At 63.0% G+C, this 56,473-nt stretch carries 53 protein-coding genes and 2 pseudogenes (1 of these 55 cut by a window edge); 29 read left to right on the forward strand and 26 right to left on the reverse strand.

Features of this window, described 5'->3' with window-relative positions; genetic code table 11:
* Positions 1–269, reverse strand: a pseudogene (locus tag SB772_RS14900) (hypothetical protein); the annotation flags it as partial.
* Between the two features lie 305 nt (positions 270–574).
* Here SB772_RS14900 and SB772_RS14905 point away from each other — a divergent pair.
* Positions 575–1,039, forward strand: a complete 465-nt coding sequence (locus SB772_RS14905; protein WP_410834017.1) for a hypothetical protein — start codon at positions 575–577, stop codon at positions 1,037–1,039.
* A gap of 66 nt (positions 1,040–1,105) precedes the next feature.
* Here SB772_RS14905 and SB772_RS14910 read toward each other — a convergent pair whose 3' ends face one another.
* Complete coding sequence (locus SB772_RS14910; RefSeq protein ID WP_410834018.1) at positions 1,106–1,951, reverse strand: aldo/keto reductase; 846 nt, start codon at positions 1,949–1,951, stop codon at positions 1,106–1,108.
* Between the two features lie 179 nt (positions 1,952–2,130).
* Between SB772_RS14910 and SB772_RS14915 the strand changes: the two genes are divergently transcribed.
* Positions 2,131–2,877 (forward strand): GntR family transcriptional regulator, encoded by a 747-nt coding sequence (locus SB772_RS14915; protein WP_410834314.1) that lies wholly within the window; start codon positions 2,131–2,133, stop codon positions 2,875–2,877.
* 936 nt (positions 2,878–3,813) lie between these two features.
* Here the strand turns inward: SB772_RS14915 and SB772_RS14920 are convergent.
* Positions 3,814–5,205: a CoA transferase gene (locus SB772_RS14920; protein ID WP_410834019.1), complete on the reverse strand. Its 1,392-nt coding sequence runs from the start codon at positions 5,203–5,205 to the stop codon at positions 3,814–3,816.
* 116 nt (positions 5,206–5,321) lie between these two features.
* On the opposite strand from SB772_RS14920, the gene SB772_RS14925 reads away from it, so the two are divergent.
* Positions 5,322–6,557 carry a citrate/2-methylcitrate synthase gene (locus SB772_RS14925; protein WP_410834020.1) on the forward strand — a complete coding sequence of 412 codons (1,236 nt, stop codon included), beginning with the start codon at positions 5,322–5,324 and terminating at the stop codon, positions 6,555–6,557.
* 30 nt (positions 6,558–6,587) lie between these two features.
* Here the strand turns inward: SB772_RS14925 and SB772_RS14930 are convergent, their stop codons facing one another.
* Positions 6,588–6,893 (reverse strand): DUF2917 domain-containing protein, encoded by a 306-nt coding sequence (locus tag SB772_RS14930; protein ID WP_410834021.1) that lies wholly within the window; start codon positions 6,891–6,893, stop codon positions 6,588–6,590.
* A gap of 193 nt (positions 6,894–7,086) precedes the next feature.
* On the opposite strand from SB772_RS14930, the gene SB772_RS14935 reads away from it, so the two are divergent.
* The 3 genes from SB772_RS14935 to SB772_RS14945 all read left to right on the forward strand — a co-directional run bounded on the left by SB772_RS14935 (position 7,087) and on the right by SB772_RS14945 (position 11,764).
* Positions 7,087–8,502, forward strand: coding sequence for a PLP-dependent aminotransferase family protein (locus SB772_RS14935; protein WP_410834022.1), 1,416 nt, complete (start codon positions 7,087–7,089; stop codon positions 8,500–8,502).
* A gap of 154 nt (positions 8,503–8,656) precedes the next feature.
* On the forward strand, positions 8,657–10,120 hold the full coding sequence (gene mdtD / locus SB772_RS14940) for a multidrug transporter subunit MdtD (RefSeq protein WP_410834023.1): 1,464 nt from the start codon (positions 8,657–8,659) through the stop codon (positions 10,118–10,120).
* A gap of 369 nt (positions 10,121–10,489) precedes the next feature.
* Positions 10,490–11,764 (forward strand): EAL domain-containing protein, encoded by a 1,275-nt coding sequence (locus SB772_RS14945; protein WP_410834315.1) that lies wholly within the window; start codon positions 10,490–10,492, stop codon positions 11,762–11,764.
* Here SB772_RS14945 and SB772_RS14950 read toward each other — a convergent pair.
* Entirely contained in the window at positions 11,720–12,673 is a 954-nt protein-coding gene (locus tag SB772_RS14950) for a sigma-70 family RNA polymerase sigma factor (protein ID WP_410834024.1), read from the reverse strand. The two genes, SB772_RS14945 and SB772_RS14950, sit on opposite strands and share 45 nt — an antisense overlap.
* A gap of 259 nt (positions 12,674–12,932) precedes the next feature.
* Between SB772_RS14950 and SB772_RS14955 the strand changes: the two genes are divergently transcribed.
* Positions 12,933–13,484: an ATP-dependent Clp protease proteolytic subunit gene (locus SB772_RS14955; protein WP_410834025.1), complete on the forward strand. Its 552-nt coding sequence runs from the start codon at positions 12,933–12,935 to the stop codon at positions 13,482–13,484.
* Positions 13,485–13,547: 63 nt separating this feature from the next.
* Here SB772_RS14955 and ltrA read toward each other — a convergent pair whose 3' ends face one another.
* Entirely contained in the window at positions 13,548–15,023 is a 1,476-nt protein-coding gene (gene ltrA, locus SB772_RS14960; RefSeq protein WP_410834316.1) for a group II intron reverse transcriptase/maturase, read from the reverse strand.
* A gap of 658 nt (positions 15,024–15,681) precedes the next feature.
* Between ltrA and SB772_RS14965 the strand changes: the two genes are divergently transcribed.
* Positions 15,682–17,112 (forward strand): NYN domain-containing protein, encoded by a 1,431-nt coding sequence (locus SB772_RS14965; protein ID WP_410834026.1) that lies wholly within the window; start codon positions 15,682–15,684, stop codon positions 17,110–17,112.
* Between the two features lie 647 nt (positions 17,113–17,759).
* Here the strand turns inward: SB772_RS14965 and sodB are convergent.
* Positions 17,760–18,338, reverse strand: coding sequence for a superoxide dismutase [Fe] (gene sodB / locus SB772_RS14970; protein WP_410834027.1), 579 nt, complete (start codon positions 18,336–18,338; stop codon positions 17,760–17,762).
* Positions 18,339–18,535: 197 nt separating this feature from the next.
* Positions 18,536–19,915, reverse strand: a complete 1,380-nt coding sequence (xseA, locus tag SB772_RS14975; RefSeq protein ID WP_410834028.1) for an exodeoxyribonuclease VII large subunit — start codon at positions 19,913–19,915, stop codon at positions 18,536–18,538.
* A 583-nt stretch (positions 19,916–20,498) separates the two neighbouring features.
* On the opposite strand from xseA, the gene lpxK reads away from it, so the two are divergent.
* The 5 genes from lpxK to SB772_RS15000 all read left to right on the forward strand — a co-directional run bounded on the left by lpxK (position 20,499) and on the right by SB772_RS15000 (position 24,417).
* Positions 20,499–21,515, forward strand: a complete 1,017-nt coding sequence (gene lpxK, locus SB772_RS14980; RefSeq protein ID WP_410834317.1) for a tetraacyldisaccharide 4'-kinase — start codon at positions 20,499–20,501, stop codon at positions 21,513–21,515.
* Positions 21,496–21,699 (forward strand): Trm112 family protein, encoded by a 204-nt coding sequence (locus SB772_RS14985; protein ID WP_007180583.1) that lies wholly within the window; start codon positions 21,496–21,498, stop codon positions 21,697–21,699. The genes lpxK and SB772_RS14985 overlap by 20 nt, the downstream gene beginning before the upstream one ends.
* A 21-nt stretch (positions 21,700–21,720) precedes the next feature.
* Positions 21,721–22,521: a 3-deoxy-manno-octulosonate cytidylyltransferase gene (gene kdsB / locus SB772_RS14990; protein WP_410834029.1), complete on the forward strand. Its 801-nt coding sequence runs from the start codon at positions 21,721–21,723 to the stop codon at positions 22,519–22,521.
* Between the two features lie 215 nt (positions 22,522–22,736).
* Positions 22,737–23,402: an adenylate kinase gene (gene adk, locus SB772_RS14995; RefSeq protein WP_410834030.1), complete on the forward strand. Its 666-nt coding sequence runs from the start codon at positions 22,737–22,739 to the stop codon at positions 23,400–23,402.
* Between the two features lie 256 nt (positions 23,403–23,658).
* Positions 23,659–24,417: a 3-hydroxyacyl-CoA dehydrogenase gene (locus SB772_RS15000; protein WP_410834031.1), complete on the forward strand. Its 759-nt coding sequence runs from the start codon at positions 23,659–23,661 to the stop codon at positions 24,415–24,417.
* A gap of 99 nt (positions 24,418–24,516) precedes the next feature.
* On the opposite strand, the gene SB772_RS15005 is transcribed toward SB772_RS15000, so the two are convergent.
* The gene (locus SB772_RS15005) at positions 24,517–25,359 is read right to left on the reverse strand and encodes a SirB1 family protein (RefSeq protein WP_410834318.1); all 843 of its coding nucleotides are present in this window, start codon (positions 25,357–25,359) and stop codon (positions 24,517–24,519) included.
* A gap of 5 nt (positions 25,360–25,364) precedes the next feature.
* On the reverse strand, positions 25,365–26,915 hold the full coding sequence (gene murJ, locus SB772_RS15010) for a murein biosynthesis integral membrane protein MurJ (protein WP_410834032.1): 1,551 nt from the start codon (positions 26,913–26,915) through the stop codon (positions 25,365–25,367).
* A 501-nt stretch (positions 26,916–27,416) separates the two neighbouring features.
* Between murJ and rpsT the strand changes: the two genes are divergently transcribed.
* Positions 27,417–27,695, forward strand: a complete 279-nt coding sequence (rpsT, locus tag SB772_RS15015) for a 30S ribosomal protein S20 (protein WP_410834033.1) — start codon at positions 27,417–27,419, stop codon at positions 27,693–27,695.
* A 239-nt stretch (positions 27,696–27,934) separates the two neighbouring features.
* On the opposite strand, the gene SB772_RS15020 is transcribed toward rpsT, so the two are convergent.
* Positions 27,935–28,279 carry a DUF3579 domain-containing protein gene (locus SB772_RS15020; protein WP_410834034.1) on the reverse strand — a complete coding sequence of 115 codons (345 nt, stop codon included), beginning with the start codon at positions 28,277–28,279 and terminating at the stop codon, positions 27,935–27,937.
* A gap of 446 nt (positions 28,280–28,725) precedes the next feature.
* Here SB772_RS15020 and argF point away from each other — a divergent pair, with 446 nt between their 5' ends.
* Together argF and SB772_RS15030 are read left to right on the forward strand one after the other, a co-directional pair.
* Positions 28,726–29,655: an ornithine carbamoyltransferase gene (argF, locus tag SB772_RS15025; RefSeq protein WP_410834035.1), complete on the forward strand. Its 930-nt coding sequence runs from the start codon at positions 28,726–28,728 to the stop codon at positions 29,653–29,655.
* 251 nt (positions 29,656–29,906) lie between these two features.
* Complete coding sequence (locus tag SB772_RS15030; protein WP_410834036.1) at positions 29,907–31,133, forward strand: argininosuccinate synthase; 1,227 nt, start codon at positions 29,907–29,909, stop codon at positions 31,131–31,133.
* On the opposite strand, the gene SB772_RS15035 is transcribed toward SB772_RS15030, so the two are convergent.
* Together SB772_RS15035 and murB are read right to left on the reverse strand one after the other, a co-directional pair.
* Positions 31,121–31,258, reverse strand: coding sequence for a hypothetical protein (locus SB772_RS15035; RefSeq protein ID WP_410834037.1), 138 nt, complete (start codon positions 31,256–31,258; stop codon positions 31,121–31,123). The two genes, SB772_RS15030 and SB772_RS15035, sit on opposite strands and share 13 nt — an antisense overlap.
* A gap of 64 nt (positions 31,259–31,322) precedes the next feature.
* The gene (murB, locus tag SB772_RS15040; protein WP_410834038.1) at positions 31,323–32,351 is read right to left on the reverse strand and encodes a UDP-N-acetylmuramate dehydrogenase; all 1,029 of its coding nucleotides are present in this window, start codon (positions 32,349–32,351) and stop codon (positions 31,323–31,325) included.
* Between the two features lie 172 nt (positions 32,352–32,523).
* Here murB and SB772_RS15045 point away from each other — a divergent pair, with 172 nt between their 5' ends.
* Entirely contained in the window at positions 32,524–33,009 is a 486-nt protein-coding gene (locus SB772_RS15045) for a YajQ family cyclic di-GMP-binding protein (protein WP_007180572.1), read from the forward strand.
* 64 nt (positions 33,010–33,073) lie between these two features.
* Here SB772_RS15045 and plsY read toward each other — a convergent pair whose 3' ends face one another.
* Positions 33,074–33,718 (reverse strand): glycerol-3-phosphate 1-O-acyltransferase PlsY, encoded by a 645-nt coding sequence (plsY, locus tag SB772_RS15050; protein ID WP_410834039.1) that lies wholly within the window; start codon positions 33,716–33,718, stop codon positions 33,074–33,076.
* Positions 33,719–33,831: 113 nt separating this feature from the next.
* The gene (gene ybaK, locus SB772_RS15055) at positions 33,832–34,323 is read right to left on the reverse strand and encodes a Cys-tRNA(Pro) deacylase (RefSeq protein ID WP_410834040.1); all 492 of its coding nucleotides are present in this window, start codon (positions 34,321–34,323) and stop codon (positions 33,832–33,834) included.
* Positions 34,324–34,463: 140 nt separating this feature from the next.
* Between ybaK and SB772_RS15060 the strand changes: the two genes are divergently transcribed.
* On the forward strand, positions 34,464–36,026 hold the full coding sequence (locus SB772_RS15060) for a class I adenylate-forming enzyme family protein (RefSeq protein ID WP_410834041.1): 1,563 nt from the start codon (positions 34,464–34,466) through the stop codon (positions 36,024–36,026).
* A gap of 42 nt (positions 36,027–36,068) precedes the next feature.
* Here the strand turns inward: SB772_RS15060 and xerD are convergent, their stop codons facing one another.
* From xerD to queG, 3 genes are all read right to left on the reverse strand, one after another.
* Positions 36,069–37,004, reverse strand: coding sequence for a site-specific tyrosine recombinase XerD (gene xerD / locus SB772_RS15065; RefSeq protein WP_410834042.1), 936 nt, complete (start codon positions 37,002–37,004; stop codon positions 36,069–36,071).
* Positions 37,001–37,471 (reverse strand): methylated-DNA--[protein]-cysteine S-methyltransferase, encoded by a 471-nt coding sequence (locus SB772_RS15070; protein ID WP_410834043.1) that lies wholly within the window; start codon positions 37,469–37,471, stop codon positions 37,001–37,003. Before SB772_RS15070 ends, xerD begins: the two co-directional genes overlap by 4 nt.
* A 107-nt stretch (positions 37,472–37,578) precedes the next feature.
* Positions 37,579–38,820: a tRNA epoxyqueuosine(34) reductase QueG gene (gene queG / locus SB772_RS15075; protein WP_410834044.1), complete on the reverse strand. Its 1,242-nt coding sequence runs from the start codon at positions 38,818–38,820 to the stop codon at positions 37,579–37,581.
* Between the two features lie 17 nt (positions 38,821–38,837).
* Here queG and tsaE point away from each other — a divergent pair, with 17 nt between their 5' ends.
* Both tsaE and SB772_RS15085 read left to right on the forward strand, forming a co-directional pair.
* Entirely contained in the window at positions 38,838–39,422 is a 585-nt protein-coding gene (tsaE, locus tag SB772_RS15080; protein ID WP_410834045.1) for a tRNA (adenosine(37)-N6)-threonylcarbamoyltransferase complex ATPase subunit type 1 TsaE, read from the forward strand.
* Positions 39,404–40,975: an N-acetylmuramoyl-L-alanine amidase gene (locus tag SB772_RS15085; protein ID WP_410834046.1), complete on the forward strand. Its 1,572-nt coding sequence runs from the start codon at positions 39,404–39,406 to the stop codon at positions 40,973–40,975. Before tsaE ends, SB772_RS15085 begins: the two co-directional genes overlap by 19 nt.
* Positions 40,976–41,060: 85 nt before the next feature.
* On the opposite strand, the pseudogene SB772_RS15090 reads toward SB772_RS15085, so the two are convergent.
* Positions 41,061–41,162, reverse strand: a pseudogene (locus tag SB772_RS15090) (O-acetylserine/cysteine exporter); the annotation flags it as partial.
* Positions 41,163–41,272: 110 nt separating this feature from the next.
* Here SB772_RS15090 and SB772_RS15095 point away from each other — a divergent pair.
* On the forward strand, positions 41,273–42,148 hold the full coding sequence (locus SB772_RS15095; RefSeq protein WP_410834047.1) for a pirin family protein: 876 nt from the start codon (positions 41,273–41,275) through the stop codon (positions 42,146–42,148).
* 72 nt (positions 42,149–42,220) lie between these two features.
* Positions 42,221–43,069, forward strand: coding sequence for a thioredoxin (trxA, locus tag SB772_RS15100; protein ID WP_410834048.1), 849 nt, complete (start codon positions 42,221–42,223; stop codon positions 43,067–43,069).
* 153 nt (positions 43,070–43,222) lie between these two features.
* Here trxA and tcdA read toward each other — a convergent pair whose 3' ends face one another.
* Positions 43,223–44,077: a tRNA cyclic N6-threonylcarbamoyladenosine(37) synthase TcdA gene (gene tcdA / locus SB772_RS15105; RefSeq protein ID WP_410834049.1), complete on the reverse strand. Its 855-nt coding sequence runs from the start codon at positions 44,075–44,077 to the stop codon at positions 43,223–43,225.
* Between the two features lie 202 nt (positions 44,078–44,279).
* Here tcdA and pdxH point away from each other — a divergent pair, with 202 nt between their 5' ends.
* From pdxH to SB772_RS15120, 3 genes are all read left to right on the forward strand, one after another.
* The gene (pdxH, locus tag SB772_RS15110; RefSeq protein ID WP_410834050.1) at positions 44,280–44,921 is read left to right on the forward strand and encodes a pyridoxamine 5'-phosphate oxidase; all 642 of its coding nucleotides are present in this window, start codon (positions 44,280–44,282) and stop codon (positions 44,919–44,921) included.
* Positions 44,922–45,070: 149 nt separating this feature from the next.
* Positions 45,071–46,285, forward strand: coding sequence for a class I SAM-dependent methyltransferase (locus SB772_RS15115; RefSeq protein WP_410834051.1), 1,215 nt, complete (start codon positions 45,071–45,073; stop codon positions 46,283–46,285).
* A gap of 84 nt (positions 46,286–46,369) precedes the next feature.
* On the forward strand, positions 46,370–47,617 hold the full coding sequence (locus tag SB772_RS15120; protein WP_410834052.1) for a DUF72 domain-containing protein: 1,248 nt from the start codon (positions 46,370–46,372) through the stop codon (positions 47,615–47,617).
* Positions 47,618–47,715: 98 nt separating this feature from the next.
* On the opposite strand, the gene msrA is transcribed toward SB772_RS15120, so the two are convergent.
* Positions 47,716–48,264, reverse strand: a complete 549-nt coding sequence (msrA, locus tag SB772_RS15125) for a peptide-methionine (S)-S-oxide reductase MsrA (protein WP_410834053.1) — start codon at positions 48,262–48,264, stop codon at positions 47,716–47,718.
* A 293-nt stretch (positions 48,265–48,557) separates the two neighbouring features.
* Here msrA and SB772_RS15130 point away from each other — a divergent pair, with 293 nt between their 5' ends.
* Positions 48,558–49,067 (forward strand): flavin reductase family protein, encoded by a 510-nt coding sequence (locus SB772_RS15130; RefSeq protein ID WP_410834054.1) that lies wholly within the window; start codon positions 48,558–48,560, stop codon positions 49,065–49,067.
* 45 nt (positions 49,068–49,112) lie between these two features.
* On the opposite strand, the gene SB772_RS15135 is transcribed toward SB772_RS15130, so the two are convergent.
* Positions 49,113–49,622 carry an Lrp/AsnC family transcriptional regulator gene (locus tag SB772_RS15135; protein WP_341314438.1) on the reverse strand — a complete coding sequence of 170 codons (510 nt, stop codon included), beginning with the start codon at positions 49,620–49,622 and terminating at the stop codon, positions 49,113–49,115.
* 130 nt (positions 49,623–49,752) lie between these two features.
* On the opposite strand from SB772_RS15135, the gene kynB reads away from it, so the two are divergent.
* The 3 genes from kynB to kynA all read left to right on the forward strand — a co-directional run bounded on the left by kynB (position 49,753) and on the right by kynA (position 52,662).
* Positions 49,753–50,391 carry an arylformamidase gene (kynB, locus tag SB772_RS15140; RefSeq protein WP_410834055.1) on the forward strand — a complete coding sequence of 213 codons (639 nt, stop codon included), beginning with the start codon at positions 49,753–49,755 and terminating at the stop codon, positions 50,389–50,391.
* A gap of 68 nt (positions 50,392–50,459) precedes the next feature.
* Complete coding sequence (gene kynU, locus SB772_RS15145) at positions 50,460–51,710, forward strand: kynureninase (protein ID WP_410834056.1); 1,251 nt, start codon at positions 50,460–50,462, stop codon at positions 51,708–51,710.
* A 10-nt stretch (positions 51,711–51,720) separates the two neighbouring features.
* Positions 51,721–52,662, forward strand: a complete 942-nt coding sequence (gene kynA / locus SB772_RS15150) for a tryptophan 2,3-dioxygenase (RefSeq protein WP_410834057.1) — start codon at positions 51,721–51,723, stop codon at positions 52,660–52,662.
* A gap of 62 nt (positions 52,663–52,724) precedes the next feature.
* Here the strand turns inward: kynA and SB772_RS15155 are convergent, their stop codons facing one another.
* The 4 genes in view from SB772_RS15155 to SB772_RS15170 are tightly spaced (at most 37 nt apart) and all read right to left on the reverse strand, a layout consistent with a single transcriptional unit that may run on beyond the window.
* Positions 52,725–53,462, reverse strand: a complete 738-nt coding sequence (locus SB772_RS15155) for an SDR family oxidoreductase (RefSeq protein WP_410834058.1) — start codon at positions 53,460–53,462, stop codon at positions 52,725–52,727.
* Positions 53,459–55,003 carry an FGGY-family carbohydrate kinase gene (locus SB772_RS15160; RefSeq protein ID WP_410834059.1) on the reverse strand — a complete coding sequence of 515 codons (1,545 nt, stop codon included), beginning with the start codon at positions 55,001–55,003 and terminating at the stop codon, positions 53,459–53,461. Before SB772_RS15160 ends, SB772_RS15155 begins: the two co-directional genes overlap by 4 nt.
* 37 nt (positions 55,004–55,040) lie before the next feature.
* Positions 55,041–56,141 (reverse strand): alcohol dehydrogenase catalytic domain-containing protein, encoded by a 1,101-nt coding sequence (locus SB772_RS15165; RefSeq protein WP_410834060.1) that lies wholly within the window; start codon positions 56,139–56,141, stop codon positions 55,041–55,043.
* 37 nt (positions 56,142–56,178) lie between these two features.
* Positions 56,179–56,473 carry the 3' portion of an ABC transporter permease gene (locus tag SB772_RS15170; protein WP_410834061.1) on the reverse strand. Its footprint extends 740 nt past the window's final position, so 295 of the gene's 1,035 nt are visible here — the last part of the coding sequence; its start codon lies off the right edge, out of view — the gene reads right to left on this strand; it ends in the stop codon at positions 56,179–56,181.

Raw genomic sequence — 56,473 nt, forward strand, 5'->3', positions numbered from 1 at the left:
GCGGCAGCGGCAGCGGCAGCGGCAGCGGCAGCGGCAGCGGCAGCGGCAGCGGCAGCGGCAGCGGCAGCGGCAGCGGCAGCGGCGGAAATAGTGGCTGCGGTTGCGGCGGTGGTGCTAACGGTGGTGGATTTGGCGGTGGCTTCGGTGGTGGGTTTGGTGGCGGCTTCGGTGGCGGGTTTGGCGGGGGCTTTGGCGGGGGCTTCGGCAGCGGTCACGGAGGCAAGGGCGGCGGCGGTAATGGTGGTGGCAATGGCGGCGGGAACGGACACTAGCAGGCGTTCGTTCCACAGGTAGGGGGCCCCGCGCCCTACCCGTCGCTCATGACACACTCTGGCATTCCGGCTGCAGCCCGCCGGCATCGGCGGTGATGTCCCGATCCCCCGGTCGAGCGTCACCGCCCGAGACCGGTCGTGTTCGCCAGCGAACAGCGGCAGAGGGAATCCGGCCAGAGCGGCAACCCATCATCTCTCGCGCGCTAGAAAGCAAAACAATCGAGCGCAGCGTGGCGCGACTGGAACCAAACCGTGGCGATTGCCTCATATCAGTTCAACGTTCGATATGAGGGCCCTACAACATGCAACGAAACGTCCCCCACTCCGCAGCGCGCACAGCAGCAGCTGGCCTGCTAATGGCCGCCGCCCTCGGCCTCGCATCGCTCGCTCATGCCCAAACATCGGCGCAACCGCAGCCGCAAACGCTTTCGCAAGCTGCGCCGCCGGTCGATCCGACCTTCTCCGCCTACGCGCTCGCGCAGACCTGCAAGCAGAAAAACGACAATATCGCGCAGGGCCAATGCGTCGGCGCGATTCGCGGCATCATCCACGGCTATCAGTACGGCGTGCTGTTCCTCGGACAGCGCGCATCGCTGCCGGCTAACGAAACGCAACGAGTGTCGCTGTGTCTGCGCAACACGCAGGTGTCGTCGATCGTCGATGAATTCGTCGCCGATGCCGCCCAGGTCAACGAAGATTCGCTCAAGCACACCCCCGCGGAGGTCGCCGTACTAGGTTCCGTGCACATGCATCACGGCTGCAGCTGACGCTGGCACGACGAGTCGAGGCGCCGCAAACGGCCGCCTGCGTTTCGATGACGGCCGCCGCCCGGCTTACAGCATCTCCAGAGGACGCTTGCTGCGCGGTGGTTTGAAGTACGTGTCGATGGCGGCGTGTTCATCGGCGCCCAGTTGCAGTTGCGACGCGCGATGGTTGTCGCGCACATGCTCGATGCGGGCCGCCTTCGGAATCGCGAACACGCCGGGTTGCTGCAATACCCACGCGAGCGCCACCTGAAACACCGAGACGCCGCGCGCGTCGGCAATGTCGTCGAGCGGCGAGCGCTTCGGCAGGCGTGCATGATCGACCGGGCTGTACGCCATCGCCGGCATATGGCGTGCGGCGAGCCACGGCAACAAGTCGAATTCCGGCCCGCGGCGCGCGACGTTGTAGAGAATCTGATTGGTCGCACAAGCTTCGCCACCCGGCGTCGCCACGAGTTCTTCCATATCGTCCGTATCGAAGTTGCTCACGCCCCAATGCCGGATCTTGCCCGCACTGCGCAACGCCTCGAAGCCCTCGACGGTGTCCGCGAGCGGCACCGAGCCGGGCCAGTGCAACAGGTACAGATCGAGCCGATCCGTTTTCAAACGCTTGAGACTCTGTTCGCAGGCCGCGATCACACCGCGCCGGCTGGCGTTATGCGGATACACCTTGCTGACGAGAAACACCTGATCGCGCAGGCCGCTGAGCGCTTCGCCGACGAGCGACTCGGTGGCGCCATCGCCGTACATCTCCGCCGTATCGATCAGCGTCATACCCAATTCGATGCCGCAGCGCAGCGCGGCGATTTCGGCGGCGCGCCGCGCCGGCTGCTCGCCCATCTCCCACGTGCCCTGCCCCAGTTTCGGAATGCGTTCGCCGTCAGGCAAGCTCACGGTGGCGATATCGGTCGTCATGCTTTCTCCTTGAGGTGGCTAACGGTGCGGCGACGCGCGCGCGCCGCTCATTTCAGCGGAAACTTTAGTGACGAGTTTAGCTGTTGAAAGAGCATTGGATCGGCCACCAGGCAAAAGCCCGCTATAACGGAGCGCGCCGATGTCATAGAATTGCCGCTTGCCCTTCTTGCGTGAGCTCCATGACCTCTGCCTCGGAAGACCGCTGGCGCGACCTGCGCCCGGACCCGGAAAACGACACGCCGCTGTATTTGCAACTTGCTCGCAAGCTCGGCAATGCGATTCACGAGAACCGTTGGAACGCTGGCGAGGCGCTGCCGTCGGAGCGCGTGCTATCCGAGGCGCTGGGCGTGTCGCGGATCACGTCGCGCAAGGCGATTGCTTTGCTGGTCGAGCAGGGTTTGATCCGCCGCACTCAGGGTGCTGGGAGTTTCATCACGCCGCGCTATGAAGATCCGCTGTCGCGGCTGTCGAGTTTTAGCGAGATGTTGCGGCGGCGCGGTTTCACGCCGAGCTCCAAGTGGCTATCGCGAGAGATTCTGCCGGCTAACCGGGACGAGGTGATTCAGCTTGGGTTATCGCCTGCGGCGGCTGTGACCAGGCTGCGACGCTTGCGGTTGGCCGACGGCATTGTGATGGCTGTGGAGAATTCCACCTTTCCGGCCGCGATTATTCCTGATCCGCAAGCGATTGGTGACTCTTTATATACGTATCTGGAGAATCGCGGGTTGTCGATCGTCCGCGCGCTGCAGCATTTCCGGGCGGTGAATGCGAGTGAGGAAATCGCGCGGCAGATGAGTATTGCCCCTAACGACGCGTTGTTGTTGATAACCCGCGTCGGTTATACCGCTGATCAGCGGGCGATTGAGTTGACCGATACTTACTGTCGGAACGATTACTATGATTTTGTGGCTGAATTGAGGAAGTAGTTTTTTTGCCTTTAGCGGCGGCATGGTTGTTGTGGCTACGGTGTTGGGTTTTGCTTTTGTTTTTTGTGCCTGCGCGGCGCTTATGTCTGTGTGCCTGCGGCGTTGGCCTTTCCTTGCTTTGTTAGTGGTCTATTAGCGTTCCCCCTGTGCGGGGGGCACCTACTTTTCTTTGCCTGCCGCAAAGAAAAGTAGGCAAAAGAAAGCGGCTCAAACCGCCAGTTCTTAAGCGGGTCCCCTGGCTTGGAGGAGGTAGTGGAACATCTGGAATCGGTGTTCTCGCACACTCCGCGCTGGTGACAAGGCAGTCATGCTTCCGGCGGCGCTGCGCGCGCCGAAGCGGTACTTCATCAAACCGCTGTCCGGCGCGTTGGCGCGCCGTTGCATTGCCCTTCTTCACAGTCGTACCGGCTCTTCGCTCCGCGTGATGGCCTGCACTCGCACATTCGTGCGCTTCGCCGAGGCGAAGCCGATGGCACCCCCCGCGTACAAACGAAGCCACTGGTTTCCCTTGCAGACCGTTCCCGCGAGCCACGCAGTGCGAGGCGGGAGGGATGATGCCGGAGGCGCATACGCCCAATTGATTTTGAGAAGTACCGCTGCGGCGCGCGCAGCGCCGCCGGAAGTATGACTGCCTTGTCACCAGCGCGGAGTGTGCGGGAGCACCGATTCCAGATGCTCCACTACCTCCTCCAAGCCAGGGGACCCGCTTAAGAACTGGCGGTTTGAGCCGCTTTCTTTTGCCTACTTTTCTTTGCGGCCGGCAAAGAAAAGTAGGTGCCCCCCCGCACAGGGGGAACGCTAATAGACCAATAACAAAGCAAGGAAAGGCCAACGCCGCAGGCACACAGACATAAGCGCCACGCAGGCACAAAACAGAACAAGAAAACCCAACGCCGTAGGCAAACAGAAGAATGCCGCCGCCAAAGGCAAAAAAACCTATTCCCATTTAGCCTCATGCGCCCCAACCCTGGCCGGCGGCAGCCCAAAATAAGCTGGCGTCTCCGACAAAACCTCAGCAGGCAAAACACCCAAAACGCTTCCAAACTCCGAATCGACGCGCCCCAGACAGTCGCGCACATCATCGATGGAAACATCATCGATCTTCCACCCATCGGGTAGAACACCAAACGACTGCAGCCACCGCCCAGTCTGCGCAAGCGAAACCTTCACATGCCAACTCCCACCTTCAGCGGCCCGCCGCCCCAGAGCGACCATGGCGCCGAAGGCGGCCAGATACCCGGTAGCATGATCCAGCGCCTGACAAGGCAAATGCTTAGGCTCATCCCACCCCGCTGCCAGGCGTTCAGTAAAAGCAATCCCGCTAGCCGACTGCACGAGGCTATCAAACCCGCGCCGTCCAGCCCAAGGCCCCTCCTCCCCATACGCAGAAACGGAAACATAAACGATCCCCGGCCGCACCCGCGCCAGGTCTGAGGGACCGAATCCCCGCGCTGCCAAAGCCCCCGGCCGATACGCCTGCAAAAACACATCCGCGCCGCCAGCCAAGCCACGCAACGTCTCGCACCCGGCCGCATCCCGCAAGTCCACCACTGCCGAGCGCTTACCCCGTCCGTTATCGATCACCAACGGTGCAATATTCGGCAAATGCGGCCCATTGATCAGTAAAACCTCAGCGCCGTGCTGCGCAAGGGTCCGCCCCGCCACCGGCCCCGCAATGATCCGCGACAAATCCAGCACCCGCACACCGGCCAGCGGCCGATCCGCATCACCCCGTCCGGGCGGCTCAATCGGCGCGTCGCCGATCCGTTCGATCTCGAACAGCGGCAACCCGGCAATTGCTTTCGCCTGCTCGAGCGCGGCCCATTCGTCGGGTGAGCGAATCAACGCGGCGCACAAGCCGGCGTCGGCAAGCGTCTGGTCGAGCGCCGCGCCGTCCCAGCCGCGAATCGCGGCAGCCACCGCGGTTCGATCGTTCGCGCAGCCGAGCACCTTCAGCACGCCTGCGAGGTGGTGCGGAAAATTCGTGTGCAACTGAATCCAGCGGCCGTCGCGGGTCGCGTAAAAACCCGTCACCGGATCGCGCAAGGCGGGTGGCAGACCATCGTCGATGCGCAAATAGCGTTCGCTGCGAAACGACGCCAGCGCGCGCCGCATCTCCACCGCGACGCGTTGCCGGCGACCAGTGCGCAAGCGCCAACATTCGGCCGCAGCAAGGCCGGTCGCGGCGATGCTCGCCGAAGCCAACGTGCCGACTCGATACACCGACGGCAACCCCGGATCGCTGCCGGCAAGCGACACGGATTCGAGCGCGGCCGGGTCGCAGCCGGCGGCATTCCACAAATACGGGAGAGCGAGTTCAGGTGTCATGCCGTTCACGTTGCAGCAGAAAGGAAGTGAACCGAGTCTAGAATTCCGACCCGCCGCAATCAATCTTGATTATGATAATCAACATATATTGATTTCTTCGGTTTCCGCGTTTTTCCATGCCGACTTCGAATTCCCTCACTGCGACCGAAGCCGCCGCCGCGCTCGGCATCAGCGTGCCGACGCTCTATGCCTACGTGAGCCGCGGCATGCTTCGTTCGGTGCCGGACGTTCAAGGCAAGCACCGGCTCTACGATGCCACCGAAGTCCGGCGCCTCGCCAAACGCAAGGAAGACGGCAAGCGCGCCGGCAAGGTCGCGCAGAAGGTGCTGGACTGGGGCGTGCCGGTGCTCGAATCGTCGATCACGCTGGTGGCTGACGGCCGCTTGCTGTATCGCGGACACGACGCGATGGAACTGGCGCGCATCGCATCGCTGGAGGACATCGCCGCGTTGTTGTGGGCGTGCGGCGCAACGCGCATTACCGACGCGCCGCCGGTACCGCTCGCCACCGCGCAATGGGCCGCATGGCTCAAGCTCTGGAGCGACAGCACGCCGCTCGATCGCGCGCTCGTGCTGCTGCCGGCCGCCGCGGCGCAAATGCCGCGGGTCTGGGCGCTCGGCCGCGATGCGCAACTCGATACCGCCTGCGCCGTGATGCGGCTGCTGGCCGCCGCGATGATCTCGGCGGCGCCGTCGAACGAACCGCTTCATCGACAACTGGCTTCTGCGTGGAATGTGCGCAACCGGCAACAGACCGGACTGTTGCGCGCGGCATTAGTAGTCTGCGCGGATCATGAATTGAATGCGTCGACTTTCACGGTTCGCTGCATCACGTCGACGGGCACGCATCTGTTCGGCGCCGTCGCCGGCGGTCTGGCCGCGTTGGCCGGGCCGCGCCACGGCGGTGAGACCGTGCGCATCGCGGCGCTGCTGGATGAAGCGTCGCGCGCGTCCGATCTCGACCGTTATCTGGCGAACCGGCTTGCGCGTCACGAACACGGCGCGCATGGGCCGGTGCTGCCGGGCTTCGGCCATCCGTTGTATCCGGAAGGCGACCCGCGAGCGCGTCTGCTGCTGGACATGCTAGCCGACTGCGCGCCGGCCCGTTCGCCGCTCGGCGAAGTGCATGCGCTCGCGCGCACGGTGCGCGACACGACCGGCGCGGAGCCGACCGTCGACTTCGCGCTCGCCGCCATCGAACGGGTGCTCGGCCTGCCGGCCGGCGCCGCGTTCACGCTGTTCGCGGTCGGCCGGGTGGTCGGCTGGATCGCGCACGCAATGGAACAGACCCGCGACGGCCGGCTGATCCGGCCACGCGCGCGCTACATCGGAGAATATGGGGCGGCAGAGTAAGACGCCGCCCACGTTGCGACACCCGCCCGTTCAAGCCACGCCCAACCAGCGCGGCAGCCGGTTCAACATCGGCAAAGTGCGCGCGGGCATCGCGGCGGACTGCTCCGAGCCGCTAGCCAGCGCGAAGCGCGCGCCCGCCTGGCCCGAACTGACCCATGCCAGCGCGCCGCGCGGCAACTCGAACGATTCGCCGGCGGCCAGCCAGTAATCCTCGGCGTCGCCTTCGACGGTCAGCCAGATTTCGCCCGAAATCACCTTGAAGAGCGACGGATGCGCGACACGCCAGGCCGCCGCAGGCTCGCCATGTTCCAGCTCGAAAATACGGACTTCACGCATTGCCGTTCTCCTTCAAAGAACTTTTGTGTTGTCCCATTATTGGCGTGCGATGATCGGAAACCCATGCACAGTTCCGAACAGTTCTATCGGAACTGTTCAGTCGAAAAACCGGACAGTTGTAACGGTCGCGCTTTGGGACTGCCGGTCCAACCCGGGCGCCGCCGCGGCAGTCCGGCGACCAGGAAAGAACCGCATGAAACTCGAAATCCAACTCGATCGCGACAGCGGCGTGCCGCTCACCGAGCAGATCGTGACGGGCGTCACCGCGTGGATCCGTTCGCGCATCGCGCACCCCGGCTCGAAGCTGCCGTCGATCCGCCAGTTCGCCGCCGATTACGGCGTGAGCCGCTTCCCGGTGATCGAGGCGTACGACCGGCTGGTGTCGCTCGGCTATATCGACTCGCGGCACGGCTCGGGCTTCTATGTGGCCGACCGCCAGCCGGCGGTCACGAGTTGCCAGGGCACGTCGGACCCGCGCCGCGCCGAGGACGAATCCGGGCATATCCTGCAGCAGTTCAACCACCCGGGCGAGACGCTCAAGCTCGGCAGCGGCTTCATTCCCGAAGCCTGGCGCGACATGGACGGCATCGCGCAAGCGATCCGCCACGTGTCGCGCACCGACCCCGCGAGCATGTTCGATTACGCGACCCCGCTCGGCAATCTGACCTTGCGCGAACATCTGCAAAGCCGCATCGGCCATTTGGGGATTCAGGCGGACGCCTCGCAGATTCTGATCACCAACGGCGCGAGCCAGGCGCTCGATCTGCTGATGCGCTACATGCTCAAAGCCGGCGACACGATGTTCGTCGAGGACCCCGGCTACTACAACCTGTACGGCCTGCTGAAGCTGCACGGCGTGACGCTGATCGGCATTCCGCGCACGCGCAACGGTCCCGATCTCGACGTGCTGCAAGCGCAGTTGAAATTGCATCGGCCGAGGTTGTTCTTCATCAACACCGTGTTTCACAATCCGACCGGCACCACGGTCGCGCCGCAGGTTGCGTTCCGGCTGCTGCAACTGGCGCGCGAACACGGTTTCGCGATCATCGAAGACGACATCTACGCCGATTTCCAGACCGACGTCACCGACCGGCTCGCGACCCTCGACCAGCTCGAATACGTGATCTATGTCGGCGGCCTGTCGAAGACGCTGTCGTCGTCGCTGCGGATCGGCTGCGTGGTGGCGAGCCCAGCGATCATCAAGGATCTGGTCGACATCAAGATGCTGACGAGCATCGGCGGCTCACGCTTTGCCGAAGCCGTCGCGGTGTCGATGCTGGAGCGCGGCGCGTACCGCAAATATCTGGAGCGGCTGCGCCGACGCATGCGCGATGCGCTCGGCTCGACCATTCAGACGCTCGAAGACGCCGGCTGGGAACTATTCGAAAAGCCGGTGGGCGGCAAGTTCGTGTGGGCACGCGTGCCGCATATCGACGATGCCGAACGGCTGGTCGAATGCGGTGTGCCGCTCGGCGTAACGGTGGTGCCCGGCAGCTATTTCCGGCCCAACATGGAAGTGAGTCCGTGGACCAGAATTCACGTGGCGTTCGGCAACGAGCCGCGCGCCCAGGCGTTTTTCCACGCCGCGGTTGCGTTGCCGCCGCGCTGACCACCTGCTCGGGGGAACGTGTGCAAAAGCACTCGGCACGCACGCGGTTCGGCCTGCGGCGGCGACGTCCGCGCCGCCCGCTGGCTGCGCCAGCGCGCACTTTTCCCTAGAATAGCGACTCCGCAGCCCGTCCCCACGCGCCTAGCCGCCCTCCATGTCCACGCCGCCCCTGCCCGCCTCCGCCCCTGCTGCCGCCCAGACAGTCGCCCCCTCGGCCCGCTCGCTCACCGTGATGCTGTGGCTCGTCGCCACCGGCTTCTTCATGCAGACGCTCGACTCGACCATCGTCAACACCGCGCTTCCGGCGATGGCGTCGAGTCTCGGCGAGTTGCCGTTGCGCATGCAATCGGTGGTGATCGCCTATTCGCTGACGATGGCGGTGATGATCCCGGTGTCCGGCTGGCTCGCCGACAAATTCGGCACACGGCTCGTGTTCTTCAGCGCGGTCCTCGTGTTCGCGGTCGGCTCCCTGCTGTGCGCGAACGCGCACACCTTGAATCAACTGGTGGTCTTCCGCGTCGTGCAGGGCGTGGGCGGAGCAATGCTGCTGCCGGTCGGGCGGCTCGCAGTGCTGCGCACCTTTCCGGCGGAACGCTACCTGCCGGCTTTGTCGTTCGTCGCGATTCCGGGGCTGATCGGGCCGCTGATCGGACCGACGCTCGGCGGCTGGCTCGTGAAGATCGCGTCATGGCACTGGATCTTTCTGATCAACGTGCCGGTGGGCATCATCGGCTGCATTGCGACATTCATCTTCATGCCGGATAGCCGCAATGCGCATACCGGCAAGTTCGATTTGAAGGGCTATCTGCTGCTGATCGTCGGCATGGTGGCGATTTCGTTCGCGCTCGACGGCCGTACCGAGTTCGGCATCCAGCATGCGACTGTGCTGGTGCTGCTGATCCTGAGCCTCGCGTGCTTTGTCGCCTACGGCTTGCATGCCGTGCGCGAGCCCGCGCCGATTTTCTCGCTCGATCTGTTCAGGATCCATACTTTCAGCGTCGGCCTGCTGGGCAATCTGTTCGCGCGGATCGGCAGCGGCGCGATGCCCTATCTGATCCCTCTGCTATTGCAGGTGAGTCTCGGCTATAGCGCATTCGAAGCCGGCATGATGATGCTGCCGGTGGCGGCGGCCGGCATGGCGTCCAAGCGCCTCGTCACCAGGCTGATCATCAGGTACAGCTATCGACGCGTCCTGATCGTCAACACGGTGCTGGTGGGCTTGACCATGGCGAGCTTCGCGCTCACCAGCGCCGGCCAGCCGCTGTGGCTGCGGCTCGTGCAACTGGCATTCTTCGGCGGCGTCAACTCGATGCAATTCACCGCGATGAACACGCTGACGCTGAAAGACCTCGGCACCGGCGGTGCGAGTAGCGGCAACAGCCTGTTCTCGCTCGTTCAGATGCTGTCGATGAGCCTCGGCGTGACGGTGGCCGGCGCGTTGCTCGCGACCTTCACCGGCCTGCTGCCGCGCGTGACGGCGGCCAACTCGCTGCCCGCGTTTCATGCGACCTTCCTGTGTGTCGGCATCATTACGGCAGGCGCCTCGTGGATCTTCGCGCAACTGGCGCCGGACATCCGCACGCCCGCGAACAAAACCGATCCTTCGGAGCGGACCTGACGGCGACTCGGTGGGCAGCTAGTGGGCCGCTCAATGAGCAGCTCAGCCGGCTGTCTGGCGAGCGAAGTGACGGGCGAAGCAACAGGTGACTTGCGCGGGAACATGCACGCACTCACGTGCGAATTCATCTGCGAACTGCCTCCGCCGCCGACCCGCGACGGGGCGTAAGCCGCACCAGCGAAGTGCGAATAATCGCCCGCGCACCCTCGCTGGCGCACGATCGTCAGCACTGAGGAGCCCCATAGCACATACGGCGCGCTTTCCGCTCGCGCATAGTTCTTGCTCGGCTTTCCTATAAACTCACACTTTGCGCGTGCGGACTCGCGTCGAACATGCCGAGCACGCCGCCACTTCCAGACGACTGACATGATGAGCATGATCGAACTCGATCCTCCCGGCTACCAGCCGCCGCGGCCGATGGCCGGCGACGAAGGCTCCAGGCGCACCGTGTTATACGGCGGCTACACCGTTTTCAGCGTGTTCCAGCCGGTTTTCTCGGTGTCGCACCGGCGTGCGATCGGTTATCACGCTTCGCTGCGCGCGCACGACGAGCATGCGCTGCAGGTGCCGTCTCACGAAGTTTTCACGCAAGCCGCGCGGCGCGGCGACCTGCTCGAGCTCGGGCGGCTCGCCGAATCGCTGCATCTGGGCAACTTCAACGCCTTCGACAGTCACGATGAATGGCTTTTCCTGAGCCTGCACCCGGCGGCGCTGATGGACACCAGCTATGGCGACGCCTTGCTCGCCGGCCTCAAGGCGCTGGGCCTGCCGCCGCAACGCGTGGTGCTGGAAGTGTCCGAACAGGCCGGCGGCGAAACCACCCGTTTTGCCGACATCATCGACGCGCTGCGCAAGTCCGGCTTCCTGATCGCGCTCGACGGTTTCGGCGCGAAGCATTCGAACATCGATCGCGTGTGGAATCTGCGGCCCGACATCGTCACGCTCGACCGCTGCATCCTCGCGCAAGCCAGCGAACACTCGCATATCGAACGCGTGCTGCCGGGGCTGGTCTCGCTGCTGCACGAATCCGGGCAACTGGTGCTGATGGGCGGCCTGACCACCGAGCGCGACGCGCTGATCGCGCTCGAATGCAACGTCGATTTCGTGCAGGGCGCGTATTTCGCCGGCCCGAGCGTCGAGCCGGTCAAGCCACAGGTCGCGGCCGGTTTGATGGACGCCCTCTCCGCGGCGCTGCGCGAACGGGTTGCCGCCCGAGAACGTGCACAATCCGCCCGGCTCGCACCGTACGTCACGGCACTTGAAACCGCGAGCGCGCAGTTGGTGGCCGGCGAATCGGTCACCAGGGCAACGGCGCCGCTACTCGCGCTCGGCGAGACGGCACGCTGCTTCGTACTCGACGGTTCAGGCCGCCAGATCGGCGACAACGTGTTGCCGCCGAGGCGCGCCTCGCAACGCGCCAAGCGCTTCCGGCCGCTGCTGCATTCCGAAGGCGCGAGCTGGGAGCGCCGCCCGTACTTCATTCAGGCGATGCGCACGCCCGGCCATGTGCATCTCACCCCACCCTATCTGTCGATCAACGAAGCGCACCTGTGCGTGACCGCTTCGATCGCCGCGCATACGCCGCACAGCACCCAGGTGCTATGCGTCGACATCAACTGGGAAGTAGCGGCGCATCGCAATTGAGGTCCGCCGGATGCGCTCGAGCAAGCGCGCGACAGCGGTGCGGCCCAGCACGCGATTGACGGACTGCAAACGCGCCGCGCTGGTCACGGCGCGCAACGAGACGATCCTGGTTGCGCCGTCCGTCGACACGTCGATCACCCCGACCACCTCGCCTTCGAAGAGCAGCGCGATACCCAGTGCCCCTTCGATCGACACCACCTCGGCATGGCTCGCCCGCTGCGCGAGCGATGCCAGCTGGTCCACCCAGCCCGACACCGCCGGTTCCCGCGTGCACACCGGCGCATCGCTGACGACTTCCGGCGCATCGCTGAAGAGGTGCAGCAAGCCGGCCCGATCCTGCGCCTCCAGCGCCGTACGCAGGCGCTCCACGATCCGCGCATGCGCGGCAGGATCGGGCCGTTCCAGCGGCGCGCCCGCGCGCTGCAGACGCGCCCTGGCCCGATGGACCATCTGCCGGCAATTGGCCGGCGTGCGTTCGAGGGTTTTCGCGATCTCCGCATAGTCGCAATCGAAGGCTTCGTGCAGCACGAACGCCGCCCGCTCGTCGGGCTTCAGACGCTCGAGCAGCAGCATCACACCGTACGACATCTCCGCCGCACGCAACGCCAGTTCTTCCGCGGACGGCGCGAACTCGTCGAGCCACGGCTCCGGCAGCCAGCCGGCGGCCTGCGACGCGCGTTCGCGCTGCACCTGCCGCAACCGGTCGATGGCCGCGCGCGTGGTGATCGTGGTGAGCCAGGCGGTCGGGGTCAGCACCGCTTGCGTATCGGCGAGATGCCATTTGAGCCACACGTCCTGCACCACGTCTTCCGCTTCGGCGCGGCTGCCGAGCATCCGGTATGCCAGCGCGAGCAGGCGAGCGCGCACGGCCTCGAAGGCGGATGCCTTGTCGATTCCTTGTTCCGTCATTCGTCGGATCTCCCAGATGGTGCGTGGTGAAAAGCGCTCTCGCCCTGCTTGCCTGCCCGCGCCGTTTTGCGGGTGCGCTGCCAACGGCATCCTTTTACGCTTGACGCTCGAGCACCCGTCGATGTGACAACCCGGCGCAAAAATAAATCTGTCACACCGCCGTGGCCGCCTTCGTCATAGGAACAACAACCGGTGCAGCACGTGCACGGTTTCCCGATCGGCTAACTCCCGCCTACCGCGCCACATCGACGAGGCCCGCATGCATTCCAGCTATCCATCCGTCACCGGCCTCGGCCTCGTGCCCACCGTGATCGAGCAGTCCGGCCGCGGCGAGCGCGCGTACGACATCTATTCCCGCCTGCTACGCGAACGCATTGTGTTCCTGGTCGGCCCGGTGAACGAACAGTCGGCCAGTCTGATCGTCGCGCAGCTGCTGTTTCTTGAATCCGAGAATCCCGACAAGGATATTTCTTTTTACATCAATTCGCCGGGCGGCTCCGTGTACGACGGCCTCGCGATCTACGACACGATGCAGTTCATCAAGCCGGAAGTGTCGACCCTGTGCACCGGCTTTGCCGCGAGCATGGGCACGTTCTTGCTGAGCGCCGGCCAACGCGGCAAGCGGTACGCGTTGCCGAACGCGCGCATCATGATTCATCAGCCGTCGGGCGGCAGCCAGGGCACCGCCGCGGACATCGAGATTCAGGCCCGGGAGGTGCTGTATCAGCGAAAACGGCTGAACGCAATCATGGCCGAGCGCACGGGGCGCACGATCGAGGAGGTCGAGCGCGACACCGACCGATCGCGGTAGGAATGCCCATTACTGGGCACCCCCCGCACAGATCCCGGCGTGCCCAATTCGGGCACCGGGCTCCTACCTCGGGTGTTTGACGGCAAATCGCTCGCTTGGCCAAGGATGAAGAATTCGAGGGCGCGGGAGCCAGGCATTGGCGATCCGCGACATTCGCTCCCACGTCATGGCATCCTTCTGGCTGCGTCGCCGGAGCGTGCGCCGCCAAAGATTGGTGACGTGGTATCGAAATGCAGCGAGTGCGCGCGAATTGGTGGGCACCGCGTGGTACGCGAAGTACCCGCGAACCACCTGCCGCAGCCATTGCCCTTGCACTGGAATCGGTTCATGCATGCGCCTCCGAAGTTCCTCCTTGATCTGCCTGAGTTTCGCCCGCATGCGATCCCCTCGGGTCTTCCTCTGTAGCTGGAAGGCACCACGACGAGACCGCCCACAGATAAAGATGAAACCCAGGAAGGTGAAGGTCTCCGGCCGGCCAAGGCCGTATCGCTTTCGTCTGCCCGCTGCATTGCGGCCAAACTCCAGCAGCCTCGTCTTGTCCGGATGCAGCGCAAGCGAGAACTCTTCCAGCCTCGCTCGCATCGCGTCCCAGAAGCGCCGCGCGTCGTCTTCGTGCTGGAAGCCGACCACGATATCATCCGCGTACCGAAGGATGATCACGTTGCCTTTGGCTTCCTTTCTTCGCCAACGATTAGCCCAGAGATCGAAAACGTAGTGCAGGTACACATTCGCGAACAGTGGTGAAGCCACCGCTCCCTGGGGTGTACCGGTCTCACTAACGCTCAGCTCCCCATCTTCCAGTACGCCCGCCTTGAGCCACTTGCGCACAAGGCGGATGATGCGCTGGTCGCCGATCCGATGCTCCATGAAACGGACTAGCCAATCCTGGCTAACCGAGTCGAAAAAGCCCCGGATATCCGCGTCCAGGATCCAGTTCACCGGGGTGCTGGTGATCGCCGTCGCTAACGCATCCAGCGCATCGTGCTGACTGCGTCCGGGCCGGAACCCGTACGAGAATCCGAGGAAATCAGCCTCGTAAATCGCATTCAGCACTTTGACCACCGCGCGCTGGACGATCTTGTCTTCCAGCGCGGCAATCCCCAGCGGACGCTGCTTGCCGTCCGGCTTGGGTATGTACTGCCGCCGAACGGGCAGTGCCCGATACGCTCCGCTCTGTACTTGCGTGTGCAGACGCTGGAGATGTTCTTCCAGTCCTGCTTCGTAGTACCGCCACGTCACACCGTCCACCCCGGGCGCCGCATTGCGTTTGAGCGCAAGAAACGACTCCCGAAGGCGATCGATCGTGACATGGTGCAGAAGCGCGGTGAACCGCTCCTTCTTCCGCTGCCTTGCAGCTTGCCGTACACGTTCCAGCGCCTGTGGCACGCTTGCCCGGTTCTGCGCCCGGCACGTGTGCGACTGGTCCGTGTTCCCCTTGGTCCCCGCCCTTGGCTCCACCCACTCCGCAGCCAGTTTCCCGGCGTTGTTCGCAGGCTTCTTCGCTACTATGGCGGAGTCTGACTTCTCCCGTCCGTTCATCATCGGCTACGGCTCCTCGCCTTCCCGATGCGGACCCGTCCCTGCTGCGACAGGCCAGACTGGAGATCTCCCGGTTCCCGAACAAGGAGCGTGCGTGCGTGCCAGGGTCTCCGACCACGCCGAGCCGACGGAGTGCTCGCATTATCGCGCTCCGTCATGTTGCCTTCCGCAATGTCAACGGCGTCGGCGCTCGGGACAATTAAACTATCGCGGCTCAATGGCTGGCCCGCACGTACCCCTGCCAACGCTTCGCCGCATGTCTCGCGACATACTGCGCATGACTCGGGGACAACGTGGTTTGCTAGACCTTCGTTGTTAGAGACTTCCACTCTTTACTCCTTGCCGGTCTCCCGGCGCACTGACAACTTCATGTCGGCGCCCGATGCAAAGGCCTATGGGCTGATCGACGACGTGCTCGAAACGCGCGCAGCGTTAAGCGGCGCGCCCAGTCACCACAACTGGTAGCAAGGCAGAACGCCGCCCGCCCTGTTCCTCAAGCGCCCGCACGGCTCGCGCAGCGGACACAAAGCCCTCGATTCCGAAGGCTTTGTGCTTCCGGCATCGGTGCGCGCCGTACACAAAAGCTGATCACCTTCGCAGGAATCGCTATCATGGTCGCGATTCGTCGAGTTTGACGATCGCTTCAATGGAGATATACATGGCGTCATCCAATGAAACCGTCAGCATGGCGCTATTCTGCGACTTCGAAAACGTTGCGCTCGGCGTGCGCGACGCGAAGTACGACAAGTTCGACATCAAGCTGGTGCTCGAGCGTCTGCTGCTCAAAGGCAGCATTGTCGTGAAGAAAGCGTATTGCGACTGGGACCGCTACAAGAGTTTCAAAGGCGCGATGCACGAGGCCAATTTCGAGTTGATCGAAATTCCGCACGTGCGCCAATCGGGCAAGAATTCGGCCGATATCCGGCTCGTGGTCGACGCGCTCGACCTCTGCTACACCAAATCGCACGTCAATACCTTCGTCATCATCAGCGGCGACTCGGACTTTTCGCCACTGGTGTCGAAGCTGCGTGAGAACGCCAAGCAGGTGATCGGCGTCGGCGTTCAGCAATCCACTTCCGACCTGTTGATCGCAAACTGCGACGAGTTTTTCTTTTACGACGACCTCGTGCGCGAAAGTCAGCGCGCGGTGGCCAAACGCGAGTCGTCGCGCCCGCAGCAGACCGCCCAGCCGACGGCCAAACGCGCGCCGGACGAAGAAAAGAGCCGCAGCAAGGAGGACCTCGAAAAGCGTCGCACCAAAGCGATCGAAATCGCCGTGCAAACGTTCGATGCGCTTGCTTCCGAGCGCGGCGACAGCGGCAAGATCTGGGCCTCGGTGCTGAAGAACGCGATCAAGCGCCGCAAGCCGGATTTCAACGAGACGTACTACGGTTTTCGCGCGTTCGGCAATCTGCTCGAAGAGGCTCACGCTCGTGGACTGCTCGAATTTGGCCGCGATGAAAAGTCGGGTGCCTATGTTTATCGTGGCACGGCGGCGAACGTGACCGGCGAAAGCGCGAGCGAGCAAGCCGAACAGGCGGAACCGGCGGAACAGATGTATGAAGCGCAGGTGACGGAAACGGTACTCGCGGAGTCCGGCGGCAAACATGAGTCTCGCCGTAGAGGAGGACGCGGGAATCGCAAGGGGTCACGTGGCCAGCATGAAGTCATCCGCGACGAGCACGCGTCTGTCGAACACGACCGCGACACGGAAGTGCAAGCTGAAACGGACGTGCCAGCGCCGGCGGTCAGCGAGCCCGTTCCGGAACCGCGGAAACATACGTGGATAGAACCGGAAACCTTCGCCGCAGAACCGGTTGCCGTCGTCGAAGAAGAGGGCCGGGAGGAAGCGAGCGGCACGCCAGCCAGGCGCCGTAAGGAACGTGCACCGCGCAAGACAGCCGCGAAGAAAACGAAGAAGACCGCACAGCGAACGGCCGCTGACATACCGGAGATCGCGGCGCCGCCTGAAGCACCAGCGCAGCCTGCGCAGGAAGAAGCGCCGGTAGCGGCAAAAAAGGCCGCACGCAAATCCGCGCCGCGCAGCCGCCGCCCGCGCAAAACGGCGGCGACTAGCGACGCGCAGTAGGCGTCTCGTGCGGGCCTCGCATTAGCGGCCCGCACCCTCGCGCGCCGCTGCGAGAATCGGATGCAGTGGGCGCAGCAGCTCGAACGTCTTGTCCGGGCGAGGAAGATGAAAGAACACGCCTGCGATTGAGTATGTGTAGCGATCTCGCGACAGGTATTCAGATATCGGTTCGGCTTCCTTATTAACCTGTCATTCGCCGCCTTTTTGCCTGGTGCATGCGGTGGCCAGGTCAATGACGGCAACAGTTCGGCCGCAATAGTCGCGGCGGTGCCGGCGCCGCCGGACGATCCCGTGTTCGTCGATACGCGCCGGTCCAGACTTCGGTCGCCGCATTCGTCGACAACGCTTTCAGCAATCAGCGAGGCGACGCGCGCTACGCGACGATTGACTCCAGCGCGTTTTTTCAGTTACCGCTCATGCTGCGTTGCAGGAAGAGAAATACGATCTTCTGCTTCGTTGGAATCGAGGACGGACCGAAAACCGCCTGGTTCAATGCCTTCGACGATACTCGGCGCACCGAAAAAAAAGCCCTCGCGACGGAGGGCTTCCAGATCGGCTACGGTGTCCAAAGTCTATTGCGAAACATCTTGCGGCGTTTCCAGACTTTGTTCACGTTTCCAAACTTCATCGTGACGGAATAGACAATCTCACGCGAAATTCTTCTCGGCGAATGCCCAGTTCACGATGTTCCAGTACGCTTCGACGAACTTCGGACGCGCATTGCGATAGTCGATGTAGTACGCGTGTTCCCACACGTCGATCGTCAGCAGGGCCTTGGCGTCCGTGGTCAGCGGCGTAGCAGCGTTGCTCGTCGACACGAGGTCGAGCGAACCGTCAGCCTTCTTCACCAGCCATGCCCAGCCCGAGCCGAACGTGCCGATTGCAGTCTTGGCGAATTCTTCCTTGAACTTGTCGAACGAACCCCACTTGGCGTTGATCGCGTCAGCGAGCGCGCCGCTGGGGGCACCGCCACCTTGCGGCGACAGGCTGTTCCAGAAGAACGTGTGGTTCCACACTTGAGCTGCATTGTTGAAGAGGCCGCCCGATGCTTTCTTGACGATTTCTTCGAGCGACATGTTCTCGAACTCGGTGCCCTTGATCAGATTATTCAGGTTAGTCACATAGGTCTGGTGGTGCTTGCCGTAGTGAAACTCGAGCGTCTCTTCCGACATGTGCGGAGCGAGTGCGTTTTTTGCGAACGGCAGCGGCGGGAGCGTATGTTCCATGGTGCTTTCCTTCTGACTGTATCTGTTTATGGGGAGTCTGCGGATAACGCTGTAGAGCACTGGATTGTAGGCGACTTGGAATAACCCCGCAAACCAACGGACTTTATGCCCGGCATCGGCGAACATGCGGCACTGATGGCGTAATAAGTGCTCGCGCATGCCTTTTGCGAGGTCAAAAGCACAGTGTCGGCGAAGTGTCAGAAACCCTCGGTCAGCCGCGGTTGCACATCGGCAAGTGCAATGTCCGCAGAACCCTCGGCGAGATGCACCGTGAGACGCCGCCCGGGTTTCAACGACGCTGGCGCGCGCACCGCACGGCCGCTCTGCGCATCGAGTACAGCGGCGTACCCACGTTCCAACGTGCGCTGCGGACTCAGTACTTCGAGCCGCGCGGCGAGCGTCGCGATACGAGCGGTCCGACGTTCATGCTGGCGTAACAATGCAGCGTCGAGACGCAGCGTGAGACCCTTCAATTTCGCCTGATGCGCAGCGAGATCGGGACGCCAACGCTGCCAGCGCATCCGCAGCAGCGAAAAACGCGCTCGTGCGTCGCGTACCGGGCGCGTGCCCGCCGACGCGAGCCGCACGCTCAGTTGCTGCAAGTGCGTACGCTGCCTTGAGAGCCGCTCGGCCGGCGACACCAACCGGCGCGCGAGCCAGTCGAGTTGTTGTGCCCGCCGCTCCATCATCCGCCCGAAACCGCGTGCAAGCGTCGCATGCCGGTGATCGAGTTCGCGCAGCAACAAAACGCGCTGCGGACTGACGAATTCGGCGGCGCCGGTCGGCGTCGGCGCGCGCACGTCGGCGGCGAAATCGGCGATGGTGAAATCGGTTTCGTGACCGACGCCACTTACCACCGGCAGCGCGCTTTCCGCAATCGCGCGAGCGAGTACTTCCTCGTTGAACGCCCACAGGTCTTCGATCGAACCGCCGCCGCGGCACACGATCAGCACGTCGACTTCGCGCCGGGCGTTCGCTGTTTCGACCATCGCGGCGAGTTTTGCGCTGACGCCCACACCCTGCACCGGCGCCGGATAAACGATCACCGGAATATGCGGCGCGCGACGGCTCAAGGTGGTCAACACATCGCGCAACGCGGCGGCTTGCAACGACGTCACGATACCGATCGCGCGCGGATGGGCCGGCAACGCGCGCTTGCGCTCAGCGGCAAACAGGCCCTCCGCTTCAAGCTGCGCTTTCAGCCTGAGAAACGCTTCATAGAGACGCCCCTGCCCCGTGCGGCGCACCGCCTCGACATTCAGCTGCAACTCGCCACGCGGCTCGTACATCGTCACCAGCGCGCGCACTTCGATGCGGTCGCCTTCGCGCGGCGTGAACTCGGCGTATTGCGCTCGACCGCGGAACATCACGCAGCGCATCTGCGCCTGCGCGTCCTTGATCGAGAAATACCAATGGCCGCTTGCGGCGCGAGTGAAGTTCGACACTTCGCCGGCCACCCAGACGAGCGGAAACGAGCGTTCGAGCATCGTGCCGATCGCGCGATTGAGCGCGGAAACGGGAACGACGACTTCACCGCCGGGCACGGCCGACGGCGAAAAAGGGCTTTCGGAATTCATGCGAGGAATATGTTTGACTGGCCGGACAGACGATAGACCGAGTGGCCCACCGACGTCCAGCGCAGCGTATGAATTGTTAAAAGTGTCCACATGGCGGGACCCGCCAATGAACGCCGTCAAATTGCCCGCCCAGGCCTTGCAAATTGGAAGCATGTAATTGATTTATATGGCATTTATATCTGACCAAAGAGAATGATTGCCGATCCGGAGCGCTCGGAACGGCCTTCCCAGCCGATCGGGAGGCACGTTTTCCACAAAGTTATCCACAGGCTGCGCGCCTCGCCAAAAGTGTCAATTCGCCGTGCGGCGCGCGGCGCGCGACTTGCCGCGCGGGACGCGCGCGCGCTAGAGTGGCGGGTTCGACGGCGTGCTGAACGCCCCGCAGCGCTCGCCATTACGGCACACTGCTGACGGTGCCGGACGCCAGGCGTCGGATACCGCCGCCTCATTTTCAACTTGCATTTTCAGTTGCCCGGAGAACCGCGTTGATGCTTGCCCCGTGTATCGCGCCTTGCGCTTCTACGCCACCGTCCCGGCCACTTCTGGTGCGCTGCTGCGCGTCGCACGTCCCGGCGGCTTGCCGATGAGCGAATTGACCAACCGTCTCGAAGCCCGACTTGCACGCGAATGGCAGCAACGTGGCCCGCTCGCGTGGGCGTTGACGCCCTTCGCGTGCGTATTCGGCGCGATTGCCGCCGCACGCCGCACCGCCTTCTCGCTCGGCTGGCTGAAATCGGTACGCGTCGGCGTGCCGGTGGTAGTGGTCGGCAACGTAACCGTCGGCGGCACCGGCAAGACGCCGACCGTGATCGCGCTGGTGGAAGCGTTGCGCGCGGCCGGCTTTACGCCCGGCGTGGTGTCGCGTGGCTACGGCGCGCGCGTCAAGGCGCCGACGCCGGTCACGTCCGCGTCGGCGGCGGGCGTCGGCGGCGACGAACCACTGCTGATCGCACGCCGCACCGGCGCACCGGTGTGGGTCTGCCCGGACCGCGTGGCGGCCGCCCAGGCGCTGTGCGCCGCGCATCGCGAGGTCGACCTGATCGTCAGCGACGACGGCTTGCAGCATTACCGCCTCGCACGCGACGCCGAACTGGTGGTCTTCGATCATCGGCTCGGCGGCAATGGTTTTCTGCTGCCGGCCGGCCCGCTGCGCGAGCCGCTGTCGCGCCACCGCGATGCGACGCTGATCAACGATCCGTATGCACGCTCGTTGCCCGCATGGCCGAACACTTTCGCACTGCAGCTCGCGCCCGCCGATGCCTGGCATCTCGACAATCCGGCGCTGCGCCGGCCTCTCGCTCAGTTCAGCGGCGATCGCGTGCTGGCGGCCGCCGGCATCGGTGCGCCGGAGCGCTTTTTCGCGACGCTGCGCGCCGCCGGCCTCACGCCCTCCACCCGCGCATTGCCGGATCACTATGCGTTTGCGCGCAATCCTTTTACAGACGTGGACTCCGATGCCATCCTGATAACAGAAAAGGATGCGGTAAAATTAGGGTCCTGGCACGATGCGCGCATCTGGGTTGTCCCGGTCGAAGCCGCGCTCGATCATCGCCTCATTGCATTAGTTGTGGAGAAAGTCCGTGGACGCTCGCCTGCTTGAAATTCTCGTCTGCCCGATCTGCAAGGGCCCGCTCAGCTACGACCGCGCGGCGCAGGAACTGATCTGCAACGCCGACAAGCTTGCCTATCCGATCCGCGACGGCATTCCCGTGATGCTGGTGGACGAAGCGCGGCAAACCGTTGAAGGCACGCCCGTCGACCTGAATCCGGGCTCCGTCGCCTGAGTTTGCCCACGCATCTTTCCGATGACCAACGTCAACGCCGCCACTCCCCCGTTCATCGCCGTCGTGCCGGCCCGGCTCGCCTCGACGCGTCTGCCCAACAAGCCGCTCGCCGACATCGGCGGCAAGCCGATGGTGGTGCGGGTCGCCGAGCGCGCGCGCGAATCGGGCGCGCAACAGGTGCTGATCGCCTCCGACGCGCAAGCGGTGCTCGACGTGGCTCGCGAGTACGGCTTCGAAGCCGTCCTGACGCGCGCCGATCATCCGTCGGGCACCGACCGTCTCGCGGAAGTGGCGGCACGGTTCGGCTGGAGCGACGACACGATCGTCGTCAACGTACAGGGCGACGAACCGCTGATCGACCCCGCGCTGGTATGCGGCGTTGCGTCGCACCTCGCGGCCAGCCACGGCTGCGCGATTGCCACCGCGGCGCACCCGATCGCCGACCCCGCCGAAATCTTCAATCCGAACGTCGTCAAAGTCGTGCTCGATGCGCGCGGCGTCGCGCTGTATTTCTCGCGCGCGCCGATCCCGTGGGCGCGCGACGCGTATCAGCCGTATTGGCCCAATGTCGCCACGATGCCCGCACCGCCTGCAACCGCGGCCGTCCACCGGCATATCGGCCTGTATGCCTATCGCGCCCAATTCCTGCGCACTTACCCGAGCCTCGCGATCTCGCCGATCGAGCAGGCCGAAGCGCTCGAACAACTGCGCGCGATGTGGCACGGTGAGCGCATCGCGGTGCTCGTCACCCGGGACGCGCCGCTGCCCGGCGTCGACACACCCGCCGATCTGGCGCGCGTGCAGGCTTTATTCGGGGCTTGAGCAGAAAAACCCATGGCATAATCAAACGGTTCTGCGCGCCTCCCGTTAAAAGCGAGAGTCGGGGTTTGCACCCGGTCGCGCCGTCGTCGTCTTGCAGCGCCGTCGTTCCCGACGCGCAGCGCGAGGCGCAGCACGGCAGCCGATGCGGGTCCCCGGACGAATCGTGGGTCGGCTACAGCGCCACCAAAGAATTCACATAGATCTGGAGATATCACATGCGTTTGATCCTTTTGGGTGCTCCCGGAGCGGGTAAGGGCACTCAGGCAAACTTCATCAAGGAAAAGTTCGGCATTCCGCAAATTTCCACCGGCGACATGCTGCGTGCGGCCGTCAAGGCAGGCACGCCGCTCGGCGTCGAAGCGAAGCGCTTCATGGATGCCGGCGAACTGGTCACGGACGAGCTGATCATCAACCTGGTGAAGGAACGCCTGCAGCAGCCGGACTGCGCGAACGGTTATCTGTTCGACGGTTTTCCGCGCACAATCCCGCAAGCCGAAGCGATGAAGCAGGCCGGCGTCGCGATCGACTACGTGCTGGAAATCGACGTGCCGTTCGACGAGATCATCGTGCGTATGAGCGGCCGCCGCTCGCATGCCGCGTCGGGCCGCACGTATCACGTCAAGTTCAACCCACCGAAGGTCGAAGGCGTGGACGACGTGACGGGCGAACCGCTGATCCAGCGCGATGACGACAAGGAGGAAACCGTCAAGAAGCGTCTGGACGTGTACGTTGCGCAGACCAAGCCGCTGATCGAGTACTACAACAACTGGGCAAAGAACGGCGACCCGTCGTCGCCACTGAAGGCGCCGCAGTACCGTCGCATTTCGGGCCTCGGCACGGTCGAAGAAATCCGTGCCCGCGCGTTCGATGCGTTGAAGTAAATTCGTATTTGCGTGAGCCGTTCAAAAAACCCGCCGATTCCGGCGGGTTTTTTATTGCCGGCCGCGTATCTTGCACTTGCTCCAGTACGCTACACCCGCCATCGTTTAGCCATCCATAGCGGTTCTTTGCAAGCCGCAGCGCGGAGCCGATGCACCCGCCGCGGCTCCGCTTTCCGCGCTGCAACATAGCCGTTACAATCGTTTATCGAAAAAATATTCGATCTCGACATTACCGAACTGAAGCAAAGGAGAAGACATGGAGATTCGTGACAACGTATTCCTGATCACCGGCGGTGCATCCGGGCTCGGCGCAGCTACCGCACGCCTGTTCGTCGAAAACGGCGGCAAGGTGGTGCTAGCCGATCTGAACCAGGATGCAGGTGAAGCGCTCGCGAAAGAGCTCGGCGGCGTGTTCGTCAAATGCGACGTGAGCCGCGAAGAAGACGCAACGCAAGCGGTCGAAGCGGCCACGAAGCTCGGCACGCTGCGCGGCCTCGTCAACTGCGCGGGCGTCGCGCCGGCCATCAAGACGGTCGGCAAGGATGGCCCGCATCCGCTCGATTCGTTCGCGCGCACCATCTCGATCAATCTGATCGGCACTTTCAACATGATCCGGCTCGCCGCCGCGGCAATGTCGAAGAACGAACCGAACGCGAACGGCGAGCGTGGCGTGATCGTCAACACGGCGTCGGTGGCCGCGTATGACGGCCAGATCGGCCAGGCGGCTTACGCGGCGTCGAAAGCCGGCGTGGTCGGCATGACGCTGCCGGTCGCGCGCGATCTGTCGCGCAATGCGATCCGCGTAATGACGATTGCACCGGGCATCTTCGAAACGCCGATGCTGCTCGGCATGCCGCAGGAAGTGCAGGACGCGCTCGGCGCGATGGTGCCGTTCCCGCCGCGCCTTGGCAAACCGGCGGAATACGCTATGCTGGCCAAACAGATTTTCGACAACCCGATGCTCAACGGCGAAGTGATTCGTCTGGACGGCGCAATCCGTATGCAGCCCAAGTAACGATGCATGCGGCGCGCCGCCCTTTACGCGCCGCGCCAATTAAAAAACGCCTGCGCATAATTCATGCGCAGGCGTTTTTGTTTCGTTCGGCACCGCTTTTCAGTCGCGATCGTTGTGCTGGGTGCGTTGACGCAGCTCGTGCAACTGCGACTCCACCACCGTCGCGTCTTCGGCATCCGGCCGATCGCCGAGATACCGCTCGAGATCCTCGAGTGCCGGGCGCAGATAATCGAGCCGCGCATAGGCAAAGCCACGGTCGCGCACTTCCTCGATACTTTCCGGCAACAGGATCACGAGACGCTGCTGCACCGCCAGCAGGCGTTGCCAACGTTCCGTCTGAAGATAGGTCGACTTCAGATTGCGCAGCATGCGGGCAATGATCTCGCGACGCGTTGCCGGTTGCAGCAGCATGCGCAGCGCCCTGCTCACCGACTCGCCCGCCGACGCCACATACGGCTCCAGCATTTCCACCATCTCCGATTCGGAGAGCGAATGGCCGCTGGTCGGATCGAGCATCACGTCGCCATCGGGGGTAGTCACGCGCAGCAGAAAGTGGCCGGGGAACGACACGCCACGCACCGGAATGCCGATCTGCTCGGCCATCTCCAGATACAGCACCGCCAGCGAAATCGGAACGCCGCGACGACGCTTCAGCACCGCGTTCAGGTGGCTATTGTCGGGGTCGTAGTAGTCGTTGAGGTTGCTGGCGAAACCCAGCTCGCGGAAGAAAAACCGGTTAAGGATGCCGACCTTCTGCCTGATGTCGGCGTCGTCCGGCATGCGGCGCCGAAGACGCACCACCAGCTCGTCGATCTCGGCCAGGGTGCCTTGCAGATCGAGATCGGGATAAGCATCCTGCGCGAGCGAGAGCGCCGCCTCGGTCAGCGGCAGGCTATCGTCTTCGGCGACGAGCGTGCTGAAATAGTCGAGAACCCGCGTCATCGTGATCACTTCACTCGCCTTTTGAAATACGCGTACTTGAAGCCCATCAGCCAAAGCATACCGAAATATAGCGCGGCAAACAGCACGAGGCACGCGCCCAGCAAGACAATGCGGTCGACCGGCCGGCTATGCATGCCGATCCAGTCGAAGCTGCTCGCCAGCCAATGCATCGTGCCGGCGAGCACGAGGCACGCGCCGAGCAATTGCACGAAGAACTTCAGCCAGCCCTTCGACGGCATATAAATGCCGCGCTTGCGCAAACCGAGGAACAGCAACAGCGCGTTGACGCACGCGCCGAGCCCGACGCTTAGCGTCAGGCCTGCATGCGCGAAAATCGGCACGAACAGGTAGTTGCTCAACTGCGTGACGATCAGCACGCCGATACCGATCTTCACCGGCGTCTTGATGTCCTGCTTAGCGTAAAAACCGGGCGCGAGGATCTTGATGAGAATCAGGCCGATCAGCCCGATGCCGTATGCCGCCAACGCGCGGCCGACCATCACCACCGCGTGGCCGTCGAACTTGCCGTAATGAAACAACGTCGCGGTAAGCGGTTCAGCGAAGAAAAACAGCGCGATCGCACTCGGCGCGGCCAGCAGGAAGGTGATGCGCAGGCCCCAGTCGAGCAGCGACGAATATTCGTGCGGATCGGCGTCGACGTGCGCTTTCGACAGGCTCGGCAGCAAAATCGTGCCGAGTGCGACACCCAGCAGCGCGGTCGGAAACTCCATCAGGCGGTCGGCGTAGTTGATCCACGAGACCGCGCCCGGACCGATCCGCGACGCAATATTGGTGTTGATAATCAGGCTGATCTGCGCGACCGACACGGCGAACATCGCCGGCACCATCTTCGAGAGCACGCGCTTCACGCCGCGATGCGCGAGCGCCCGCAGCGGATTGAGGCCGATGCGCGGCAGCATGTCGATCTTCTTCAGACCCGGCAACTGCACGGCGAACTGCAGCACGCCGCCGGCGATCACCGCCCACGCAAGCGCGTAGACCGGCGTTTGCAGATGCGGCGCGACGAACACCGCCGCGACGATGAACGCGACGTTCAGCAAGACCGGCGCGAAAGCCGGCAGCGAAAAGTTCTTGTACGTGTTCAACACGCTCGACGCCAGCGACGTCAACGAGATGAAAATGATGTACGGGAACATGATGCGCGTCATGGTGACGGCAAGCGCGTACGCCTGACCCTCATGCGCCAGGCCGGACGCGACGACGAACACCACGCCCGACGCCCCCACCACACCGATTACCGACAGGATCGCCAACGCCCAGGCGAGCACGGTCGAGGTGGCGTCGACGAGCGCCTTGGTGGCGTCGTGTCCCTGCTGGTTCTTGAACTCGGCGAGAATCGGCACGAAGGCCTGCGAGAACGCGCCTTCGGCGGAAATGCGGCGCAACAGGTTCGGAATGCGGAAGGCGACGTAGAACGCGTCAGTGAATTGACTGGCGCCGAACGCACGAGCGATCAGCGTTTCGCGGGCCAGTCCGGTCACGCGCGACAGCAGCGTGAAGCCGCTGACCGTCAGCAGGGCTCGGAATAGATTCATGGGGCGCTTATTATACGGGTGCCGCACGTGCGGACGACGAGCCGGGAAGCGAATCGGACCGATTTGGGCCGCAGACGTTCGATCGGGCGGCCGATCGAGACGTTTTTTGCTGATCGGCTTGCTGGTCCGCATGCCTGTTGCGGGCCTAACGCGGGCCTCCGGCAAGCGCGCGGCGCGTGGTGGCAGACGGAACGCAAGGCTTCGCGCGTTGGGCCGGCGCATCCGGATTGGTCATTGCCCGTTGCCACGTGTCTGATTTTGTTGCTATAATCGCCGGTTTCGAAGCTCGCTCAATTTTCGGATGGGGTTCAGGTCGGCTCCAGGCAGCCTCCGATCGCACCGGAACACGAGCCCGCCTTCGCGTAGTTCGATCGACTGATTCGTCGATTATTTCGACACTTTTGCGCTCCTGGGCAATCGCTTCCAGGGGTTCGGATTAAAAGCAGCGCCTCACCACTTGAAGGTCAGGTACTGGAAACAGGAACAGGATAAGGAACCGTCATGGCTAACTCCGCACAAGCACGCAAGCGCGCCCGCCAGGCCGCCAAGGCAAACTCGCACAACTCGGCACTGCGCTCGAAGTTCCGCACGGCTATCAAGGCTGTCCGCAAGGCGATCGACGCCGGCGACAAGGCCAAGGCCGCTGAAATCTTCCAGGCGTCGTCGAAGACCATCGACATCATCGCCGACAAGAAAATCGTCCACAAGAACAAGGCAGCTCGCCATAAGAGCCGCCTCGCTGCAGCCCTCAAGGGTCTGCAAGCGACCGCAGCGCAGTAAATTCGGTCAGCCCGCTCCGGTGGGCTACCTCCTGTTTCCGCTGCGTCATGAAAGCCCGCTTCGGCGGGCTTTTTTGCTTGGGCGTTGCTGATCCAGATCTCATCCGGGTCCGCTTGCGAGTCAGCTGACTGCTGCGCAAGTTCGCGGGTCAACTGGCTGCTCATTAAAGCCAGCGCTTCCTTCAGGTATAAAAAAACCCGCTGCCGGCGGGTTTTTGTTTTGCTGATCCCGCACAAGCCTTAACGCGTATTCCTGGGTTGTTGCGTGCCGTGCTCAGGTGGCAACTCACACGCCTCGGTCACGACGAGGTCATTGTCTTTCGCGAAGTTCAGGACGAAATCGAAGGCCATTGGTTCGATGTCGCGCAGGCGCGAATCGAGAATCACGCACTTGAGGTCGCCGAGCATGGTTGGCCGGACGTACAGCGAGTATTGCAGATAGGCGTTCGGCCCCTTGCCGCCCGGGCCTGGACCGAAACATGCCATTACGCCCGCGAGCCGCTCCGACCAGTCGCTCGGCCGAAACTTTTTTCCGTTCGACGTGATGCCCTGAATGAAATATTCGGTTGGAGCTGCTTCGGCCATGTAGGAATACCTGTGTGACTGCCCAGCGGAATGACGGCAAAGCTGACTGAAAAGCGGCTTTTGGGATGCGTGAACACGTCGCCGCCGTCGTCCAGGCCGCTTTGGCGAGCTGCGCCACCAAAAACGGCGAAGGCGGGTTGACCCGCCTCGGCGCTCATCAAGACGGCGCACCACGAGGAAACTTTCCGAACCGAGCGAACCGTGTCCCGCAAGCTCAATACCGGCCTGCTGGGCTTAGGGATAACCGGCAGATTATAGCGCAGAGGACCTTTTTCCGCAGCGCACACAAGCTCCGTCTGAAGGTGGCGCGAGCCTTTCAGCGGGCTTACCCAGCCTTTTGGCCGGCTCGTCAAACGAAGCAAAATCCTTTATCCTGCTTTGAGTTACCATAAACGACGGCGGCGCCGTCCGGCAATTCTGCCGGGTGAGACCGCCGTATTTGTTTCATGACCGCCAAGAAAATTCGCCACTACCTGCAGTTCAAGGATTTCTCGCTGGAAGACTACGAGTACGTGCTGGAACGTGCGCGCATTCTGAAACGCAAATTCAAGAACTACGAGACTTACCATCCGCTGCACGACCGCACGCTTGCGATGATCTTCGAGAAAAACTCGACGCGCACGCGCCTGTCGTTCGAAGCCGGCATCTTCCAGCTTGGCGGCCACGCCGTATTCATGAGCACGCGCGACACGCAGCTCGGCCGCGGCGAACCGATCGAAGACGCAGCGCAAGTGATCTCGCGCATGGTCGATATCATCATGATCCGCACATTCGGGCAGGACATCCTCCAGCGCTTCGCCGAGAATTCGCGCGTACCGGTGATCAACGGGCTGACCAACGAATATCACCCGTGCCAGGTGCTGGCGGACATCTTCACGTACTTCGAACATCGCGGGCCGATTCGCGACAAGACGGTCGCATGGGTCGGTGACGCCAACAACATGCTGTACACGTGGATCGAAGCGGCGCAGATTCTCGGCTTCAAGCTGCGCCTGTCCACGCCGCCTGGTTACAAGCTCGACCACGCGCTGGTTGCCGCCGAGAGCGCGCCCTTCTATCAGGAATTCGACGATCCGAACGAAGCCTGTGCCGGCGCCGATCTGGTCACCACAGACGTGTGGACCAGTATGGGCTTCGAAGCCGAAAACGAAGCGCGCAAGAAAGCGTTCGCGGACTTCTGCGTCGATGCCGACATGATGACGCACGCGAATCCGGATGCGCTTTTCATGCACTGCCTGCCTGCCCACCGCGGCGAGGAAGTCAGCGCGGAAGTCATCGACGGTCCGCAAAGCGTCGTGTGGGACGAGGCGGAAAACCGTCTGCACGTGCAAAAGGCGTTGATGGAGTATCTGCTGCTCGGCAAGCTGAATCACTAAGCGAGCCATCGCGCAGCATCCGCGTGAAGCGCGACGGGGCCTTGGCGATGTCTCGGTACGCGAGGCATCGCGAGCACACATTAGCGCCACGCATCCGGCCACGGTCCGCAGTTGCAAGCAGACCCGGCCACACCACCGCACCGTCCCAAAAACGCGGGCGCCCGGCGGTTTAGTGTCAAAATAGTGTTTTTCCGCGCTCCGGAACGCCCGGTGCGCCCTGTTTTCCCGCTTTCTCCAGCTACGAGTTCACCATGAGCGATATCAAGAAAGTCGTGCTCGCCTATTCGGGCGGCCTCGATACCTCCGTCATCCTGAAGTGGTTGCAGGACAACTACGACGCCGAAGTCGTCACGTTTACGGCCGACATCGGCCAGGGCGAAGAGCTGGAACCGGCGCGCAAGAAAGCCCTGCAACTCGGCATCAAGCAGGAAAACATCTTCATTGAAGACCTGCGCGAAGAATTCGTGCGCGACTTCGTGTTCCCGATGTTCCGCGCCAACACGATCTATGAAGGCGAGTATCTGCTGGGCACGTCGATCGCGCGTCCGCTGATCGCCAAGCGCCAGATCGAAATCGCTCGTGCAACCGGCGCGCAAGCGGTGTCGCACGGCGCGACCGGCAAGGGTAACGATCAGGTTCGCTTCGAACTCGGTTATTACGCACTCGAACCGGGCATCAAGGTGATCGCACCGTGGCGCGAATGGGACCTGCTGTCGCGCGAAAAGCTGCTCGCGTACGCCGAAAAGGCCGGGATTCCGATCGAAATGAAGCACAAGCAAGGTGGCGCGCCGTATTCGATGGACGCGAACCTGCTGCACATCTCGTTCGAAGGCCGTCACCTGGAAGATCCGAAGGCAGAAGCCGAAGCCGATATGTGGCGTTGGACGGTGTCGCCGGAACAGGCACCCGACCAGGCTGAATACCTCGACATCGAATACGAGCACGGCGATCCGGTTGCGATCAACGGCAAGCGTCTGTCGGCGGCTGAAATGCTGACCGAACTGAATCGTTTGGGCGGCAAGCACGGCATCGGCCGTCTGGATCTGGTGGAAAACCGTTACGTCGGCATGAAGTCGCGCGGCTGCTATGAAACGCCGGGCGGCACGATCATGCTGAAGGCGCACCGCGGCATCGAGTCGATCACGCTCGACCGTGAAGTGGCCCACCTGAAGGACGACCTGATGGCGCGCTACGCTGCGCTGATTTACAACGGCTACTGGTGGAGCCCGGAGCGTCGCGCGATCCAGGTGCTGATCGACCATACGCAAGAGAAGGTCAACGGCTGGGTGCGTGTGAAGCTGTACAAGGGCAGCGTGTCGGTTGTCGCGCGCGATTCGAATGACACGCTGTTCGATAAGACCATCGCCACGTTCGACGACGACGGTGGTGCATACAATCAAGCCGACGCTGGCGGGTTCATCAAACTGAACGCGCTGCGCATGCGGATTGCAGAGAACGCGCGTCGTCAGCGTAGCTGAGGACGTGAGTTGCGATAAAGGCCGACTTCGCGCAGCGAAGTTAAGCGCCGCAAGGCGCGGCCAAAACCAAAATGCACGTCGTCGCCGTCGCTAAGCGTCATTGCGGCTAATTTGGCCGCAAACATGAAAAAAAGCGCCGGGAGTTTTCTCCCGGCGCCTTTTTTTCATCGCAGCAAGCAAACCAAGCCGTCACAAACACACCGGCTCCGCTTCCAGCTCAACGCCAAACCGCGCCCGCACATCCTCCTGAATCGCCCGCGCCAGCGCCAACACTTCCGCGCCGCTCGCCCCGCCTCGATTCACCAGCACCAGCGCCTGCCGCTCATGCACGGCAGCTGAGCCCATTGCGTGGCCTTTCCAGCCACATCGATCGATCAGCCAGCCCGCCGCAAGCTTCACCCGGCCATCCGGCTGAAGGTAGGACACGAGGTCCGGCGCCTGAACCTTCAGCGCTTCAAATTGCGCCGCCTCGACCACCGGATTCTTGAAGAAGCTTCCCGCGTTGCCGAGTTGAAGCGGATCGGGCAGCTTGGCGCGCCGCACCGCGACCACCGCATCGAAGATCGCCTGTGCGGTGGGCGCCGCGTCCGCGGCCAGTTCACGCGCCAGATCCGCATACCCGGCGCGCGGCGTCCAAACCTTCGGCAAACGGAACGTCACCGACGTGATCACGAAACGGTCGCGCCCTTCCCGCTTGAAAAAACTGTCGCGATAGCCGAACCGGCACGCGTCGGCATCGAGTTCGACGACCTCGCCCGTCGCCAGCTCCACCGCCCGCAGCGACGCAAAGCGCTCGCACATCTCCAACCCATACGCGCCGATGTTCTGGATCGGCGCCGCCCCCACCGTGCCCGGAATCAGCGCGAGATTCTCCAGGCCAGGCAGACCCTGCGCCAAAGTCCACGCGACAAAGTCATGCCACGACTCACCCGCCGCCGCCTCGACGTACCATGCGTCCTTATCCTCACGCACGATTTGGCGGCCTCGCAATGCAACCAGCAGCACCAGCCCGCCGAAGTCGCCCGTCAGCACAACGTTGCTGCCGCCGCCCAGCACCAGCCGCGGCAAGCCGGCAGCACGCGGATCGCGTACCGCCGCCATCAGTTGCGCTTCGCGCTCGATCCGGCACGCAAACCGCGCCCGCACATCGAAGCCGAAGGTGTTATGCGTCTTCAGCGGATAGCCGGCAATGAACGCGGGGGAGTCGAACTGGAGCATCGGAATGAGCGGAATGAGGCTTGGTCTGGCCCCGGCCGCACGACAATGCGCGGCAGCCTTGGGCAAAAGGGAAAGGCGTCGGTAAAATGACGTCCGGTTCGTGATTATAGCGAGTGCCCCGTGAGCGGCCGACCGGCCGCGCCACGCACCGCAGCACTATTGGGAGAAAGCAATGCCATCGTTCGACGTCGTCTGCGAAGCGAACATGATCGAAGTGAAGAACGCGATCGAGCAGTCCAACAAGGAAATTTCAACCCGCTTCGACTTCAAAGGGTCGGACGCGCGCGTCGAGCACAAGGAAAACGAAATCACAGCCTACGCGGACGACGACTTCAAACTCGGCCAGGTAAAAGACGTGCTGTTGTCGAAAATGGCCAAGCGCAACGTGGACGTGCGCTTCCTCGACTACGGCAAGATCGAGAAGATCGGCGGCGACAAGGTCAAGCAGGTCATCAAGATCAAGAAAGGCGTGTCCGGCGATCTGTCGAAGAAAATCGTGCGCCTCGTGAAGGACAGCAAGATCAAGGTCCAGGCGAGCATTCAGGGCGACGCGGTGCGCATTACCGGCGGCAAGCGCGACGATCTGCAAAGCGTGATCGCCATGCTGCGCAAGGACGTTACCGATACGCCGCTCGACTTCAACAACTTCCGCGATTAAACCTCAACGCATCAAACCGGCGGGCGCCCGCGCGGCGCCCTGCATGTCAACGAGTCAGCGCGGCTCAATGTTTATTGCCAGTCGCCGTGCCAGCAGCCGCGTCGGCCTTTTTCTTTTCGCCGATGCGGCTTTCCTGGCCGCGCATCAGCTTGGCGATATTGCCGCGGTGGCGCCACACCAGCAGCGAACTCATCACGACAATTGCGAGCGCGATAATGTTCGGCCCGAACATCAAACCGTCGAAGAGCGGTGCGAACACCGCCGCGGCCAGCGCCGCCAGCGACGAATAGCGCGTAAAGAACGCCACGATCAGCCACGTCAGCAAGGTCGCGATACCGAGGATCGGGTTGATCGCGAGCAGCACGCCCGCCGCGGTAGCCACGCCCTTGCCGCCCTTGAAGCGGAAGAAGACCGGATACAGATGGCCGAGAAACACGGCGACCGACGCAATCGCGACCGCGGTGTCGTCGAGTCCGTAACGTGCGCCGAAGTGCACGACGAACCATACCGGCAGCCACCCTTTGAATGCGTCGCCGATCAGTGTGAGAATCGCGGCCTTCTTGCTGCCGCTGCGCAGCACGTTGGTGGCGCCCGGGTTGCCCGAGCCATACGAACGCGGGTCGTCCAGCCCCATCGCGGCGCTCACGATCACGGCAAACGACACCGAACCGATCAGGTAGGCAACGACAGCAACGATCAGGTTTTGCATCTGGGACTCTTATAAGGATCGGCGGTCTGAAACTCGATACCCCAACCGCAACAGGGAACAAAGCGGCGCACATTCTACCGAACCCGCCTGCCTGGAAAACATTCAGACAAACGTCAATCGACGCTCGCACACTGCACGGGCTTCGCCGCCAGCAACCCGGTCAGGACCGTGGGCGCGATGCTGACCAGAAAGCCGCGCCGCCCGCCGTTCAGCCAGATCTTGTCCATCTCCAGGATGCTCGATTCGACATACACCGCCATCTGCTTGCGCGTGCCGAATGGCGAGGTGCCGCCGATCAGGTAACCGGAATGACGGTTCGCAACTTCCGGCTTGCAGGGCTCGACGCGTTTCGCGCCGATCTGCCGCGCCAGATTCTTGGTGCTGACGGTACGGTCGCCGTGCATCAGCACGATCAGCGGCCTGGCGTGCTCGTCTTCCATCACCAGCGTCTTGACGACGTGATGTTCGTCCACGCCGAGCTGGCGCGCCGATTCCCCGGTGCCGCCGTGCTCGACGTAATCGTAAGGATGTTCGCCGAACGTGACGCCGTGACGGCGCAGAAACTGTGTCGCGGGCGTTTCGGAGACGTGTCTGGATTTGCTCATCGGCGCATTGTAATGGCGAGATGGCACAACGGCTATTTGCCGAATGGCCAATTGTGCGGGTTCGGCGATTGTGGCACGATCGTTCGAAAATTGTCCGGCGCGAAGCATGCCGGGCACTGCACCGATTTCAGGAGACAGCATTGAGCTTCGATTCGCCTACCCGCCATGCCATCGACATTCCGGCGCTGCTCGCCGCGCTGCCCGCGCGTATCGCCGAGATTCCCGCACTCGCTGCGGCGCGCGATCCCCAGCACATTGCGTTGATCGAGGATGCGCGCAGTCTCACCGGCGCGCAACTGCTGCAAGCCGTCGATGCCGCTACCGCGCTACTACGCGAATGGGGCGTGCGCGGCGGCGATCGGGTGATGATCGTCGCGGAGAACAGCATCGCGCAGATCGTGCTGCTGTTTGCCACCGCCAAACTCGATGCGTGGGCGCTGGTGTCGAACGCGCGCCTGTCCGCTGCCGAGCTCGACGCGATCCGTGCGCATGCGCAGCCACGCGTGATCGCGTATGCGGTCGAAAGCTCGGCCGATGCGCAACAGCACGCGCAACGCCATCAAGCCGGCCCAGCGCCCGCCATCGCGCCGGATATCGGCGCATGGTCCTACACGGTGGACGACACGGTAAAAGAGGAACCCGTCGCAGCCGATAACGATCGTCAATGCGCCGCGCTCATCTACACCACCGGCACGACCGGCGCGCCAAAGGGCGTGATGCTGTCGCACCGCAATCTGTTGTTCATCGCGGCCGTGTCGAGCCGCTTGCGCAAAGTCGGTCCGGACGACGTCGTGTACGCCGTGCTGCCGATCTCGCACGTCTACGGCTTCGCGTCGGTTTGCCTCGGCAGTCTGTACGTCGGCGCGACCCTGCGCCTGGTGCCGCGTTTCGCACCGGAAGCCGTGCGCCGCTCGCTCGCCGAAGAGCGCGTGTCGATTTTCCAGGGCGTCCCGGCGATGCACGCGAAATTGCTCGAACACCTGCAGACGCATGGCCACGCGTGGTCCGCGCCACATCTGCGCTTTGCCTATTCGGGCGGCTCGCCGCTCGACGCCGCGTTGAAAACTCAGGTCGAAATCGTCTACGGCCTGCCGCTGCACAACGGCTACGGCATGACCGAGAGCAGCCCGACCGTCTCGCACACCATGCTCGACGCGCCGCGCGGCGATTGCTCGGTCGGCGAAGTCATTCCGGGCGTCGAGGTTCGCTTCGTCGGGCTCGATGGCGTCGATGCCGCGCGAGGCGAAATTGGCGAGCTGTGGGTGCGTGGACCGAACGTGATGCTCGGTTATTACCGCAGCCCGGAGCTGACTCGTGCAACCGTCACCGAAGACGGCTGGCTCAAGACCGGCGATCTCGCGCGCCAGGACGCAGACGGCGCGTTGCATATCGTCGGGCGCAGCAAGGAATTGATCATCCGCTCGGGCTTTAACGTCTACCCGGCCGAGGTCGAGCATGCGTTGAACGCGCATCCGGAGGTCGTGCAATCGGCCGTGATCGGACGCGCGGTCGAAGGCAACGAGGAAGTGGTCGCGTTCGTCGAATTGATAGCGGGCGCCAAGGTGACGCCCGCTGAACTGATCGCGTGGTGCGGCGAACGTCTCGCGCCGTATAAGCGCCCCGCCGAAGTGAAAGTGCTCGCCGCGTTGCCGGCTGCATCGACGGGCAAGATTCTCAAGCACCGCCTGCGCGAATTCATCTAACGCAACGGCACGGCCAATGGCGATAGCAACCGCGAACGCGGATCACCCCCGCGGATGATGCTGCGCGTGCAGCGACTTCAACCGCTCGCGGGCAACGTGCGTGTAAATCTGCGTAGTCGAGATATCGGTGTGGCCGAGCAGCAGTTGCACGACGCGCAGATCGGCGCCGTGGTTCAGCAAGTGCGTCGCGAACGCATGCCGCAGCGTGTGCGGCGAGAGCGGCGCGTGGACGTCGGCCGCCGCCGCGTGCCGCTTGATGATGTTCCAGAACTGTTGACGCGTCATGCCCTCCGCGCGGGCCGTGACGAACAGCGCATCGGCCGCGCGCGCGCCCAGCAGCGCCGGCCGCGCTTCGCGCAGATAGCGTTCGATCCAGCCGTGCGCCTCTTCGCCGAATGGAATCAGGCGCTCTTTCGAGCCCTTGCCCAGCACGCGCACCACGCCTTCGTTCAGACCGACTTCCACCGTCTTCAGCGTGACCAGTTCGGTCACGCGTAATCCGCTCGCGTACATCAACTCGAGCATCGTGCGGTCGCGCAGGCCTAACGGGGTGTCGATATCGGGCGCGCCGAGCAGCGCTTCGACTTGCGCTTCGGTGAGTGTCGAAGGAAAACGCGGCGGCTGTTTGGCCGAACGGATGCGCAGCGTCGGATCGACATTCGCGCGATGCTCCCGCACCGCCCAGCCGTAGTAGCGGCGAAACACAGAGAGGCGCCGGTTCGCCGACGTCGATTTGTCTTTCTGACGCGCCGCGCTATAGGCATTGAGATCGGCTTCGCTAGCCGTGTCGAGCGACGTGTTGCGGGTTTGCGCGAGCCATTCGCAGAAGAGCCGCAAATCGCGGCGGTATGCTTCGAGCGTGTTGCGCGACAGGCCGTGTTCGAGCCACAACGCGTCGCAGAAAGCGTCGATCGACGCCGAGCTCGCCAGAAACAGAGGTGACGCGGCGGGCGCGTCGTCGATCAGTGTGTCGCTCATGCGTAGGGAATGCCTTCATGCGCCAATAGCCAGCGCTTGACGTTGCGAAAGAAGCCGTCTTCGGCGTGATTCGCAAAACCGCCGATGCCGCTCGAGCTCACCACCCGATGACATGGAATCACGATCGGGAAATAGTTGGCGCCGCACGCCTGCCCCACCGCTCGCGGCGCACTGCCCACTTTCTTCGCCAATTGCCCGTAGGTCAGCACGACGCCTGGCGGGATGTCGCTGATCGCCTGCCAGACGCGCTGCTGAAACGCGGTACCGACCGGCGCCAGCGGCAATTCGAACTTCGCCGACGCCCGCTCGAAATAACGCTCGATCTGCTCGACGGCTTGCTTCGCCAACGGCGTGTCCGGCGCGACGTTGCGCATCGAATCCGGCAGATAGACGATCTCGCGCACGGCGCCGCCTTCGAGGCGGATGCCGACCTTGCCGAACGGCGCGTCGATCACTGCGTTGAACATGTTGCCTGCTCCGTGAACGGCAGGGCGTTTCAGGTTTCACGGTTGCGTACCTGCATGGGGTACAGGCGCGCTACGCAGAAAAAACACCCCACCAGAATGCCGCTACTTTACGCCGCTTCCAATGCCCATTCCACATGCTCGCGCACCACGGCGGAAGGGTCGGCGGCACGCAAGCGCAACGCGGCTACAATCGCCTCACGCGCATCGACGCTTAAGCTCTCTGGCGACGCGCGCAGCGCATTGCCCATCCCCACCGCCAGATTGCGCAGCCAGCTCTCATAGCCGATGCGGCGAATCGCGCTGCCCTGCATCCGCGTATCGAACTCGTCCGCGGACCATGAGAACAGCTCGACCAGCGTCGCGCGATCGAGCCCGTGCCGCACATCGAAATCGGCGACCGGCGCGGCCTGCGCGAATTTGTTCCATGGACACACGAGCTGGCAATCGTCGCAGCCATATACACGATTGCCGATCAGCGGCCGCAATTCCAGGGGAATACTGCCCTTCAATTCGATCGTCAGATACGAGATGCACAGCCGTGCATCGACTTTATAAGGTGCGACGATCGCGCCGGTCGGACACGCGCCGATGCAGCGCGTGCAACTGCCGCAGTGCGAACCGGGGGTTTCGGGCGCCTGTGCAGGCGAGGTCTCGGCATCGGTGGGCAGCGGCACGTCGACATAAATTTCGCCGAGAAAAAACAGCGAACCGGCGTCGCGTTGCAGCAGCAGCGTATGTTTGCCGCGCCAGCCAATCCCAGCCTTCTGCGCCAGTTCGACTTCCAGCACCGGCGCGGAATCGGTGAACACGCGATAGCCAAATGCGCCGATCTCCGCTTCGATTTTTTCGGCCAGATGTTGCAAACGGTTACGCAACACCTTGTGGTAATCGCGGCCCCGCGCATAGATCGACACCACCGCAGCCGACGGGTCGGCAAGCCGCGCATGCTCGGCCGCGCGCCAGTCTTGCGGCACAGGCGGGGCATCCGCCGACGCGCTTTCTTCGATCTTTGCATCCAGCGTCTGCGCGGGTAAATAGGCGATGCGGGCGGTAATCACACGTCGCGTGCCGGCCACAAGCTCGGCGGGCCGCGCGCGTTTCATGCCGTGTTTCGCCATATAATCCATCTCGCCGTGGCAACCCGCCTCCAGCCATGCTGCAAGCGGCGCTTCGGCAGCGCAGAGGTCGGTATCGCTGATGCCGATCGCACCGAAACCCAGTTCACGGCCCCACGTTTTGATGCGCAGCGCGAGCGCTTCCAGCGCCGCTTCATCGAAATGACGCACGGCACGCGCATCGTCAGCGGACGCAGGCGTGCGGGAAACAGGGGACTCCGGACTTCGGTTCATCACGTCATTTTACGAGAATGCCCGTCAATTCCGATCTCGCGATCCAACCGCCCGCCGACGTCCTGCTCGAACGCTCTTTCGCGCTCGCGGACGAAGCCGCCACCAACGCGTTCGGCGCGCGTTTCGCGCAGGCGATCGAAAGCGTGCGAGGAATGCTGCAAAAGGCGCGGCAGCAGACGCCGGACGCCAAGCGTGATCGTGCATTCCACGGACTGCAAGTACAACTCAGCGGCGATCTCGGCGCCGGCAAAACCACGCTCGTGCGCGCGACCTTGCGCGGCCTCGGCCACACCGGCCGCGTGCGCAGTCCCACTTACACACTCGTCGAACCCTACGTGCTCGAACGGCCCGCCGGGGAACTCGCGCTCTATCACTTCGATCTGTACAGATTCACCGATCCGGCCGAATGGGCCGACGCCGGCTTTCGCGAGTACTTCGACAGCGGCGCAGTCTGCCTCGTCGAATGGCCGCAACGCGCGGGGCGGCTCCTCGGCGTGCCGGATCTCGTCTTCTCGCTCGAACTGGACAGCGAGGGCGACGGCCGGGTGCTCGTCGCACGGGCATACAGCGAATCAGGAAAGGCATGTCTCGAAAGATGTTGATCAAACCGTTCCGCTCGATCGAATCGGCGGCCACCGCAACGCATAACTGGCGACGCCGGCAGATTCTGCGCGCGGGCGCGTCCACGCTCATGCTCGGCCTCGTCGCCCCGCGTCTCGCATGGGCCAGTTCGGTACTCGGCGTGCGCGTCTGGCCGGCGCGGGATTACACCCGCGTGACGATCGAATCGGATCAGCCTTTGCAGAACACACAGCAGTTGCTGCAGGGCCCGGACCGGCTGGTGGTCGATCTGAACGGCCTCGATCTCGATCAGGCGCTCAAAGATCTGGTGTCGAAGATCACCCCGAACGATCCGCAGATTCAGTCGGTGCGCGTCGGGCAATATCAACCGCACGTCGTGCGGATGGTGTTCGATCTGAAGGGTTCAGTAAAGCCGCAGGTGTTCACGTTGCCGCCGGTCGGCGCGTACAAGTATCGGCTGGTGTTCGACCTGTACCCCGCCGTCGCGCCCGATCCGCTGATGGATCTGCTCGCGCAGACCGAGCGCAAGGAACAGAGCCTGAATGAAAACAACGCGCCGCCCGCCACGCTGAGCGGCCCCGGCACCACGCCGCCAACCGCCGACAACAGCGAAGCGTTCTTCGAGCGCTATGCGCAGAACGGCGGCGGCGGGTCCGCGCCCAGCGTACCGCGTCCGCCGGTGCACGTCACGCCGACACCAGTGCCCGCTCCGCCCATCCTGGGCAAGCCGGCAGCGCCAGTTACACCGCCCACCGCGATCGCCCGCAACAAAGGCGGCAACAGCAGCAACAGCGGTGGCGACGACAGCGGCGGCGACGATACCTACGCATTCACCGCGCCCAAATCCGGCAGGAGCAACACCGTGCGTCTGCTGACGGTCGCGATCGACCCTGGCCACGGCGGCGAAGACCCGGGCGCGATCGGCGGCTCGGGTACGTACGAGAAACACGTCGCACTCAACATCGCAAAGAAGCTGCGCGCGAAGATCGACGCACAGCCGAACATGCGCGCGATGATGACGCGTGACGCCGACTTCTTCGTGCCGCTCAACGTGCGCGTGCAGAAAGCGCGGCGCGTCGGCGCGGACCTGTTCGTGTCGATTCACGCCGATGCGTTCACCACGCCCGAAGCGAAGGGTTCATCGGTGTTCGCGTTGTCCGAGCACGGCGCATCGAGCGCGGCTGCGCGCTGGATGGCGAACAAGGAGAACGCGTCGGATCAGATCGGCGGCATCAACATCAAATCGGCCGATGCGACCGTCAACCGCGCGCTGTTCGATATGTCGACCACCGCGCAGATTCGCGATTCGATGCGCTACGGCAACTTCGTGCTGAAGGAAATCGGCGGCATCAACAAGCTGCACAAGGGCTCGGTCGAACAGGCGGGGTTTGCGGTGCTGAAGGCGCCGGACATTCCGTCGATCCTCGTCGAAACCGCCTTCATCAGTAACCCGGACGAAGAGCGGCGCCTGAACGACGACGCCTATCGCGACAAGATGGCCGACGCGATCATGAGCGGCATCAAGCGTTATTTCGCGGCGAATCCGCCGCTGGCAAAAAACCGCATGACTTGATGTCGCCGCATCACGCTATGCACGCAATAAAAAAACGGCCGCTCGATGCGGCCGTTTTTTTAAATGCATTCCGCTGCGCAGGCGATCACCGCGCCGGCGCAAACCGCTGCACGACCCAGCCGCCGAACACGTTCACCGCCAGCCCCGCCATCACCAGCAGCGCGCCGACAACTTGTGCTTCGGACACGTCGGATCGCCGGATCGCCGGATCGCGCCAACCGTCAGCATTTGGCGCACCGCAGTAGAATCGTTCATTGAGCAAATCCCTCAAGCCACCATTCCCAGCCGAGCCTGTCCATGTCCTCTTCGATCAAAGCAGTCCTCAAGCCGCATCTGCGCGACGTCGGCAATCTCACGGTGCGCCGCGTGTTGCCGGCGATGGCGGCGCGCCTGATCGGCCCGTTCATCTTCTTCGACCACATGGGCCCAGCCACGCTCGAACCCGGTATCGGCCTCGACGTGCGGCCGCACCCGCACATCGGCCTCGCGACGGTCACGTATCTGTTCGAAGGCGCGATCATGCATCGCGACAGCCTCGGCTCGTTGCAAAAGATCGTCCCCGGTGACGTCAACTGGATGACCGCCGGCCGCGGCATCGTCCATTCCGAGCGCACGCCGGCCGAAGACCGCGCGAGCGGTCAGACGATGCACGGCATCCAGACGTGGGTCGCGCTGCCGCTCGCCGACGAAGACACCGAACCGTCCTTCGCCCATCACGCGGCGGATACGCTGCCGGTGGTCGAGCGCAACGGCGTCACGCTGCGCGTGGTCGCCGGCACGGCGTTCGGCGAAACCTCGCCGGTCGCGACATTTTCCGGCACGCTCTATGTCGCCGCGCAATTCGCGCCGGGCGGCGCGTTCGCGCTCGAGCCGGAACACGAGGAACGCGGCGTCTACCTGGTGGACGGCGACCTGGAGATCGACGGCACGCCGCTCGAAGCCGGCCAGATGGCCGTGCTGGCGCTCGACGAAACCGTCACGCTCGCGAGCACCCACGGCGCGCGCGTCATGCTGCTAGGCGGCGAGAAACTGGACGGCGAGCGCTTTATCGAGTGGAATTTCGTCGCCAGTTCGCGGGAAAAGATCGAGGCCGCCAAGACCGCCTGGACGAATCAGGAAATGGGCAAGGTGCCGGGCGAAACCGAATGGATTCCTTTGCCCGTGCGCAAATGAGCGCAACGCGCATTGAATTCGCGGTGCTCGGCCCCAACTAGATCAATAATCCGTTTTATCGACGAGGACGCAATGGACACCACTCTGGCCACTTTCGAAAAAGACGTCATTACCGCGTCGACGCTGGCCCCCGTGCTGGTCGATTTCTGGGCGCCGTGGTGCGGCCCCTGCAAGACGCTCGGCCCGATGCTGGAAAAGCTCGAAGCCGAAGCCGCCGGCAAATGGAAGCTGGTAAAAGTGAATGTCGACGAGAATCAGGAACTGGCGGCGCACTTTCAGGTGCGCAGCATTCCGCACGTGATGGCATTTGCCGATGGCCGGCCGGTCGATCAGTTCGTCGGCGTGCTGCCGGAAGGTCAGCTGCGCGAGTTTCTCGATCGTCTCGTGCCGCAAGGCGCGGATGTGGCGCGCATGGAAGCGCAGGCCGCGCTCGCCGAAGGCCGTCGCGAAGACGCGTACGAAGCGCTGCAAGCCGCGCTCGCCTTCGATCCCGGCTTCGACGAAGCGCGCATGGACCTGATCGAACTGCTGCTGGAAGACCACCGGATCGACGAAGCCCGCAATGAAGTCGACTTGCTGTCGCCGAAAATCACGCAAGGCATCGACGCGCGCTTCAACGCGATCAAGACCCGCCTCGACGCCGTGGACGCAGCCTCGGATCTGCCGCCCACCGAGGCACTCGAAGCCCGTGTGGCAGCGGACCCCGCCGATCTCGAAGCACGCTTCGATCTCGCTAGCGCGCTGATCGCCCACCGTAATTACGCGGGCGCGCTTGAACATCTGCTGGCGATCGTGCAACGCGATCGCACGTTCCGCGACGATATCGGCCGTAAGACGATGCTGTCCGTGTTCGATCTCGCCGCGCACCAGCCGGAGCTGGTGTCGCAGTGGCGGCGCAAGCTGAGCGCGTCGCTGTTTTAATTTTGCACCGCGCTCAGGTGCGGCCCGTGTGGTTAATGCGGCGCGCGTGAATCTGCTGCCGCTCCGTGTTCAGGCGGCCCACGCGGCCAATGCGCGGTGCCTGAACCTGCTGCCGCTTAAACCGCCGCCCTGATCCGCTTCGAGCCGCTCACTTCACCCCGCCTGCTTCGCCAACGCCCGCAACACATGCGCGGCCGCCGCAAAACCGAAACTCGCGGTCACACATACGCTCGAACCAAACCCCGCACAGTTCAGACCGACCGGCCCCGTATGACCCGGCGAAGTGCTCACATGCTCGGCCTCCTCGTCGATATCGCAGACGGCGGCTTCCGGATAGATCAACGGTTCGTCTGAATACACCGCGCTCACCTTGAACTTCGCTTTCGGACCACGCGGAAAGCCGTGCTGTTTGCGCAACTGTGCGCGCACCTTCGACAGCAGCGGGTCCTGGATCGTCAGCGCGAGATCGTCGATGCGAATGCGCGTGGGGTCCAACTGGCCACCCGCGCCCCCCACCGTAATCACCGGCTGCTTGTACTCGACGCACCACGCGATCAACGCGGTTTTCGTGCGCACGTTGTCGATCGCATCGATCACGTAATCGAAACCGCCGCCAAGCGTCGACGCGAAATTGTCCGGTTCGACAAAGTCTTCAACGAGCCGCACGTCGCAAAACGGATTGATCGCCGCGATGCGTTCAGCCATCGCTTCGACCTTCGGTTTTCCGTAGTTGCCGTCGAGCGCGTGGATCTGGCGGTTAGTGTTGCTCTCGGCGACATTGTCGAGATCGATCAGCGTCAACGTGCCGACAGCACTGCGCGCCAGGGCCTCCGCCACCCACGAGCCGACCCCGCCGATGCCGATCACCGCAACGTGCGCCTGCTCGAACGCAGCGAGCGCCGGCGCGCCGTACAGCCGGGCGATGCCGCCGAAGCGCCGCGCGCGGTCGGCGGTTTCACTCCCGTCGAGGCCGGTAGTAAGATCAGATTGCGTGGTGATGCTGGACATGGTGGCAGGCTCGTTGAAAGCAGGCAAAACAGAAGGTGCAGAAGGTGGACGCAGCTCGGGCGCTCGCAGCCCGTATTTTGCCTGATCGCGTCAATGTGCACGGCGGCATGCATGAACGAACTGCGCGCCGCCTTGACCTGGTCGCGCGCAAATAATTCGCTCCTTGGCTATACTGATTGAACTGTAGCGTTCACATAAGAACATGACCACACTCGCCGAACTTCGAAAAAATTATTCGCTTGGGTCGTTGGACATTGCCGATATCGACCGCAACCCATTCCGTCAATTCGACGTATGGTTTGCGCAAGCGGTCGAAGCCCAACTTCCCGAACCGAATACGATGACCCTGGCCACGGTCGACTCGCGTGGCCGGCCGTCGGCGCGCATCGTTCTGATCAAGGGCGTCGACGACCGCGGCTTTGTGTTCTTCACCAACTATGAAAGCCGCAAAGGCCGCGAACTCGCGGCCAATCCGTACGCGAGCCTGCTGTTCTACTGGATCGAACTCGAACGCCAGGTGCGGATCGAGGGCCGCGTCGTCAAGACCAGCGCGGAAGAAAGCGACGCATACTTCGCGTCGCGCCCGCTCGGCTCACGAATCGGTGCGTGGGCCTCGAATCAAAGTCAGGTGATTGAAAGCCGCTCGCAACTCGAAACACGCGAACGCGAAATCAGCCTGCAATACGGCGACCAACCGCCGCGCCCGCCGCATTGGGGCGGCTATCGTCTGGTACCCGAAGCGATCGAATTCTGGCAAGGCCGTCCGTCGCGTTTGCACGACCGCCTGCTCTACACGCGTTCAAGCGAAGGCAGCGACTGGCACATCGCCCGCCTGTCGCCTTGAATCTGAATATCAATGTCTTCGAGCACGCTGCCAACGAAGCCGCATGCCCGAAGGCGCGGATTGCACCACCTCGCGGCATAGGAGTCACGCCGCGGTGAGCGGCGGTCCACACAGGCTTTGCTTTAATTCAACGGACACGGAGAAATCACATGTTCTGGGAGAAAAAGCTGGCGCAGTGGGTGGAAGACGTAAAAACCAGGGCGAACCTGCCAGCACGCCTTGTGTTGTGGGACGGCCAGCAGCATGACTTCGGGCAGTTTGCCGCGCCTCAGGTCACGCTGCATGTGAAGAGCGCTACGGCGCTGCCTTACCTGCTCGAACCGAGCCTCGACAATCTTGGCGAGGCGTACGTGAAGGGCAAGATCGACATCGAAGGCAAGCTGTCGGACATCATCAACGTCAGCTATCAGCTCGCGCGCAATACGGTCACCAGCGCAAGCAAGCTGGCGCGCGTGCGGCGCTACTTCAATCACTCGAAGTCGTCGGATAAGAAGGCGATCCAGTATCACTACGACGTCTCGAACGAGTTCTACAAGCTGTGGCTCGACGAGAATATGGTGTACTCGTGTGCGTACTTCGAGAACGGCGACGAAGATCTCGCCACCGCGCAGATCAAGAAAATCGACCACATCCTCACCAAGATCCAGTTGCAGCCCGGCCAGCGCCTGCTCGATATCGGCTGCGGCTGGGGCGCGCTCGTGCTGCGCGCGGCAACGAAGTTCGGTTCGAAGTGCGTCGGCGTGACGCTGTCGCAGAACCAGTTCGACCTCGCCACGGCGCGCGTGAAAGCCGCGGGCCTCGAAGACAGGATCGAGATTCGTCTGCAGGATTATCGCGATGTCGAAGGGCAGTTCGACCGTATCACCAGCGTCGGGATGTTCGAGCACGTCGGACGCAAAAATCTGCCGGGCTACTTCGAGAAGATCCGCGATCTGCTGGTGGACGACGGCATCGCGATGAATCACGGCATCACGTCGAGCGATGCGGAAAGCGGCGAAACCGCGCTCGGCGGCGGCGAATTCATCGACCGCTACGTGTTCCCGGACGGCGAGCTGCCGCATATCAGCCTCGCGCTCGAAGCGATGCAGCGCGGCGGCCTCGAAGCGGTTGACGTCGAAAGCCTGCGCCGTCACTATGCGCACACGTTGAACATCTGGGCGGAAAACTTCGAAACGCATGCGGAAGAAGCCCGCAAGCTGGTCGACGACGAAAAATTCCGCATCTGGCGCGTGTATCTCGCCGGCTGCGCATACGCGTTCGAAAACGATGATGTCTCGATCTACCAGGTGGTGTGCCGCAAAGCCGGCCGCAGCGCGACAACCTTGCCGTGGTCGCGCCGCTATATGTACGACAAACAGCCGTGATACGGTCGCGCCGCGTCGACGTGCCGGGTCCAGGTACATGAGCGGCCGCCGCGGCGCAAACTTTGAACAGCAGGTCGAACACCGATGGACCAGAGCGGGACGAGCGAAGTTGAACAAGCATTGAACGCCGGGCACGGCGAGGCAGCCGTGCAGTTCGATCTGTTTGGGATGCCGCTGGAGCCGGCAACGGCACCCGTGGAACCCGCTGCGGGCGACAAGCCGGCGCCCCCTGCCGCTGAAACCGCTCCCGAATCCGCCTCCGGCGCCACGCCAGCCCCTGCCGACGCCCCGAGAAAACGCCGCGCGCGCGACGTCGTGGCGGCTCCGCCCTCCCCGGAACTGCTCGCCCTTGCCGCCGAACTGCCGCCGCAGGTCCATCTCGGCACATCGACATGGTCGTTTCCGGGCTGGAACGGCATCGTCTACGGCGACGAATACAGCAACAGCAAACTTTCGCGCGACGGCCTCACCGCCTACGGCGCGCATCCGCTGCTACGCACCGTCAGCATCGACCGGTCGTTTTATCAGGCGCTCACGGTCACCGAATACTTGCGCTATGCGCAGCAGGTGCCCGAGCACTTCCGCTTCATCGTCAAAGCGCCGATGACGATCACCGACGCCACCGTGCGCGCCGAACGCGGCGAGCCGGTCTCGCTGAATCCGTGCTTTCTGAATGCGCAAATGGCAATCGACGAGTTCGTGACGCCTTGCCTCGAAGGCCTCCGCGCGAAGGCCGGCGCGCTGGTGTTCCAGCTCTCGCCGCTGCCGGATCAGATGCTCGCGCAGCCGGCGGTGTTCATCGAACGCCTGGCCGAGTTCCTGACGGCGTTGCCGACACTGCCCGCGGGCACCTGCTACGCGATCGAGATCCGCGACGCGAGCTTGCTGACGCCGCGCTTCATCCGCACACTGAAAACGGCAGGCGTACGGTATTGCGTGGGGATTCATGCGCGGATGCCGGATCCGCTGCGCCAGGCGGCAGCACTCGCACTGCTCGACGGCGAGCCGGCCGGGCCGCTGATCGTGCGCTGGAGTCTGCATAGCGGCTTCAAATACGAGCAGGCAAAGGCCAAATACGAGCCGTTCAACCAGCTCGTCGACCAGGACCCAGCCACCCGCGCCGCACTCGCCGAACTGGCCGCGCGCTACGCACTGGCCGGCCAGCCGGTAGTGATCGCGGTCAACAACAAGGCGGAGGGTTCGGCGCCGTTAAGCTGCGTGGAACTGGCGCGCGCGATCATCGAAGCGTACGCGCGCCTCGTTCACGAGCACGAGCACGATCGGCAAACGCACGAGCGTGGCGAAGGCGGCCAGCCCGGCGAGCACGCCTAAGCGACACCCCGCCTGCGTGCGGCTGGCAGCCCGGCAACGAACGGCTCACCGCATCACTGCCCAGGCCATCTGTCGACTTAAGCCGCCATTCGCGCCGCTCAGCTCGCCCTGATCCGATGTGCGAACTTCTGACGAAACTTTGCGACCTTCGGCGCCACCACGAACGAGCAGTACCCCTGGTTCGGATGCTGCGCAAAGTAGTTCTGGTGATACGCCTCGGCCGGCCAGTAATTACCGTCGAGCGGCAGCACCTGGGTGACGATCTGGCCGTCGTAAATCCCTTCGGCGCCGATCTCACGAATCGCCTGCAGCGCCGTCTCGCGCTGCGCGTCGGAGTTCGTGAAAATCACCGAGCGGTATTGCGTGCCGACGTCGTTGCCTTGCCGGTTCAACTGGGTCGGATCGTGAATCGCAAAGAAGATGTCGAGAATCTCGCGATAGCCGATCTTCGCCGGATCGAAATCGACGTTCACCACTTCCGCATGGCCAGTCTCGCCGTCGCAGACCTGCTCATAGGTCGGCTGCCGCGTCTGTCCGCCCGCATAGCCCGATTCCACCGAGTTCACGCCTTCGACGCCCAGATACACCGCTTCGAGGCACCAGAAACACCCGCCACCGAGGGTGGCGACTTCGCCTGTCTGACTCATGCTGCTCGCTCCTTGATACCCATAGCCGGCCGGGGCCGGTTGTTCGCCTGAGGCTTGCCGCCGACGTCTGCTCAATACCCGCTTACCCGCAACGCTCGTGCCACTATCGAGACTTTCCAGCTTAGCGGTTTTTCCACTTAACGGCACGGGTCGCGGCCAGTCCGCCGCGATTGCAGTTAAAATTGGGACAAATCGACGATTTTCACTATGACTTTCGAATCATTTGTTTCCGGCCACGCTTGCGATGGATTCACCCCGGGGTTCACCCGGCTTGCGCCGAAGGCTTTCGTCCAATGAAGCGCGCCAGCCCGCCTAACTTCGACCAACCCGCCTTCAAACAGGCGCTCGGCCAATTCGCTACAGGCGTCACCGTTATTACAACGCGCGCGGCATCCGGCCAGTTGATCGGTATCACGGCCAGCTCGTTTAATTCGGTTTCGCTCAATCCGCCGCTGGTATTGTGGAGCCTCGCGACGCGCTCGGCGTCGATGCCGGTGTTCCAGGCGAACAGTCATTATGTCGTCAACGTGCTGGCCGCGTCGCAGATCGACCTGTGCAAGCGCTTCGCCACCGTGAAGGGCGACCGCTTCGAAGGCGTATCGCACGCGCAGGGCGACACCGGCATGCCGGTGCTCGACGGTGCGCTTGCGTGGTTCGAATGCCATAACCGCAGCCGCTACGAAGAAGGCGATCACGTGATTTTCGTCGGCGAGGTGGAGCGCTGCGGCGTGCACGAGAATGCCGCGGAAATCGCGCCGCTGATCTTCCAGAACGGCCAGTTCCACGGACTCAAATCGATCTGACTGCGGTGCCGCCGCGCTTTACAGGCAAGCGACGGGCACCCGGACTCAGTTATGCTGTGCGCTATGGCCGGTGGTTTTTTTCACCAGCGACACCGGTACACCCGAATCTTCCTTCAGCGTCTGCAGCACGATATTCGAGCGAATATCCATCACGCCCGGCGCCTTATACAGGCGTTGCAGCACGAAATCCGAATAGTGTTTGAGATTGTGCGCGAGCACCCGCAGCAGATAATGGGTCTCGCCGGTCACGACAAACGCGCCGACCACTTCCGGCCAATCCCGCACCGCCTCCGCAAAACGCTCGTGCCAGTTCTCCTGGTCGTTGCGCATCGACACCTGCACGAACGCTTCCAGTTCGAAACCCAGCACTTCGCGGTTCAGACATGCGCGGTAATGCTCGATGACGCCCTGCTCCTCCAGCAGGCGCAGACGCCGTAGACAGGCTGACGGCGAGAGCGAGATGCGCTCCGCCAGGTCGAGATTGCTAATCCGTCCTTCTTGCTGAAGCACCGTCAAGATACGGCAATCGGTGGCGTCGAGCGAGATCGCGTTCATATTCGGTCTCCCTTTCCCATTTAACTCAAATTATGTTCCAAGACACGGCTCAGAAGGAGATTTTTTCGCAATCACATTTCGCGACAAGCCGCCTATCATTCCCTGATAGACACACATAGCCGATGGAGACATGGAGACACTCTGGGACATCACCCCCGCCGTCGATACCGCGACGCCCGTCTGGCCGGGCGATACGCCGGTCGGTATCGAACGCGTATGGCGCATGGAGGCAGGCTCGCCCGTCAACGTCGCGCGGCTCACGCTATCGCCGCACACCGGCGCCCACACCGACGCCCCGCTGCACTATGACGCCGAAGGCATCGCGATCGGGCTCGTGCCGCTCGATGCTTACCTTGGCCGCTGCCGCGTGATTCATTGCATCGGCGCCTCGCCTGTTGTCACGCCACAACACCTGACCGGCTCGCTTGACGAGCTGCCGCCGCGCGTCCTACTACGCACTTACAAAAGCGCGCCGACTGCGGTCTGGGACAGCGCTTTCTGCGCGGTCGCGCCGGAAACCATCGACCTGCTGGCTGCCCGTGGCGTCAAGCTGATCGGCATCGACACGCCGTCGCTCGATCCGCAGGAATCGAAGACGATGGACGCGCACCACCGGATTCGCGAGCATCGCATGGCGATTCTCGAAGGCATCGTGCTGGATGCCGTTGCGCCCGGCGACTACGAACTGATCGCGCTGCCGCTCAAGCTGACCACCCTCGATGCGAGCCCCGTGCGCGCCGTGTTGCGGGCGCTGCCCGAAGCTCACTGATCGCCGACGCTCTGCAAAACTGAATCACTGCATTCACCGAACTCCCTGATCTCTCTGACTGGACCATCATGAACACCCGTGAAGAAGCATTGGCGCTGGATGACGCCGACTCGCTCGCTCGGCTGCGCGGCCAGTTCGCGCTGTCGCCGACCACCATTTATCTCGACGGCAACTCGCTCGGCGTGCCGCCGTCTGCCGCCGCTCAACGCGCGCAGACCGTGATCGCCGCCGAATGGGGCGAAGGCCTGATCCGCAGCTGGAACACCGCAGGCTGGTTCGAATTGCCGCGCCGCCTTGGCAACAAGCTCGCGCCGCTGATCGGAGCGGCGGAAAACGAAGTGGTCGTCACCGATACGATTTCGATCAACCTGTTCAAGCTCTTATCGGCTGCCGTGCGGTTGGCGAACGCGCGCGATCCGAAGCGTCGCGTGATCGTCTCCGAACGTTCGAATTTCCCGACCGACCTGTACATCGCGCAAGGGCTGATCGAACAGCTCGACCGCGGTTATGAATTGCGTCTCGTCGACGATCCGTCCGAGCTGCCCGCCGCGATCGGCAATGACACCGCGATCGCGATGATCACGCACGTGAACTATCGCACCGGCTACATGCACGACATGGCGGCGCTGACCAGACTCATCCACGACAAGGGTGCGCTCGCGCTGTGGGACCTCGCACATTCGGCGGGCGCGGTGCCGGTCGACCTGAATGGTGTCGGCGCGGACTACGCGGTGGGCTGCACCTATAAGTATCTGAATGGCGGCCCGGGTTCGCCGGCGTTCGTATGGGTGCCGAAGCGTCACCAGAACGAGTTTGCGCAGCCGCTGTCCGGTTGGTGGGGCCATCGCGCGCCGTTCAAAATGGACCCGGCGTATCAACCCGATGACGGTATTGGCCGCTTCTTGTGCGGCACGCAGCCGATGGTGTCGATGGCACTGGTCGAATGCGGGCTCGACGTGTTCCTGCAAACCGACATGCAGGCGATCCGCGCGAAATCGCTCGCGTTGACCGATTTGTTTATCGAGCTGGTCGAAGCACGTTGCGGCGAGTTTTCTTTGAAGCTCGTGACGCCGCGCGAACACGCGCAACGCGGCTCGCACGCGAGCTTCGAGCATCCGCACGGTTATGAAGTGATGCAGGCGCTGATCGCGCGTGGCGTGATCGGCGACTATCGCGAGCCTCATGTGTTGCGGTTTGGTTTTACGCCGCTGTACACGCGCTTTGTCGATGTGTGGGACGCAGTGGAAACGCTGCGCGACGTGCTGACGCAAGAGACCTGGCGGGCACCTGAATTTGCCGCACGCGGCGCTGTGACCTGAGGAGCACGCAATGACCGATCACATGCAAACGCCGGGACTGCCGGAAGAAAAACCGGCGCAGGGTTGTCCGTTTGGGCGTGGCCGCGTGGCGACGCCTGAGGTGGCCGGCGCTGCCGCTGCTTCCGCTTCCGATGATGGCTGGCACGACGCGCAACTCGATTTCTCGGAGTCGATGAGTTACGGCGATTATCTGTCGCTGGGGACGGTGCTGAATGCGCAGCATCCGTTGTCGCCGGATCACAACGAGATGTTGTTCATCATCCAGCATCAGACCAGCGAACTGTGGATGAAGCTCGCGTTGTACGAGTTGCGCGCTGCGCTGAAGGCGGTGCATCGCGATGAGTTGCCGCCGGCATTCAAGATGCTCGCTCGCGTATCGCGGATCATGGAGCAGCTCGTCCAGGCATGGAGTGTTCTCGCGACGATGACGCCGTCCGAGTACACGGCGATGCGGCCTTATCTGGGTAGCTCTTCCGGATTCCAGTCTTATCAGTATCGGCAGATCGAGTTTTTGCTGGGCAATAAGAATGAGCAGATGCTGAAGCCGCACGCGCATCGGGCGGATGTTTTTGCCGAGGTTAAGGCTTCGCTGGAGGCGCCTTCGTTTTATGACGAGGTCGTGAGGTTGCTGGCTCGTCGCGGGTTTGCTATTTCGCCCTCCAGGTTGGAGCGGGATTGGACCCAGCCTACTATTCATGATGCTTCTGTCGAAGCGGCCTGGCTGGAGGTTTATCGAAATCCTTCGCAGCATTGGGAGCTGTACGAGATGGCCGAGGAGCTCGTCGATCTCGAGGACGCATTTCGCCAGTGGCGGTTCCGGCATGTGACGACGGTTGAGCGGATTATTGGGTTCAAGCAAGGCACAGGCGGGACCAGCGGCGCGCCGTATCTGCGCAAGATGCTGGATGTGGTTTTGTTTCCTGAGCTTTGGCACGTGAGGACGATGTTGTAGGCTCTTTTTTGCCTACTCGCCGCAGGCGCCCAGACGAAAACACCGCGAAGGCAAAAAAAACATCACCTCGCGGTATACCCGCCATCGATCGGCAAACAAACCCCACTAATCATGGAAGCCGCCTCACTGAGCAAAAAACAAACCGGCATCGCCACTTCAGAAGGTTCGGCGAAACGCTGCAAAGGAATCGCCATCAAAGCGGGCTCCCGTTTGGCCGGATCACTCCAGGCCTGCACCGCCATAGGTGTCAGCGTAACCGTAGGATTGACACTATTAATCCGAATCCCAAACGGCCCGAGCTCGATACAAAGCGCCCGCGTAATCGCATCGAGCGCCGCCTTGGAAGCCGAATAGCTCAAGTGATCATCCAGCGCGACAAGCGCAGCCTGACTAGAAACATTCACGATACTGCCAGCGCGCCTGGCGCCAATCATCCCGCGGGCCACGTGCCTGGCAACCAGCACGGCTCCCCGCGCATTCACCGCCATGACTCGATCAAAACTAGCACCCGTGGTGTCAACCGCGCGCTCGAGCAAAGCAATGCCCGCACAGTTCACGAGCCCGTCGAATGCATCGAGCGAACTCAATGCATCGTCAATGGCGGATTCATCGCTCACATCCAGCACCAACGGCTCGCAGCCCGTTTCCTCCGCCAATCGCGCCAACTCATTCACGTTGCGCGCGGCCGCAACCACACTCGCGCCGGAAGCGCGCAGGATTTCAACGGTCGCCCGTCCAATTCCGCTCGATGCACCCGTGACCAGAATCGACTTTCCAGAAAAATCAAAAGCAGCATTCATGATGATTGCAACCGATGCATGACCGGCTTCAATGCCGGATACAAATCCGTATAAACGCCGAACCGCTGCTCGTACAAAGCCATCCGCGCCGCGTCAGGTTGCGCGCGCTCGATCAGCGTCACCCACCCACCCTGCGCTTCTTCGTTCGATACCAGACCGACACCGACGCCGGCCAGCAACGCCGCGCCCATCGCCGCTTCCACTTCCTGCTCGATCGTGTACACCGGATAGCCGGTCACGTCCGCAATGATCTGCATCCATAAATCCGAATGCGCGGCGCCTCCCACCACGATCAACTTGTCATCCAGCGCTTGCGCGCCTTTGCGTCCCGCTTCGATGTTGTGTTTCAGTGCAAACGACACGCCTTCCAAAACCGCTCGATACAGATGCGCTCGCGTGTGAAAGAGGCTCAAGCCGACAAACGCTCCGCTCGCCCTGGCATCCCATACAGGACTGCGCTCGCCCATCAGATACGGCAAAAACATCACGCCGTCGGCACCCGCCGGAATCCTGGAAGCGGCTTCTTCGAGCAAACGATGCGGATCGCCTTGCGGCGTCGCGCGTGCGGCTTCAGTCTCCGCGTGACAGAACTGCTCGCGATACCAGGTCACCGACGCACCGGCCGTGATCGCGCCGCCGAAAATATAGATGTCGCGCTGCCCGTTGAACACATGCGGCATGCTGATCAAACCATGCCGCGCATCGACGCTCTGATTGATATAGCCCCAGCACATACTCGTGCCGATCATCGCGACGTGCTGCCCCGCACGCGTGACGCCCGCGGCGAACGTCGCCACCGCCGCGTCGACGCCGCCCGCGACGATCGCCGTGTCCGCTTCCAGTCCCAGCTGTTCGGTCCACTGCGACAGCAATCCGCCCACCACGTCCGACGATTCCACCAGCCGCTCCGGCATCATCGTCGCGGGAATGCCGAGCATGTCGAGCGCTTCGTCGGACCAGTCGCGCTTCGCGATGTCGTAGATGCCGCCGATGTTGCCCGCCGAACTATGGTCGACGGCAACCTCGCCGGTCAGCATGTAGATCACGTACGCATTGGGCGGCAGGAAATAGCGCGTATGCGCCCACACATCCGGCTCGTGATCGCGCAGCCACAGCATCTTCGTGTAGCCGTAATAGCTGTCCACGCCATTGCCGGTAATCCTATGAAGGCGTTCGAGATCGACGTTGTTGCGCACCCATTCGACCTGGTCGGTGGCACGCCGGTCCATCCAGATCAGACACGGATAGAGCGGCCGCATGTCGCTGTCGACTGGAATGCCGGAGCCGCCGTACAGGCTGCTCACGCACACCGCCTTGATCGACCTCGCCGCGACGCCCGCCGTTTTCGCTTTCTCCACGCACGCAGCGATGCACTCCGCCACCGCCTTCAACCACACCGCCGGCCACTGTTCAGCCCATAGCGGCCTGGGCGTATCCGGCTGATAGCCCGACGCATGCTGCGCGACGATCGCGCCGTGCTGATCGACCAGCAGCGCTTTGGTGCTCTGCGTGCCGATATCGACGCCGATGACGTAGTTCATACAGTCTCCGTTTATGTGCCGCTTGTCCCGCGAACGCTCAGGCACGCGGCTTCATCAATACCTTGATCGAATCGAGCGAGTTCGCGACCTTGATCGCCTCGTCCCATTCTTCCAGCGAAAAGCCATGCGTGACAATGCCCTTCGACGTCACGAGCCCACGCGCCAGCAGATCGATCGCGATCGGATAACAGTATGGCCCGAGATGCGCGCCGCGCACGTCGAGTTCCTTGCGGTCGCCGATCACCGACCAGTCCAGCGTCGTCTCCGCGCCGAACACCGAAAACTCGACGAAACGCCCGAGCTTGCGAATCAGGTCCATGCCCTGGTTGACGCCGATCGGCGCACCGGTCGTTTCGATGTACACGTCGCAACCGTAGCCTTCCGTCAGCGAATGGACGATCGCCAACGCGTCGTCCTGTTTCGGATTGATCGTCACGTCGGCGCCGTATTCGCGCGCGAGCGCAAGGCGCTCTTCCACCAGATCGATCACGACCAGTTTCTTCGGCGTCTTCAGATGCGCGATTTGCGTCATCATCAGACCGAGCGGCCCGGCGCCCGCGATCACCACCACGTCATCGAGTTGCAGGTCGCCGCGGTTCACCGTGTGAATCGCACACGCCAGCGGCTCGATGATCGCGGCGTCTTCGAGCGAGATGCCGTCGGGGATCCGGTGGACGATCGCGGTCGGCGGAATGCGCATGTACTCGGCCATGCCGCCGTCCGCAACTTCGCGCTGAAAGCCGAAGATGTTGTGCACCTCGCACATCCAGTACTGACCGGATTTGCAATAGCGGCACTTGCCGCACGGCACGATCTGCTCGGCGATCACGCGGTCGCCGATTTTCACGCCGAAATGGTCGGCCGCGCCTTCGCCGATTTCCTCGACGAAACCGAAAAACTCGTGGCCCGGAATCACCGGCGCTTTAACCCACGGACTTGGGCCGCCCCAAAACATCTTCGCGCCTGAATGGCATTTGCAATCGCTCGCGCAGATGCCGCATGCGGCGATGCGAATCACCAGTTCACGGGCGCGAGCATGAGGCCTCGTTACCCGCTCGACGCGATAGTCTTTCGGCGCGTGACAGACGATGGCGGTCATGTTCTGCTGATCGGTTTGCGAGTCGTTGTGGTTCGTCATTGCATGATCCTGCTAAAAAGAGGAAGTCGGATAAGCGTCACTTTCTGCGATCGCGACTGATGTAAATCGCGAGCAGAATAATTCCGCCCTTGATCACGTTCTGCACGTAAGGATTCACGCCGACCATGTTCAGGCCGTTGTTCAGCACGCCGAGCAGCAGCGCGCCAATCAACGTGCCGATGATCGAGCCGCGCCCGCCGGAGATCGAGGTCCCACCCATCACCACCGCGGCGATGGCGTCGAGCTCGAAGCCGACGCCCGCGTTCGGCTGGCCGCTCATCAAGCGCGCGGTCAACACGATGGCGGCGAAAGCTGAAGTCAACCCGGCAAGC

The organism is Paraburkholderia sp. SIMBA_030 (assembly GCF_046535245.1).
GTDB lineage: Bacteria > Pseudomonadota > Gammaproteobacteria > Burkholderiales > Burkholderiaceae > Paraburkholderia.

Coding starts and splice junctions, on each gene's coding strand:
- SB772_RS14905 (WP_410834017.1), top strand. CDS start 575: ATGCAACGAAACGTCCCCCACTCCGCAGCGCGCACAGCAGCAGCTGGC.
- SB772_RS14910 (WP_410834018.1), bottom strand. CDS start 1,951: ATGACGACCGATATCGCCACCGTGAGCTTGCCTGACGGCGAACGCATT.
- SB772_RS14915 (WP_410834314.1), top strand. CDS start 2,131: ATGACCTCTGCCTCGGAAGACCGCTGGCGCGACCTGCGCCCGGACCCG.
- SB772_RS14920 (WP_410834019.1), bottom strand. CDS start 5,205: ATGACACCTGAACTCGCTCTCCCGTATTTGTGGAATGCCGCCGGCTGC.
- SB772_RS14925 (WP_410834020.1), top strand. CDS start 5,322: ATGCCGACTTCGAATTCCCTCACTGCGACCGAAGCCGCCGCCGCGCTC.
- SB772_RS14930 (WP_410834021.1), bottom strand. CDS start 6,893: ATGCGTGAAGTCCGTATTTTCGAGCTGGAACATGGCGAGCCTGCGGCG.
- SB772_RS14935 (WP_410834022.1), top strand. CDS start 7,087: ATGAAACTCGAAATCCAACTCGATCGCGACAGCGGCGTGCCGCTCACC.
- mdtD (WP_410834023.1), top strand. CDS start 8,657: ATGTCCACGCCGCCCCTGCCCGCCTCCGCCCCTGCTGCCGCCCAGACA.
- SB772_RS14945 (WP_410834315.1), top strand. CDS start 10,490: ATGAGCATGATCGAACTCGATCCTCCCGGCTACCAGCCGCCGCGGCCG.
- SB772_RS14950 (WP_410834024.1), bottom strand. CDS start 12,673: ATGACGGAACAAGGAATCGACAAGGCATCCGCCTTCGAGGCCGTGCGC.
- SB772_RS14955 (WP_410834025.1), top strand. CDS start 12,933: ATGCATTCCAGCTATCCATCCGTCACCGGCCTCGGCCTCGTGCCCACC.
- ltrA (WP_410834316.1), bottom strand. CDS start 15,023: ATGAACGGACGGGAGAAGTCAGACTCCGCCATAGTAGCGAAGAAGCCT.
- SB772_RS14965 (WP_410834026.1), top strand. CDS start 15,682: ATGGCGTCATCCAATGAAACCGTCAGCATGGCGCTATTCTGCGACTTC.
- sodB (WP_410834027.1), bottom strand. CDS start 18,338: ATGGAACATACGCTCCCGCCGCTGCCGTTCGCAAAAAACGCACTCGCT.
- xseA (WP_410834028.1), bottom strand. CDS start 19,915: ATGAATTCCGAAAGCCCTTTTTCGCCGTCGGCCGTGCCCGGCGGTGAA.
- lpxK (WP_410834317.1), top strand. CDS start 20,499: ATGAGCGAATTGACCAACCGTCTCGAAGCCCGACTTGCACGCGAATGG.
- kdsB (WP_410834029.1), top strand. CDS start 21,721: ATGACCAACGTCAACGCCGCCACTCCCCCGTTCATCGCCGTCGTGCCG.
- adk (WP_410834030.1), top strand. CDS start 22,737: ATGCGTTTGATCCTTTTGGGTGCTCCCGGAGCGGGTAAGGGCACTCAG.
- SB772_RS15000 (WP_410834031.1), top strand. CDS start 23,659: ATGGAGATTCGTGACAACGTATTCCTGATCACCGGCGGTGCATCCGGG.
- SB772_RS15005 (WP_410834318.1), bottom strand. CDS start 25,359: ATGACGCGGGTTCTCGACTATTTCAGCACGCTCGTCGCCGAAGACGAT.
- murJ (WP_410834032.1), bottom strand. CDS start 26,915: ATGAATCTATTCCGAGCCCTGCTGACGGTCAGCGGCTTCACGCTGCTG.
- rpsT (WP_410834033.1), top strand. CDS start 27,417: ATGGCTAACTCCGCACAAGCACGCAAGCGCGCCCGCCAGGCCGCCAAG.
- SB772_RS15020 (WP_410834034.1), bottom strand. CDS start 28,279: ATGGCCGAAGCAGCTCCAACCGAATATTTCATTCAGGGCATCACGTCG.
- argF (WP_410834035.1), top strand. CDS start 28,726: ATGACCGCCAAGAAAATTCGCCACTACCTGCAGTTCAAGGATTTCTCG.
- SB772_RS15030 (WP_410834036.1), top strand. CDS start 29,907: ATGAGCGATATCAAGAAAGTCGTGCTCGCCTATTCGGGCGGCCTCGAT.
- SB772_RS15035 (WP_410834037.1), bottom strand. CDS start 31,258: ATGTTTGCGGCCAAATTAGCCGCAATGACGCTTAGCGACGGCGACGAC.
- murB (WP_410834038.1), bottom strand. CDS start 32,351: ATGCTCCAGTTCGACTCCCCCGCGTTCATTGCCGGCTATCCGCTGAAG.
- SB772_RS15045 (WP_007180572.1), top strand. CDS start 32,524: ATGCCATCGTTCGACGTCGTCTGCGAAGCGAACATGATCGAAGTGAAG.
- plsY (WP_410834039.1), bottom strand. CDS start 33,718: ATGCAAAACCTGATCGTTGCTGTCGTTGCCTACCTGATCGGTTCGGTG.
- ybaK (WP_410834040.1), bottom strand. CDS start 34,323: ATGAGCAAATCCAGACACGTCTCCGAAACGCCCGCGACACAGTTTCTG.
- xerD (WP_410834042.1), bottom strand. CDS start 37,004: ATGAGCGACACACTGATCGACGACGCGCCCGCCGCGTCACCTCTGTTT.
- SB772_RS15070 (WP_410834043.1), bottom strand. CDS start 37,471: ATGTTCAACGCAGTGATCGACGCGCCGTTCGGCAAGGTCGGCATCCGC.
- queG (WP_410834044.1), bottom strand. CDS start 38,820: ATGAACCGAAGTCCGGAGTCCCCTGTTTCCCGCACGCCTGCGTCCGCT.
- tsaE (WP_410834045.1), top strand. CDS start 38,838: ATGCCCGTCAATTCCGATCTCGCGATCCAACCGCCCGCCGACGTCCTG.
- SB772_RS15085 (WP_410834046.1), top strand. CDS start 39,404: ATGTCTCGAAAGATGTTGATCAAACCGTTCCGCTCGATCGAATCGGCG.
- SB772_RS15095 (WP_410834047.1), top strand. CDS start 41,273: ATGTCCTCTTCGATCAAAGCAGTCCTCAAGCCGCATCTGCGCGACGTC.
- trxA (WP_410834048.1), top strand. CDS start 42,221: ATGGACACCACTCTGGCCACTTTCGAAAAAGACGTCATTACCGCGTCG.
- tcdA (WP_410834049.1), bottom strand. CDS start 44,077: ATGTCCAGCATCACCACGCAATCTGATCTTACTACCGGCCTCGACGGG.
- pdxH (WP_410834050.1), top strand. CDS start 44,280: ATGACCACACTCGCCGAACTTCGAAAAAATTATTCGCTTGGGTCGTTG.
- SB772_RS15115 (WP_410834051.1), top strand. CDS start 45,071: ATGTTCTGGGAGAAAAAGCTGGCGCAGTGGGTGGAAGACGTAAAAACC.
- SB772_RS15120 (WP_410834052.1), top strand. CDS start 46,370: ATGGACCAGAGCGGGACGAGCGAAGTTGAACAAGCATTGAACGCCGGG.
- msrA (WP_410834053.1), bottom strand. CDS start 48,264: ATGAGTCAGACAGGCGAAGTCGCCACCCTCGGTGGCGGGTGTTTCTGG.
- SB772_RS15130 (WP_410834054.1), top strand. CDS start 48,558: ATGAAGCGCGCCAGCCCGCCTAACTTCGACCAACCCGCCTTCAAACAG.
- SB772_RS15135 (WP_341314438.1), bottom strand. CDS start 49,622: ATGAACGCGATCTCGCTCGACGCCACCGATTGCCGTATCTTGACGGTG.
- kynB (WP_410834055.1), top strand. CDS start 49,753: ATGGAGACACTCTGGGACATCACCCCCGCCGTCGATACCGCGACGCCC.
- kynU (WP_410834056.1), top strand. CDS start 50,460: ATGAACACCCGTGAAGAAGCATTGGCGCTGGATGACGCCGACTCGCTC.
- kynA (WP_410834057.1), top strand. CDS start 51,721: ATGACCGATCACATGCAAACGCCGGGACTGCCGGAAGAAAAACCGGCG.
- SB772_RS15155 (WP_410834058.1), bottom strand. CDS start 53,462: ATGAATGCTGCTTTTGATTTTTCTGGAAAGTCGATTCTGGTCACGGGT.
- SB772_RS15160 (WP_410834059.1), bottom strand. CDS start 55,003: ATGAACTACGTCATCGGCGTCGATATCGGCACGCAGAGCACCAAAGCG.
- SB772_RS15165 (WP_410834060.1), bottom strand. CDS start 56,141: ATGACGAACCACAACGACTCGCAAACCGATCAGCAGAACATGACCGCC.